The sequence below is a fragment of the Lentzea sokolovensis genome, assembly GCF_033949975.1.
Lineage (GTDB): Bacteria > Actinomycetota > Actinomycetes > Mycobacteriales > Pseudonocardiaceae > Lentzea > Lentzea sokolovensis.
Window position 1 is genome coordinate 113,323 of sequence record NZ_JAXAVU010000007.1, and the last position, 57,671, is coordinate 170,993.

Annotated in this window: 45 protein-coding genes and 1 pseudogene (2 of these 46 only partly in view); 25 read left to right on the plus strand and 21 right to left on the minus strand. The window is 68.3% G+C overall.

What is annotated here, in order from left to right; all coding sequences use genetic code 11:
• Nucleotides 1-419: the 5' portion of a TioE family transcriptional regulator gene (locus SK854_RS12850; RefSeq protein WP_319975295.1), read on the minus strand. It extends 268 nt beyond the left edge of the window; 419 of the gene's 687 nt are visible here — the first part of the coding sequence; the start codon lies at nt 417-419; the stop codon falls past the left edge of the window.
• Between the two features lie 79 nt (nt 420-498).
• Between SK854_RS12850 and SK854_RS12855 the strand changes: the two genes are divergently transcribed.
• Nucleotides 499-1,614: an erythromycin esterase family protein gene (locus tag SK854_RS12855; RefSeq protein WP_319975296.1), complete on the plus strand. Its 1,116-nt coding sequence runs from the start codon at nt 499-501 to the stop codon at nt 1,612-1,614.
• On the opposite strand, the gene SK854_RS12860 is transcribed toward SK854_RS12855, so the two are convergent.
• Nucleotides 1,586-2,092 carry a hypothetical protein gene (locus SK854_RS12860; protein WP_319975297.1) on the minus strand — a complete coding sequence of 169 codons (507 nt, stop codon included), beginning with the start codon at nt 2,090-2,092 and terminating at the stop codon, nt 1,586-1,588. The genes SK854_RS12855 and SK854_RS12860 overlap by 29 nt on opposite strands.
• A gap of 120 nt (nt 2,093-2,212) precedes the next feature.
• Here SK854_RS12860 and SK854_RS12865 point away from each other — a divergent pair, with 120 nt between their 5' ends.
• From SK854_RS12865 to SK854_RS12880, 4 genes are all read left to right on the plus strand, one after another.
• Complete coding sequence (locus SK854_RS12865; RefSeq protein ID WP_319975298.1) at nt 2,213-3,331, plus strand: sensor histidine kinase; 1,119 nt, start codon at nt 2,213-2,215, stop codon at nt 3,329-3,331.
• Nucleotides 3,328-3,981 carry a response regulator transcription factor gene (locus tag SK854_RS12870; protein WP_319975299.1) on the plus strand — a complete coding sequence of 218 codons (654 nt, stop codon included), beginning with the start codon at nt 3,328-3,330 and terminating at the stop codon, nt 3,979-3,981. Before SK854_RS12865 ends, SK854_RS12870 begins: the two co-directional genes overlap by 4 nt.
• Before the next feature lie 62 nt (nt 3,982-4,043).
• A complete protein-coding gene (locus SK854_RS12875; RefSeq protein ID WP_319975300.1) occupies nt 4,044-4,748 on the plus strand; it encodes an alpha/beta hydrolase in 705 nt (234 codons plus the stop codon).
• Entirely contained in the window at nt 4,745-5,767 is a 1,023-nt protein-coding gene (locus tag SK854_RS12880) for an acyltransferase family protein (RefSeq protein ID WP_319975301.1), read from the plus strand. The genes SK854_RS12875 and SK854_RS12880 overlap by 4 nt, the downstream gene beginning before the upstream one ends.
• Nucleotides 5,768-7,130: 1,363 nt before the next feature.
• Here the strand turns inward: SK854_RS12880 and SK854_RS12885 are convergent.
• A pseudogene (locus SK854_RS12885) lies at nt 7,131-7,592 on the minus strand (hypothetical protein); the annotation flags it as partial.
• Nucleotides 7,593-7,641: 49 nt separating this feature from the next.
• Nucleotides 7,642-8,214: an SACE_7040 family transcriptional regulator gene (locus SK854_RS12890; RefSeq protein ID WP_319975302.1), complete on the minus strand. Its 573-nt coding sequence runs from the start codon at nt 8,212-8,214 to the stop codon at nt 7,642-7,644.
• Between the two features lie 152 nt (nt 8,215-8,366).
• Between SK854_RS12890 and SK854_RS12895 the strand changes: the two genes are divergently transcribed.
• The 6 genes from SK854_RS12895 (at nt 8,367) to SK854_RS12920 (ending at nt 17,642) form a co-directional block, all read left to right on the plus strand.
• On the plus strand, nt 8,367-8,852 hold the full coding sequence (locus SK854_RS12895; protein WP_319975303.1) for a hypothetical protein: 486 nt from the start codon (nt 8,367-8,369) through the stop codon (nt 8,850-8,852).
• Nucleotides 8,853-9,053: 201 nt separating this feature from the next.
• Complete coding sequence (locus SK854_RS12900) at nt 9,054-9,827, plus strand: SGNH/GDSL hydrolase family protein (protein WP_319975304.1); 774 nt, start codon at nt 9,054-9,056, stop codon at nt 9,825-9,827.
• Nucleotides 9,828-9,965: 138 nt separating this feature from the next.
• Nucleotides 9,966-11,555 carry a carboxyl transferase domain-containing protein gene (locus SK854_RS12905; protein WP_319975305.1) on the plus strand — a complete coding sequence of 530 codons (1,590 nt, stop codon included), beginning with the start codon at nt 9,966-9,968 and terminating at the stop codon, nt 11,553-11,555.
• 2 nt (nt 11,556-11,557) lie between these two features.
• Nucleotides 11,558-13,471 (plus strand): acetyl/propionyl/methylcrotonyl-CoA carboxylase subunit alpha, encoded by a 1,914-nt coding sequence (locus tag SK854_RS12910; protein ID WP_319975306.1) that lies wholly within the window; start codon nt 11,558-11,560, stop codon nt 13,469-13,471.
• A gap of 5 nt (nt 13,472-13,476) precedes the next feature.
• Nucleotides 13,477-14,628, plus strand: a complete 1,152-nt coding sequence (locus SK854_RS12915; protein WP_319975307.1) for an acyl-CoA dehydrogenase family protein — start codon at nt 13,477-13,479, stop codon at nt 14,626-14,628.
• A gap of 287 nt (nt 14,629-14,915) precedes the next feature.
• Nucleotides 14,916-17,642 carry a hypothetical protein gene (locus SK854_RS12920; protein ID WP_319975308.1) on the plus strand — a complete coding sequence of 909 codons (2,727 nt, stop codon included), beginning with the start codon at nt 14,916-14,918 and terminating at the stop codon, nt 17,640-17,642.
• Here SK854_RS12920 and SK854_RS12925 read toward each other — a convergent pair.
• The gene (locus tag SK854_RS12925) at nt 17,639-19,174 is read right to left on the minus strand and encodes an acyl-CoA dehydrogenase family protein (RefSeq protein ID WP_319975309.1); all 1,536 of its coding nucleotides are present in this window, start codon (nt 19,172-19,174) and stop codon (nt 17,639-17,641) included. The genes SK854_RS12920 and SK854_RS12925 overlap by 4 nt on opposite strands.
• Before the next feature lie 71 nt (nt 19,175-19,245).
• On the opposite strand from SK854_RS12925, the gene SK854_RS12930 reads away from it, so the two are divergent.
• On the plus strand, nt 19,246-20,595 hold the full coding sequence (locus SK854_RS12930; protein WP_406601769.1) for an FAD-binding oxidoreductase: 1,350 nt from the start codon (nt 19,246-19,248) through the stop codon (nt 20,593-20,595).
• The gene (locus SK854_RS12935) at nt 20,596-21,828 is read left to right on the plus strand and encodes a cyclopropane-fatty-acyl-phospholipid synthase family protein (protein WP_319975310.1); all 1,233 of its coding nucleotides are present in this window, start codon (nt 20,596-20,598) and stop codon (nt 21,826-21,828) included.
• Nucleotides 21,829-21,878: 50 nt separating this feature from the next.
• On the opposite strand, the gene SK854_RS12940 is transcribed toward SK854_RS12935, so the two are convergent.
• The 4 genes from SK854_RS12940 to SK854_RS12955 all read right to left on the minus strand — a co-directional run bounded on the left by SK854_RS12940 (nt 21,879) and on the right by SK854_RS12955 (nt 26,549).
• Nucleotides 21,879-22,709 carry a S1C family serine protease gene (locus tag SK854_RS12940; protein WP_319975311.1) on the minus strand — a complete coding sequence of 277 codons (831 nt, stop codon included), beginning with the start codon at nt 22,707-22,709 and terminating at the stop codon, nt 21,879-21,881.
• 66 nt (nt 22,710-22,775) lie between these two features.
• Nucleotides 22,776-24,809 carry an EAL domain-containing protein gene (locus SK854_RS12945; protein WP_319975312.1) on the minus strand — a complete coding sequence of 678 codons (2,034 nt, stop codon included), beginning with the start codon at nt 24,807-24,809 and terminating at the stop codon, nt 22,776-22,778.
• Between the two features lie 175 nt (nt 24,810-24,984).
• Nucleotides 24,985-25,452, minus strand: a complete 468-nt coding sequence (locus SK854_RS12950) for a GNAT family N-acetyltransferase (protein WP_319975313.1) — start codon at nt 25,450-25,452, stop codon at nt 24,985-24,987.
• Nucleotides 25,449-26,549 carry an LLM class flavin-dependent oxidoreductase gene (locus SK854_RS12955; protein ID WP_319975314.1) on the minus strand — a complete coding sequence of 367 codons (1,101 nt, stop codon included), beginning with the start codon at nt 26,547-26,549 and terminating at the stop codon, nt 25,449-25,451. The genes SK854_RS12950 and SK854_RS12955 overlap by 4 nt, the downstream gene beginning before the upstream one ends.
• 191 nt (nt 26,550-26,740) lie before the next feature.
• Here SK854_RS12955 and SK854_RS12960 point away from each other — a divergent pair, with 191 nt between their 5' ends.
• On the plus strand, nt 26,741-28,435 hold the full coding sequence (locus tag SK854_RS12960; RefSeq protein ID WP_319975315.1) for an FAD/NAD(P)-binding protein: 1,695 nt from the start codon (nt 26,741-26,743) through the stop codon (nt 28,433-28,435).
• Here SK854_RS12960 and SK854_RS12965 read toward each other — a convergent pair.
• From SK854_RS12965 to SK854_RS12975, 3 genes are read right to left on the minus strand one after another with little or no spacing between them, the layout of a single operon-like run.
• Complete coding sequence (locus tag SK854_RS12965; RefSeq protein ID WP_319975316.1) at nt 28,424-28,891, minus strand: flavin reductase family protein; 468 nt, start codon at nt 28,889-28,891, stop codon at nt 28,424-28,426. The genes SK854_RS12960 and SK854_RS12965 overlap by 12 nt on opposite strands.
• On the minus strand, nt 28,888-29,367 hold the full coding sequence (locus tag SK854_RS12970) for an NADPH-dependent FMN reductase (RefSeq protein WP_319975317.1): 480 nt from the start codon (nt 29,365-29,367) through the stop codon (nt 28,888-28,890). Before SK854_RS12970 ends, SK854_RS12965 begins: the two co-directional genes overlap by 4 nt.
• Nucleotides 29,368-29,423: 56 nt before the next feature.
• The gene (locus SK854_RS12975; protein ID WP_319975318.1) at nt 29,424-31,079 is read right to left on the minus strand and encodes an FAD-binding dehydrogenase; all 1,656 of its coding nucleotides are present in this window, start codon (nt 31,077-31,079) and stop codon (nt 29,424-29,426) included.
• Between the two features lie 72 nt (nt 31,080-31,151).
• Here SK854_RS12975 and SK854_RS12980 point away from each other — a divergent pair, with 72 nt between their 5' ends.
• Complete coding sequence (locus SK854_RS12980) at nt 31,152-31,571, plus strand: cupin domain-containing protein (RefSeq protein WP_319975319.1); 420 nt, start codon at nt 31,152-31,154, stop codon at nt 31,569-31,571.
• 278 nt (nt 31,572-31,849) lie between these two features.
• Here SK854_RS12980 and SK854_RS12985 read toward each other — a convergent pair whose 3' ends face one another.
• The gene (locus tag SK854_RS12985) at nt 31,850-32,536 is read right to left on the minus strand and encodes a hypothetical protein (RefSeq protein WP_319975320.1); all 687 of its coding nucleotides are present in this window, start codon (nt 32,534-32,536) and stop codon (nt 31,850-31,852) included.
• Nucleotides 32,537-32,851: 315 nt separating this feature from the next.
• Here SK854_RS12985 and SK854_RS12990 point away from each other — a divergent pair, with 315 nt between their 5' ends.
• Both SK854_RS12990 and SK854_RS12995 read left to right on the plus strand, forming a co-directional pair.
• Nucleotides 32,852-33,394: a hypothetical protein gene (locus SK854_RS12990; RefSeq protein WP_319975321.1), complete on the plus strand. Its 543-nt coding sequence runs from the start codon at nt 32,852-32,854 to the stop codon at nt 33,392-33,394.
• 251 nt (nt 33,395-33,645) lie between these two features.
• A complete protein-coding gene (locus SK854_RS12995) occupies nt 33,646-36,876 on the plus strand; it encodes a S8 family serine peptidase (protein WP_319975322.1) in 3,231 nt (1,076 codons plus the stop codon).
• A gap of 53 nt (nt 36,877-36,929) precedes the next feature.
• On the opposite strand, the gene SK854_RS13000 is transcribed toward SK854_RS12995, so the two are convergent.
• Complete coding sequence (locus SK854_RS13000) at nt 36,930-37,205, minus strand: hypothetical protein (protein ID WP_319975323.1); 276 nt, start codon at nt 37,203-37,205, stop codon at nt 36,930-36,932.
• A 148-nt stretch (nt 37,206-37,353) separates the two neighbouring features.
• Nucleotides 37,354-38,436 (minus strand): mechanosensitive ion channel family protein, encoded by a 1,083-nt coding sequence (locus SK854_RS13005; RefSeq protein ID WP_319975324.1) that lies wholly within the window; start codon nt 38,434-38,436, stop codon nt 37,354-37,356.
• A 122-nt stretch (nt 38,437-38,558) separates the two neighbouring features.
• Here SK854_RS13005 and SK854_RS13010 point away from each other — a divergent pair, with 122 nt between their 5' ends.
• The 4 genes from SK854_RS13010 to SK854_RS13025 are packed head-to-tail and all read left to right on the plus strand — an operon-like array spanning nt 38,559 to nt 42,358.
• Entirely contained in the window at nt 38,559-39,563 is a 1,005-nt protein-coding gene (locus SK854_RS13010) for a protein kinase family protein (protein ID WP_319975325.1), read from the plus strand.
• A 2-nt stretch (nt 39,564-39,565) separates the two neighbouring features.
• Nucleotides 39,566-40,546 (plus strand): hypothetical protein, encoded by a 981-nt coding sequence (locus SK854_RS13015; RefSeq protein ID WP_319975326.1) that lies wholly within the window; start codon nt 39,566-39,568, stop codon nt 40,544-40,546.
• The gene (locus SK854_RS13020; RefSeq protein ID WP_319975327.1) at nt 40,546-41,763 is read left to right on the plus strand and encodes an adenylosuccinate synthetase; all 1,218 of its coding nucleotides are present in this window, start codon (nt 40,546-40,548) and stop codon (nt 41,761-41,763) included. Before SK854_RS13015 ends, SK854_RS13020 begins: the two co-directional genes overlap by 1 nt.
• Entirely contained in the window at nt 41,714-42,358 is a 645-nt protein-coding gene (locus SK854_RS13025; protein WP_319975328.1) for an NUDIX hydrolase, read from the plus strand. The genes SK854_RS13020 and SK854_RS13025 overlap by 50 nt, the downstream gene beginning before the upstream one ends.
• Here the strand turns inward: SK854_RS13025 and SK854_RS13030 are convergent.
• The 5 genes from SK854_RS13030 to SK854_RS13050 all read right to left on the minus strand — a co-directional run bounded on the left by SK854_RS13030 (nt 42,333) and on the right by SK854_RS13050 (nt 50,969).
• Nucleotides 42,333-43,532, minus strand: coding sequence for a M1 family metallopeptidase (locus SK854_RS13030; RefSeq protein ID WP_319975329.1), 1,200 nt, complete (start codon nt 43,530-43,532; stop codon nt 42,333-42,335). The genes SK854_RS13025 and SK854_RS13030 overlap by 26 nt on opposite strands.
• Entirely contained in the window at nt 43,529-47,266 is a 3,738-nt protein-coding gene (locus tag SK854_RS13035; protein ID WP_319975330.1) for a Pls/PosA family non-ribosomal peptide synthetase, read from the minus strand. Before SK854_RS13035 ends, SK854_RS13030 begins: the two co-directional genes overlap by 4 nt.
• Before the next feature lie 100 nt (nt 47,267-47,366).
• Nucleotides 47,367-48,863 (minus strand): DUF4153 domain-containing protein, encoded by a 1,497-nt coding sequence (locus SK854_RS13040; protein ID WP_319975331.1) that lies wholly within the window; start codon nt 48,861-48,863, stop codon nt 47,367-47,369.
• Nucleotides 48,864-49,284: 421 nt separating this feature from the next.
• On the minus strand, nt 49,285-50,283 hold the full coding sequence (locus tag SK854_RS13045; protein ID WP_319975332.1) for a HAMP domain-containing sensor histidine kinase: 999 nt from the start codon (nt 50,281-50,283) through the stop codon (nt 49,285-49,287).
• Nucleotides 50,280-50,969: a response regulator transcription factor gene (locus tag SK854_RS13050; protein WP_319975333.1), complete on the minus strand. Its 690-nt coding sequence runs from the start codon at nt 50,967-50,969 to the stop codon at nt 50,280-50,282. Before SK854_RS13050 ends, SK854_RS13045 begins: the two co-directional genes overlap by 4 nt.
• 84 nt (nt 50,970-51,053) lie before the next feature.
• On the opposite strand from SK854_RS13050, the gene recD2 reads away from it, so the two are divergent.
• The gene (recD2, locus tag SK854_RS13055) at nt 51,054-53,237 is read left to right on the plus strand and encodes an SF1B family DNA helicase RecD2 (protein ID WP_319975334.1); all 2,184 of its coding nucleotides are present in this window, start codon (nt 51,054-51,056) and stop codon (nt 53,235-53,237) included.
• Here the strand turns inward: recD2 and SK854_RS13060 are convergent.
• Complete coding sequence (locus SK854_RS13060) at nt 53,219-53,983, minus strand: alpha/beta fold hydrolase (protein ID WP_319975335.1); 765 nt, start codon at nt 53,981-53,983, stop codon at nt 53,219-53,221. The two genes, recD2 and SK854_RS13060, sit on opposite strands and share 19 nt — an antisense overlap.
• Nucleotides 53,984-54,353: 370 nt before the next feature.
• Between SK854_RS13060 and SK854_RS13065 the strand changes: the two genes are divergently transcribed.
• From SK854_RS13065 to SK854_RS13075, 3 genes are all read left to right on the plus strand, one after another.
• Nucleotides 54,354-55,631 carry a M14 family zinc carboxypeptidase gene (locus SK854_RS13065; protein ID WP_319975336.1) on the plus strand — a complete coding sequence of 426 codons (1,278 nt, stop codon included), beginning with the start codon at nt 54,354-54,356 and terminating at the stop codon, nt 55,629-55,631.
• Nucleotides 55,632-55,718: 87 nt separating this feature from the next.
• Nucleotides 55,719-56,810 (plus strand): serine hydrolase domain-containing protein, encoded by a 1,092-nt coding sequence (locus SK854_RS13070; RefSeq protein WP_319975337.1) that lies wholly within the window; start codon nt 55,719-55,721, stop codon nt 56,808-56,810.
• 2 nt (nt 56,811-56,812) lie between these two features.
• Nucleotides 56,813-57,671 carry the 5' portion of a serine hydrolase domain-containing protein gene (locus SK854_RS13075; protein ID WP_319975338.1) on the plus strand. It continues 206 nt past the right edge of the window, so only the first 859 of its 1,065 coding nucleotides appear in the window; its start codon is at nt 56,813-56,815; its stop codon lies off the right edge, out of view.

Consider the following 57,671-nt stretch of genomic DNA (forward strand, 5'->3'; position numbering starts at 1 on the left):
AGGATTCCGGCCTCCTCCCACGCGCGCAGCGTCGCCGGGGTCACGTCGAGGCGCCGGGCCAGCTCGCCGATCGTGCGGGGTTCCAGGACCGGTTCGAAGTCGGTCAGGTCCTGCACCGCCCTGCTGACCGAGTCGAGGGTCTGGCGGTCGCGCAGCAGTTGTTCGTGGCCGCGGTCGATCCACAGAAGCACGTCGTCCAGCGAGCCTGTGTGAAGCGCGTTCATGATTTGCCCTGCGCGAGCGTGCCCGAAGGCCGGGATCAGGGCGATGAACGTGCGCAGCGCGGCGGCGTGGACCTCGGTGTAGACGCGGTAGCCGGACGGCGTGCGCTCGGCGGGCGGGAGGAAGCCGGACTCCTCGTAGTTGCGCACCGCCTGGGTCGAGAGGCCGTGTTCGCGGGCGAGGTCAGCTGGACGCACGGTTGAGACTTTAGCGGCGAATGCCGAGAAGATTTGAGTGAAAGTCTCAACTGAGCTTTCAATGTTACGGTTGAGCCACATGAGCCAGGACATTCGCGAGTTCATCAGCCCCTTCACCGAGCTCCTGGGGTTCGGCGAGCCGACACACCTCGAACACGCCCACACCTGGATCCGCAACGAGCTGTTCGAGCAGCTCGCGGGCCTGGGCTTCCGCTCGATCGCCCTGGAGACCTGCCGGATCAGGGGCCTGAGCGTCAACGACTTCGTGCACGGCGGGCCCGGTGACCTCGACACGATCATGAAGGAAGGCTTCTCCCACACGTTCGGGGAGAACTGGCCGGCCAACCGCGAACTCGTGCAGTGGATGCGCGAGTACAACGCGGACAAGGAACCCGAGGAGCGGCTGTCGTTCCACGGCTTCGACTTCCAGACGGAGACGACCAGCGCGCCCAGCCCGCGTCCCTACCTCGAACACGCCCGTGACTACCTGGGCGAGGACGTCGACCTCACGATCGACGACGAGAAGTGGAGCCGCGACGAGGCCGTCCTGGACCTGACCCGGTCGCCAGGACAGTCCGAAGAAGCGATCAGGCTGCGCGAGATCGGCACCGGGATGCTCATGCGGCTGCACGAGCGGAGGTCCACCGACGAGGCCTGGGCGCGCGCGGAGACACATCTGACGGCCGGGCTGAACCTGCTCCAGTACCACCGGGAGTGCGCGGAGCCGAACCCGTTGGGCGTGCGCCTCAACCGTCTGTGCCAGATGCGCGACGGCGTGATGGCGCGGAACCTGCTGGAGATCCGGCGCGCCGAGGCCTCCCGAGGCCCGACGTTCGTGTTCGCGCACAACGCCCACCTGCAGCGCACCAACTCCTCGATGGAGATGGCCGGCGAACGCATCGAGTGGTTCTCCGCAGGAGCGCTCGTGGCACCGATCCTCGGTGACCAGTACACCGTCATCGGCGGCACCCTCGGCCGCAACGACTCGTTCGGACTGGGCGAACCGGACAAAGCCACTCTGGAAGGCCAGTTGCAGAGCCGGTTCACGACCTGGGGGATCACGAAGGACAAGCCGGAGGGACCGTCCCGCACCGACACGAGGCTGGAGATGGGCTACTTCCCGCTCGACCAGCACCTCATGGACGGCGTGGACGCTCTGTTGCACGTCAAGGCTGGTCGTCCAGTGACGCGGTGATCCACGGCGCGACGGGCAGTTCGCGCGTCTCGCACTCGATCGCCAGCTTCAGGGTCCACCGCAGGGCTTGTAAGACCACGGTCGCGAGCTCCTGCGGTTGACCGTTGGCCAGGGCGATCTCGATCTGCTCCGCGGCCGCGTCCTGGTCGCCGTGCACCTCCGCCAGCAGGGCGCGGATCGCGGTGCGCACGGGCGGGTCCGCGTCGTCGATCTGGACCTCGTTGCCCTCCTCGTCGAAGACCTGCATCTTCACCGGGGTGGCGCCGCCGGAACCGAGCGCGCTGACCATGCTGCTGGACTCGGCGAACAAAAGAAGAACGAGCTCACGGATCTCCTCGTTGCCTTCGGGTGACCCGCTGAGGTACCCGGTCACGAGGTCCACCGCCACAGCGTCTTCCCCGGCCCTGGCCGCGGCCAGGGCCTCACCGGCGACGGCCGTCAGCCGTGACCAGCGATCTGGATCCTGTGGTGGTCTCACAGGTACTGCCTACCGCGCGGTGTCACGGATTCGCAATGCCCCATCTTGATCAGAGTGCTACCGGGGTATGTCACTCCGCAGGTCAATGTGGGAATCAACGGATCCACCTAGCATCGGGTGGTGTTCCGCACGTTGTACCGAACCGTCTTAGGTCCCGATCGCACCCGCGTGCTCGCCAAGGTGCTCGGGCGGTTGCGCATCCCCGTGCACGCCGCACTGATCATCTACGCTCTCGTGTGGGCGATCGTTGCCAGCGCCGGGTACGTGCGCCAGGCGGACTCGGACGGCTGGTGGGTCGTCATCTTCCTGGTGACGGTCGTGCCGTACGTGCTGCTGATCTGGTCGCCGCTCCACGCCTGGCGGCTGGCGGTGCCGGGCTTCTACCTCGTCAGCCTCCTGTGGGACGGTGAGGGCGCCGCGGCGTTCCAGTACTGGACCGCGGTACCGCTGTTCGTCGTGGTCGCGGCGTTCTACTCGCGCGGGATCGTCATCGCGGCCACGGTGATCACCATGGCGCTGATCATCGCCTCCGAACCGCAGGCCGCGGACATGGCGCTCTTCGTGCCCATAGTCGGTACGGCGGTCTACCTGTTCGGTGCGCGCGGCCGGGCGGAACGCGAGCTCGAGGAAGAGCGCGACGCCAAGGCCGCGCTGGAAGAACGTGCCCGCATCGCACGCGAGATGCACGACGTCGTGGCGCACCACATGTCGATGGTGGTGGTCAGGTGCGAGACCGCGCCCTATCGCCTCAAAGGACTGAACGAGGACGCGGTGAAGGAGTTCGCCGAGGTCGGTGAGGCGGCGCGCGAGGCCATCGTCGACATGCAGCGCCTGCTGGGGGTGCTGCGGACGAACGGTCAGGCGCTGGAACGCGAACCGCAGCCGGGCATCAGCCGCATCCCCGAACTCGTGCGGCCGGGGGACGAGGCCGAGATCGACGTGGACGACGTGCCGGAGGCGGTCGGCCTGACCGCGTACCGGATCGTGCAGGAGGCGCTCACGAACGCGACCAGGCACTCGCCCGGTTCGAAGGCGTCCGTCCACGTGCGCAGGGACGGCGACCGGCTGGACGTGCTGGTGCGCAACACCGCCGGCGGGCCGTCCAGGGGCGGCGGCAGCGGGCAGGGTCTGGTGGGCATGCGGGAACGCGTCGCCGTGCACGGTGGCACGCTGACCGTGAAGTCGACCGAGGACGGCGGGTTCATGGTCCGGGCGAGGATTCCGTTGGGGGACAAGTGATCAGGGTGGTCGTGGTCGACGACCAGGAGATGGTGCGCGAGGGGTTCTCCGCACTTCTCAACGCACAGGACGACATCGAGGTGATCGGTGCGGCGGGCAACGGCGTGCAGGGCGTCGCGTTGGCGCGGACGGTCAAACCGGACGTCGTGCTGATGGACATCCGCATGCCCGAGATGGACGGCCTGACGGCGACGAGGTTGTTGCTGGACGGGTCCCAGGCGCTGAAAGTGCTGGTGCTGACGACGTTCGACCTCGACGACTACGTCTACGAGGCGTTGCAGGCCGGTGCGAGCGGGTTCCTGCTCAAGCACGCGCCGGCTCGTGAGCTGCTCAACGCCGTTCGCGTGGTGGCCGCGGGGGAGGCGCTGCTGGCGCCGTCGATCACCAAGCGGCTGATCGAGGACTTCGTGCGGGCACGGCGCTCCGACCGCGTGCGGCCCGCGCAGCTGGGCGTGCTGACCGAGCGCGAGACCGAGATCCTCGTGCTGATCGCGCAGGGCCTCTCGAACACCGAGATCGCCGCGCATCTGGTGCTGGCCGAGCAGACCGTCAAGACGCACGTGAGCCGCGTGCTCACCAAACTGGGCCTCCGCGACCGCGCCCAGGCCGTCATCGCGGCCTACGAGAGCGGGCTCGTGATACCGGGGTAGCAAGGGAAAAGCGGCACGCCGGCGTGACGATTCGGGGGCCGTTGTCTTCCTAGTTTCGGTTCATGCGCCGAGCCGTCCTGTTCCTCCTGCTGATCGCCCTGCCGTCGGTCGCGCCGTCGATCGCGCAGTGGCGTTCCGACGTCGCCCGCCGGGTCGCGATCGTCGGTGACCTGAGCACCGCACGCGACGTCGTGATCGTCGTGCCGGGGTCCGACGTGGACGTCGACAGGTTCGACCGCACCGTCGGGCGGATGGCGGTCAACCTCCACGAGCAGGCTCACCGCGGCGACCTCGCGGTGATCGCGTGGCTCGGATACCGGACGCCGCAAGGTCTTGGGGTGGACGCGGTGACCGGCTCGTTGGCCCGTCAGGGAGCTGATGCTCTGGTCGACTTCGTGCGGGCGTTGCAGACCAACGCGCGCATCCACGTCTACGGCCACAGCTACGGGTCGGTCGTGGTCGGACTCGCGGCACACGAACTGGACGTGACGGACATCGTGTTCACCGGAAGTCCTGGTGTGCGGGCGAAGTCCGTGGCGGAGCTGGGGACGCGGGCGAAGGTGTGGGCGGTGCGGGCGAGCGGCGACTGGATGCGGTTCGTGCCCAACGCCCGGCTGTTCGACCTCGGGCACGGAACGGATCCGGCCTCGGACGGCTTCGGCGCGACCGTGCTGCGGTTCGAGGGCGGCAAACACGACACCTACTACGAACCGGGCAGCGGGACGCTGGACGCGCTCGTCCGGATCGCTTCGGGGGAGAAGCTGTGAGGAATCCGTTCATCGACGCCGTGCGGGCGCTGGCCGTCGTCGCGGTCGTGCTCGGCCACTGGCTGGTGACTTCGCTGGTGGACACGCCCACCGGCATGTACATCGACAGCCCGTTGAAGCACTTGTCCGCGCTCACCCCGGTTTCCTGGGTGCTGCAGGCGCTCGGCCTGTTCTTCTTCGTGGGCGGCTACGCGGCCGCGCACTCGAAGACGCCGTTCCTAGTCAGGCTGAAACAGCTCGCTGTGCCGACGTCGCTGATGCTCGGCTGCTGGGCCGCTGTCCTCTTCGGACTGACCCTGCGTGGCGTCGACCAGGGCACCGCCTGGAACATCGGGTTCCTCGTCACGACTCCGCTGTGGTTCTTCGGCGTCTACCTCGTTCTGCTGGCGCTGAAACCGTTGGTGCGCAGGCTGGACGAGTACTCGTGGGGCGTGCTCGTCCCGGTCGTGCTGGTGCTGGTGGTGCCGTACGCGGTGTGGTGGGCGGCCTGGCAGCTCGGCTACTCGTTGGCACGCAGGAGGATTCCCGGCCCGCCGCTGCTGGTGCTGGGCGTGATCGGGTACGCGTTGCTGACGACGTTCGGCGGCTATCCGTTGTCGGCGGTGGGAATTCCCGGCGAGGCCGTCTCGAACCTGAACCCGCCGAACTACGCGACGCTCGCGCTGGCGTTCGCACAGATCGGTCTGGTGCTCACGATCGCGCCGCTGCTGACGAGGCTCGGCACGACGAAACCCGTGACGTGGCTGAACAAGCGCGCGTTGGGGATCTTCCTCGCGCACCAGAGTGCGCTGGTCACCGTGACGCTGGCGCTCAGCGCGTGGGGGCCGTTGCCGGGGCTCCAGCAGCCACCAGATCATCCGGGCTGGGTGTGGCAGCGACTGCTGTGGCTGCCGGTGTGCGCGGCCGTGACCTGGGGATGGCTCCGAGCACTGCGAGGCCGATCGCCACGGCGTGCAGCGCCACCACCGGCGGAGCCGGATCCAGTGCCAGCATCGGCGGAACGCACGCCAGCGCGGTGAGCAGCCACGGCAGGCGGGTGTCGCAGCTGCCGGTGCGGGCCGTGTGGATCAGGTACCAGCCGAGCAGCAGGTGGATGAGGTTCTGCAGCGGGTCCACCGGCAGCAGCACCAGCACGCCGTCGCCGAGGAACCCGCTCACCACGAACCCGAGCACGCCGAGCGTCCCGAACGACACGCCCATGGCCGTCGCGAGCCGGGTGCGGTGCGACTCGTGCGGCAGGTGGGTGAGCCGGACCAGGCGCCGTTCGAACCGGTGGAACAGCAGGATGAGCGGCACCAGCCCGAGCAGCAGCCAGCTCGGCGCCTGCGTCAGCCCGAGCAACCCGACCAGCGCGCCGACCCCGGCCAGGTACGCGAGGTACACCGTCATCGGCGCGCGGCGGGCGAAGTCCACGACGTGCCACCACCGGCCGCCGAGCCACGAGGTGACCCGTTCGCGCGCCAGCAGCGCCAGGCACACCTGCGCCACGCCGAGCACCATCATCGAGCGCGGGTAGTCGCTGAAGAACACCAACGCGGGCAACGTGACGGCGCCCAGCGCGGCCAGCGTCCGGCGCGACAGGTTCGTCAGCGTGCCGTCGGCGTAGAAGAAGCCGATCTGCTGCATCAGCAGCGCGCCGACGATCAGGTTCGCGTACCCGCCGGTCTTCCAGTCCGTCGACGTGCGCGCGACCTCGACTCCGAGCGTCACGAGCATCAGCACGAACGGCGCGGTCCGGCGGAAGTGCTGGTGCAGCCACGCGGCGGCCGGCGTCGCGGCCACGGCGAGCAGGTAGACCCCGACGAACCACAGCGGATGCGTGATCAACCGGCTGTACGCGTCGACCTTGACGTCCATCAGGTTCAGCGCCGCGAACAGCACCACCCACAGCAACACGAACGCGAGCACCGGCCGCAGCAGCCACGACGTCCGGCTCGACACCCAGCAGCCGAAGCCGCCCTGGTGCGCCTGCCAGCTGCGCAGGTTCGCGTGACCGCCCGCGAAGAAGAACAACGGCACCGCCTGCAACGCCCACAGCCACGACGTCCCGGAGCCTCTGAGGTGCGCGAGCGTCGCCACGGTTTCGCCGAGCACGAGCAGCGCCAGGCTGAAGAGCCGCAGGAACGTGGCGTACCGGTCCTGCTCGGCGTACTTCAGCACCAGGGGCAGCGAGTTCGCGGTGCCCGAGTCGTCACGGCGACGGCCGTGCAGCCGTGCCAGCAGGAGGAACACCACGACCGCGCTGCCGAACGCCCATCCCACCACGGGTTCGTGGCCGGGCGGCCCCCACCGCTGCCGCCACGAGTTGAACTTCAACCCCAGCGCGTAGGTCTCGGCCACCGCGTGACAGGTCTGCTCGGCGCCGCGCGGGTTCAGCCTGCACTGCGCGTGCAGGTCGATCGTGAGCCTGTCGTCCAGCGCCTTGCGCGCGCCCTGCCCGAGCGGATCGCCCTTGTGGTCGGCATAGCGCAACAGGTCGTAGCCCAGGTCGTGCGCACGGCACCCGGTGCTGAAGTCCCACTCCGTGTCCCCGGCCGGTCCCGAGCACCCGCCGCCCGCGTCGACGACCCTGAGCGTCCCGTCCGGAGCTGTCACGGTCTTGGGATCGCGGCCCATCTCGCGGGCGAAGTCCGATGGCAGGTTGACGTACGGATCGTGCGTCGCGGACGGAGCCACGAACGCGTCGACGGCGTTGGCCGCGGCGATCACGTCAGCGCTCGGCGGAACCCCGTTGTCGCCGGTCGCCGGACGTGAGGCGATCACCCCGCAGACGAACACCGCGAGCGTGATCACCGTGAACCGGAACCAGGCCGGAAGCCGGAGGAGGAGTTTGCGCGCACTCATCGTCGCGCCAGGTTACGGACAGGTCTCGGCTGATCGCCAGTCCGCCAGGTCAGGAACGTACGACGGCGGGCGTGAGCGAGGCGAGCGCCATCCGGGACAGCAGTGAGGCCATCTGGTCGCGGTCGAGGTGAGCACTGTGCGGCGTCGAGTTGATGAGACCGAACACGGCGTGCGCGGCGGCACGGGCGGTCGGCTCGTCGAAATCGGGAACGGTGCGCCGGATCGTCTCGACCCACACCTCGACGTAGCGGCGTTGTAAGGCACGCACGCGCCGGCGGTCCGGATCGGTGAGGTTCGCGAGATTGCGCATCTGCACGGTGATGAGCGCGGGATCGTCGAGCGCGAAGTCGACGTGCCAGCCGATGAGGTCCCACAACGCCTCGTCGGCGTTCGACGCGGCGTCCACTCGCGCCTGGCCGCCGTCCAGCAGCCGTTCGGAGATCGACGTGAGCATCTCGCCGAGCATCGCGTCCTTGCTGCGGAAGTGCCGGTACAGCGCCGGGCCGGAGATGCCCACGGCCGCACCGATGTCGTCGATGCCCACGCCGTGGAAGCCGTGGCGCGCGAAGAGTTCGGCTGCGGCGTTGAGGATCTGGTCCCGACGTGAGGGTTTCTCGACCACGGAAGGAGGTTAGCAGGCGTTTACCTGACGTCGTGTCCCACAATTCGGGTCCGCGCACCCCAGGTCGGTGCCTTTGGGACGGTGCGCGCAACCCGGCCGGCCGACGGGCGTCCTGTGTGGTTGAGACCATTGCTGAACTCTGGGGGAGTTCCATGATCAAAGCATTGCTGTGCGCTGCTGTCACCGGCGTGATCGCCTTGTCCGGCGCCTCCGTCGCGAATGCCGCCGCGGGAGAAGCGGCGCCGATCGACATCCGGATGACGCTGGACCAGACGGTCGACACCCGCCAGAGCGTCGACGCGAACGGAACGCACTGGCAGTCCAGGGGGCCGTTCGACTTCTCGGTGCGGCTCACGGACGTCGGCGAGGCGAACGAACAGGGCGTGACCGTGTTCCTCTCCGTGCCGGACGCGCTCGACGTCCAGTCGTGGGGCGACGGCTGGTCGTGCGAGGACACCGAGGGTGGCGTCGACTGCCACCACGCCGACCTCGTCGTACCGGGTGAAGCGTGGCCGGAGCTGTACTTCCGGGCGCAGCCGACCGAGTACGTCTTCGACACGATCGACGTCTATGCCACCACGGGCGACTACGAGGCGACGCACGAAGGCGTGTCCTACTACCTCAACGCCAGCACCTGATCGGTTCTCGTCGGCTCGATCGAAGCAGGGGTCCCTCCGGGGCCCCTGCTTTTTCGTGCGGCACCATCCTCCGATGGGGGAATTTCCGCAGGTACGAGGCCTGAATGTTGACTGTTGACGAATACTTCACACAGGCCTTACTCGTGAGTAACCATTGACGTGCAATGCATCACAACCCTGCGGCCCCTTCGGGAGTCTTCGATGCGTCCTGCTCACTTCATCGCCTCGGTGGTCACCGCCGCCGCGGCAGTCATCGCGCTCGCCAACCCCGCCAGCGCGGCCCCCGTCAACTACGTCGCGCTGGGCGATTCCTACGCCTCCGGGCTCGGGACCGGCAGTTATGACGGTGCCAGCGGCAGCTGCAAGCGCGGTCCGCTCGCGTATCCGGCACTCTGGGCGGCCGCGACGTTCAAGTCCGTGGCCTGTTCCGGTGCTCGAACAGGTGACGTCCTCACCCAGGCCAACGCCCTGACGACGGCCACAAACCTGGTCACCGTGCAGGTCGGCGGCAACGACGCCGGCTTCACCGACGTCATCACCACGTGCACCTTCGGCTCGGATCAGGACTGCACCAACCGGGTGAACCAGGCCAAGACCTACGCCGCGAACACGCTTCCCGGCCTGCTCACCAACGTCTACAGCACGATCAAGTCGAAGTCCCCGTCGGCACGCGTGGTCGTGCTCGGCTACCCGCGCATCTACAAGGTGCCCGGCACCTGCAACGTCGGCCTGAGCGACACCAAGCGGGCCGCGATCAACTCCGGTTCCGACGCGCTGCACGCCACCATCGGTGCGCGGGCGGCGGCGGCCGGGTTCAGCTACGTCGACGTGCGCGGGGCGTTCACCGGGCACGAGATCTGCTCGTCGAGCTGGTGGCTCAACAGCCTGAGTTGGCCGGTCGAGGAGTCGTACCACCCGAACAGGGCAGGGCATCAGAGCGGCTACCTGCCCGCTCTGCGGTCGGTCATCGGCTAGCGTTTTCCGGAACGTGAGAGTGCCTGAAAGGCGGCTTGACCTGCGTTCGGGTCACTCTCGAGGCGTTCCTGTGGACCGCTAGGTTAGCGGGCGCTAACATGGCTTTGTTAACGCCCGCTAACCTGAGGTCTGGGGAGCATGGACGCACCTGTCCTGCGCAGCGCAGCCGAGCCGTCGGACCGCTACGCCAAGGAGCACACCGCGCTCGTCGACGAGCTGCGCGGCAAGCTCGCCACCGCCGCGCTCGGCGGTCCCGAGAAGGCACGTCAGCGTCACGTCGACCGCGGCAAGCTGCTGCCGCGTGAGCGAGTGGACACGCTGGTCGACCCCGGTTCGCCGTTCCTGGAGCTGTCGCCGCTCGCCGCCAACGGCATGTACGGCGACGACGCTCCGGCCGCGGGCATCATCACCGGCGTCGGGCGGATCTCCGGCCGTGAGTGCGTGATCGTCGCGAACGACGCCACGGTCAAGGGCGGCACCTACTACCCGATCACGGTCAAGAAGCACCTGCGTGCGCAGGAAGTGGCGCTGCAGAACAACCTTCCGTGCGTCTACCTCGTCGACTCCGGCGGTGCGTTCCTGCCCAAGCAGGACGACGTGTTCCCCGACCGCGAGCACTTCGGCCGGATCTTCTACAACCAGGCCACGATGTCGGCGCGCGGGATTCCGCAGATCGCCGCCGTGCTCGGGTCGTGCACCGCCGGTGGCGCGTACGTGCCGGCGATGAGCGACGAAGCGATCATCGTCAGGAACCAGGGCACGATCTTCCTCGGCGGTCCGCCGCTGGTGAAGGCCGCGACCGGTGAAGTGGTCAGCGCCGAGGACCTCGGCGGCGGCGACCTGCACTCGCGGACGTCCGGCGTCACCGACCACCTGGCGGAGAACGACGCCCACGCGCTCAGGATGGTCCGCTCGATCATCTCGACTCTGGGCCCGCGCGCGCAGCGTCCGTGGGACGTCGCGCCGGTCGAGGCTCCCGCCGTCGACTCCGATCTTTACGGTGTGGTGCCAACGGATTCCCGGACGCCCTACGACGTGCGCGAGGTGATCGCGCGGATCGTCGACGGCTCGAAGTTCCAGGAGTTCAAGAAGGAGTACGGGCAGACGCTCGTCACCGGTTTCGCGCGCATCCACGGCCACCCGGTCGGGATCGTCGCCAACAACGGCATCCTGTTCGGCGAGTCGGCCGTGAAGGGCGCGCACTTCATCCAGTTGTGCGACAAGCGGTCCATCCCGCTGGTCTTCCTGCAGAACATCACCGGCTTCATGGTCGGCCGCGAGTACGAGGCGGGCGGCATCGCCAAGCACGGCGCCAAGATGGTGACGGCGGTGGCCTGCGCGCGCGTCCCGAAGTTCACCGTGATCATCGGTGGCAGCTTCGGCGCCGGCAACTACTCGATGTGCGGCCGGGCGTACTCGCCGCGCTTCCTGTGGATGTGGCCCAACGCCCGCATCTCCGTGATGGGCGGCGAGCAGGCGGCCTCCGTGCTGGCGACCGTGCGCCGCGACCAGCTCGGTGACGAGTGGTCCGCGGAGGACGAGGAGGCGTTCAAGGCGCCGATCCGACAGCAGTACGAGGACCAGGGCAACCCGTACTACTCGACCGCGCGGCTCTGGGACGACGGCGTGATCGACCCGCGTGACACCCGCACGGTGCTGGGACTTGCCTTGTCCAGTGCGGCGAACGCCCCCATCGACGATGTTTCCTACGGCGTCTTCCGGATGTGATCATGTTCGACAGCGTTCTGGTGGCGAACCGCGGGGAGATCGCGGTCAGGGTGATCCGCGCGTTGCGGTCGCTCGGGATTCGTTCCGTCGCCGTGTACTCCGACGCGGACGCCGAGGCGTTGCACGTCAGGCTGGCCGACGAGGCCGTGCGGATCGGGCCCGCCGCGGCCCGCGAGAGTTACCTGTCCATCGAGAAGATCGTGGCTGCCGCCGTTTCCACTGGCGCGCAGGCGATCCACCCCGGCTACGGGTTCCTCGCCGAGAACACGGCGTTCGCGGCGGCCTGTGACGAGGCCGGGATCGTGTTCGTCGGACCGCCCGCATCGGCGATCGACGCGATGGGCGACAAGATCCGCGCGAAGCTGACGGTGTCGGCGGCGGGCGTTCCCGTCGTGCCGGGCCGCACCCGCGCGGGCATGTCCGACGACGAGATCGTCGAAGCGGCCCTGGAGATCGGCTTTCCCGTGCTGCTCAAGCCTTCCGCGGGCGGTGGCGGCAAGGGCATGCGGCTGGTGCACGAGGAATCGGCGCTGCGCGAGGCGATCGAGTCCGCACGGCGGGAGGCGCGCGGGTCGTTCGGTGACGACACGCTGCTGATCGAGCGGTTCATCACGAACCCGCGCCACATCGAGATCCAGGTCCTCGGCGACGCCCACGGCAACGTCATCCACCTCGGCGAGCGCGAGTGCAGCCTCCAGCGGCGGCACCAGAAGATCATCGAAGAGGCGCCGTCGCCGTTCCTCACGCCCGAGATGCGCGAGGCCATGGGATCCGCCGCGGTCAACGCCGCGAAGTCCGTCGGCTACGTCGGTGCGGGCACCGTCGAGTTCATCGTGGACGGTGCGTCCGGCGACTACTTCTTCATGGAGATGAACACCCGGCTGCAGGTCGAGCACCCGGTGACCGAGATGGTCACGGGCGTCGACCTCGTCGAGTGGCAGCTCCGCGTCGCGTCCGGCGAGGTGCTGGACGTCTCCGTCGAACTGAACGGCCACTCGGTCGAGGCGCGCGTCTACGCCGAGGACCCGGCGCGCGGCTTCCTGCCGACCGGCGGCCGCGTGCTGGCGTTGAGCGAACCGGCCGACGTCCGCGTGGATTCCGGTCTGTACGAGGGACTTGTCGTCGGCTCGGACTACGACCCGATGCTCGCCAAGGTCATCGCGCACGGCCGCACCCGCGAGGAGGCGTTGCGGCGCCTGGACCACGCGCTCGGCCGGATGGTGCTGCTGGGCGTCACGACGAACATCCCGTTCCTGCGCGCGCTTCTGCGCGACGAGGACGTGCGGTCGGGCGCGCTGGACACCGGCCTGGTCGAACGGAAGCTGGACGCGCTGACCTCGGCCGAGATCCCGGACGAGGTGTACGTGGCGGCCGGCCTGGAGCGAACGCTGCAGCCGCACGGTGAGGACCCGTGGGACCAGTTGAGCGGCTGGCGCGTCGGTGAACACGCCTGGACGACCTGGCGGATCAACGACGTCGACGTGCGTGTGCGTGGCGAAGAAGTCGTTGTGGGCGCAGGAGAACCCGTCCGCGCTCGGGCCCGCCGCGAAGGCGCCGACCTGCTCGTCGGCTCGCGCCGCTACTCGATGGCCCGCGACGGCGACGTGCTGTGGCTGGGCCACGACGGCGCGTCCTGGGCGTTGGTCGAGGCCGAGTTCCTGGTCGGAGCCGCCGACGGAGCCGCGGCCTCCGGTGGTCCGGTGAAGTCGCCGATGCCCGGCACCGTGCTCGTCGTTCGAGCGCGGCAGGGCGAGGAAGTGACCGCCGGTCAAGCGTTGTTCGTGGTCGAGGCCATGAAGATGGAGCACACCGTGACCGCACCGGTCGACGGCGTGCTCGCCGAAGTGAACGTGCAAGCAGGCCAGCAGGTCGCACTCGACCAGGTACTGGCCCTCGTCGTCTCTCACGAGGAGTGACAGCAATGTTGGACTTCAGGCTCCCGAGCGAGTACGAGGACCTGCGCAAGACCGTCGAGGAGTTCGCCCGCGACGAGGTGGCGCCGGTCATCGGCGACTACTACGAGCGCTGCGAGTTCCCGTACCCGATCGTCGCGAAGATGGGTCAGATGGGCCTGCTGGGCCTGCCTTTCCCGGAGGAGCACGGCGGCATGGGCGGCGACTACTTCGCCCTGTGCATCACGCTGGAAGAACTCGCGCGCGTCGACTCGTCCGTCGCGATCACGGTGGAGGCGGCGACCTCGCTGGGCGCCATGCCCATCTACCGCTTCGGCACCGACGAGCAGAAAGCGCAGTGGCTGCCTTCCCTGACGTCCGGCGAGAAGCTCGGCGCGTTCGGCCTCACCGAACCGGGCTCCGGCTCCGACGCGGGCGCCCTGGTCACCACCGCACGCCTCGACGGCGACGAGTGGGTCATCAACGGCACCAAGGCATTCATCACGAACTCCGGCACGGACATCACCGGCCTGGTCACGGTCGCCGCGGTCACGGGCACCCAGCCCGACGGCCGCAAGGAGATCTCCTCGATCATCGTCCCGTCCGGCACCCCGGGCTTCACGGTGTCGAAGAAGTACTCGAAGGTCGGCTGGAGCGCCTCGGACACCCGCGAACTGTCCTTCCAGGACTGCCGCGTGCCCGCCGCGAACCTGCTCGGCACGCGCGGCCGCGGCTTCGCCCAGTTCCTGCGCACGCTGGACGAGGGCCGCGTCGCCATCGCCGCGCTGTCGGTCGGCCTGGCCCAGGGCTGTGTGGACGAGTCGGTCCGCTACGCTCACGAGCGCGAGACGTTCGGCGCGAAGATCGGCACGTACCAGGCGATCCAGTTCAAGATCGCCGAGATGGAGGCCCGCGTGCACACCGCGCGCCTGGCCTACTACGAGGCGGCGTCCCGGATGCTGCGCGGCGAGCCGTTCAAGAAGCAGGCGGCCATCGCGAAGCTGGTCTCGTCCGAGGCGGCGATGGACAACGCCCGCGACGCCACGCAGATCTTCGGCGGCTACGGCTTCATGAACGAGTACCCGGTCGGCCGCTTCTACCGCGACGCGAAGATCCTGGAGATCGGCGAGGGCACCTCCGAGGTGCAGAAGATGCTGATCGCCCGCGAGCTCGGCCTCTAGCGAGGTGACCCGGCCCGTTGCGGGCGTATTCACGCTCAGCAGGGCGCCTCGCGGCACCGCCCCCACGCCCCCATACATCCAGTATGAGGACGTGGGGGCGGCACCACGATGCACCCGTCTGACCGCGAATACGCCGGCAACGTTCCGTGTCACCTCGCTGGTCCGTTCCGGCTGAATAACTTCAAAGCACCAGTTCGAATCGGTCTGTCCGGCTACCGTCGTTTGCCTTCCGCACGAGTGTGAGGGTGCAGATGACAGGTAGCCGGACAGAACCCGTTTTCCCGGGTTTGCGAGATCTGCTCGGAGTCATTCGCGGTCTTTGCGACCGGCCGGGGTTCTTCTACCGGAGCAAGACCGAGGAAGTGGTCGGTGACCAGCCACTCCCGTTGCTCTACCTGGAGAGCGAAGCCAGCCCGACGCCATTCCTGCACGCACTGGAGCACAAGCTCGACGAGGGGCGTCCGGCAATTCCGCACGCCTATGTCGACGTGTCCGCGGTGAGTGCGGACGTGGACAAAAGATGGCCACCTGAAGCGCGCGAGACTCCGCCGCTGCTGCCCTTGCTGGACGTGCTGAGCCACCGGTTGTCGGAGGTCCACGTCGGCAGCGAGCGGCTGACGCGGTTCGACCACTACCGGCTCGTCGACTGGCTCACGAGCAAGCGGCTGCCGCGCAAGCCGGGCCGTGACGACCGGGCGAGCGTCATCGAGCTGCTGCGGCAGTGGACCGGCAGGACCTCGCAGGACGGCGAGGCGCTGAACCGGGCCGTCGACGCGTTCATCCCGAACCTCGTGACGAGGCTGGGGCTCGGGCTGGTCGCCTGGGTCGGCAGCAAGGCGGGGTTCCGCTGGCTCGGCAAGCGGGTGCCGGGGCTCGCGCGCGAGTCGAAGTGGTTCATGCGCGGGCAGAACTTCGCGCTGCCCAACCACTCCATCGAGTTCCTCGGGTTCGCCGAACGCCTCACGCTGGGAAGGCGCGAGTCGGAGAACACCGAGCAGATCAAGCTGCTGCTCGTGCACGCGTTCCTGGAGGACCTGCGGATCTCCTACCGGCGCCGCCGCCGGTTCCTGCCGCGCAGGGCCGGGTTCCGCCGCACCGCCTACATCCCCGTGCTGCTCGACGGCGTGACGAAGGAGAACGGCGGCTGGGAGCTGCTGGAGCTGATCAACGACGTCCGCAACGAGACGGGCGAGCTGGACCCGTTGCTGGTGATCGCGGCCAGTTCGGTGCAGCCGGCGCTGTCGCAGCGGCTCGGGACCACGCCGGTCGCGCCGGACGAGACCGCGGACGCGCTGGCGACGTGGCGGGAGGAGCTGCCGCGCAAACGGCAGATGCTCGCGCCGGACGCCCGCTACCTCATGATCAAGCTGCCGTTCCCGAGCGAGGACAAGAGGAAGTGGAAGGGCGCGCCCGCGTTCACCGCGGCACCGGCGCGCTGGCTCGCGAAGTCGCGGCGGCTGGAGGCGATCATCGCGGTGGTGGTCCTGGTACTTCTCGTGCCGGGATTCGTGGCGGTGCAGAACAACGTCAACGCCAACTGCTCGATCGTCGGTTCCGCCGTCTCGCCGGGGGTGTCGACCCGGTTGATGGACGTCGAGGGCAACGTCGAATGCGTCGGCTACAGCGACAACGACAGCCAGGTGTTCGGTTCGAACGAACGGCTGCGGTGGACGCAGCAGGCGGTCTTCGCGCAGAACGCCGAGGCCGAACGGTTGCACGAGTCGAACTCCGACCGCCCGCTCGTCTCGCTGCTCTACTTCTCGAGCCTCACCCACAGGGACAGCAATCCGGACGCGGACCACTCCAGGGCGGAGGAACTGGAGGGGATGCTGCTCAAGCAGCGGCAGCAGAACGACAGGTCGGGCTCGGGACCGTTGCTGCGCATCGTGGTCGCGAACGGCGGCGCGAAGATGAACCGCGCGCACGACGTGCTGACGGGGATGCTGACCCCGTTGCTGGAACGGGATCCGAGCATCATCGGGGTGATCGGGCTCGACCGCAGCGTCGAGCAGACCAGGAAGGTCATCACCTCGCTCGGTTCGCTCGGTGTGCCGACCATCGGCACCACGCTCACCGAGGCGTCGCTGCCGAAGCTCTCGACGATGTACTTCCAGCTGATCCCCGGCAACGTCAGGCAGGCCGACCTCGTCCGGCGGTACGCGCAGCACGTCCGCGCGACCAAGGTGACGATCCACCACCCGAAGCTGGGGCAGGAGGACGTCTACCTCGACAACCTGGTCGCCGTTCTGGGGCAGGAGCTGGCCAGGTCAGGTGTGCCGTTCGAGGCACGCGAGTGGGCCAACGGACCGCAGGAGGTGCCGTCTCAGTGCGTCGAGGACCACTCCAGCGAACTCGTGTTCTTCGCCGGCCGTGAAGAGCACTTCGGCGAGTTCCTGCAGGCGGTCGGCAGGAACTGCTACGACAAGAACCGCCTGCCGCGCATACTCGCGGACGACGCGATCATCCGTTTCATCGCGCAGGAGGCAAGCCGCAAGCGCGACTCCCTGGCCGGCATGCGCGTGTCCTACGTGAGCATGGCCGGACTCGTCGTGCTCGCGGGCAAGTCCTGCGTCGACGGCAAGCCGGACGCCAAGGTGCACGGCGGTCTGCCGTTGGACGCCTTCTGCGCCGGCTACAGCAAGCTGGCCAAGGAGGTCAGAGACTCCGCGCTGCCGCGGGAGGACAAGCAGGCCAAGCCGTGGCCCGGCGAGCACATGGCGGTCGCCTATGACGCGGCAGGGCTCTTCCTCGACGCGGTGCGCAACGCCCAGGCACGTCTGGCCGGGCACACCCCGCACCGCGGGGCGATCGGCGGGGAGCTGCGCGAGCTGGAGTTCTTCGGTGCCACCGGACGCACGAACTTCAAGGTGTCGAGGGTCGGTGAGACGAGGAACTTCACGATCCTCGAGCTCGCGGACATCTACGACTTCGAGCAGCAGCCGACGTGCGTCTACCTGACCGGTGACCTGTACGGACCGGACTCGCCGCGCCAGGACAGCGGCTGCCCTGCCTAGATCTTGGGGACAGCCCGGTCGATGATCGAGGCGAAGTCGGTGGACTTGGGGAGCGTGCCGAACGCGACTCCCCAGTCCCCGCCCAGCCGTGAGCCGAGGAACGCGTCCGCGACGGCGGGATGCCCGTGCTTGACCAGCAGTGCACCCTGCAGGATCAATGCCATCTTCTCCACGACCCTGCGCGCCTGCGACTCGTCCACATCGGACAGTGCGGTGCCGAGCTCGTTCAACGCCTTGTCGACGCGCTGGTCGACCCCGGTGACGGCGGCCAGGAACTCCTGCACCGACTCGGGTTCCTTCTTCATCGCGCGCAGGACGTCCAGCGCGGCGACGTTGCCGGAGCCCTCCCAGATCGACATCAGCGGCGACTCGCGGAACAGCCGAGGCATCCCGCTGTCCTCGATGTACCCGTTGCCGCCCAGGCACTCCAACGCCTCCGCGGCGTGCACCGGGCCGCGCTTGCACACCCAGTACTTGGTGACCGCGAGCGCGAGCCGCGGCCGCTGCTGGGCCAGCCACATCGCGGTCGTGGTCGCCGCCTCGGACTCGATCGCGAGGTCCGCCAGCACGTTGCGCATGGCGGGCTGGTCGATCAGGTAGTTCCCGAACGCCTTGCGGTGCGCGGCGTGGTGCGCGGCCTGCCGGAGCCCGAGCCGCATGCCCGCCGCCGTGCCGAGGACGCAGTCGAGCCTGGTCGTGTTGACCATCTCGATGATCGTCCGCACGCCCCGGCCCTCGTCGCCGACGCGCCAGGCGAACGCCTCGTCGTACTCGATCTCGGCGGACGCGTTGGACTTGTTGCCCAGCTTGTCCTTCAGGCGCTGCAGGAGGAACCGGTTGCGCGTGCCGTCGGGGAGCACCCTCGGCACCAGGAAGCACGTCAGCCCGCCGGGTGCCTGCGCGAGCGTCAGGAACAGGTCCGACATGGGCGCCGACGTGAACCACTTGTGCCCGGTCAGCACGTAGCCGTCGGTCACCGGCTTCGCGACGGTGGTGTTCGCACGGACGTCCGAGCCGCCCTGCTTCTCGGTCATGGACATGCCGGCGATCAGGCCCTGCTTGCCCAGTGGCGCCCTGAGGCCGAAGTCGTAGTTCCGCGCGGTGAGAAGGGGTTCGTAGATTTCGGCCAGTTCCGGCGCGACGCGCAAAGCGGGCACCGCCGCGTAAGTCATCGAAACCGGGCATCCGTGGCCGGCCTCGACCTGGGACCACGCGTAGAACTTGGCTGCCCTGTTGAGATGCTCACCGTCGACATAGGCGTGCAATCCGTGCGAAACGGCCACGTTCATCAGTTCGTGCCAGGCCGGGTGGAACTCGACCTCGTCGATCCGGTTCCCATACCGGTCGTGGGTGTGCAGGACCGGGGGGTTGGCGTTCGCGAGCCTGCCGTGCTCCTGCCATTCGTGGCTGCCCGCGAGCCTGCCCAGAGCGTGCAGGTCAGGGCTGTCGACCCAGCTCAGCAGGGCAGGGTCGTCCGCGACGTCGTGACCGCTCAGCGGCGGCACCTGGTTGGTCACCTCGTGCGTAGCCATGCCTCGCACGCTACTACTCGCTAGTAAGTTTGGGCAGGGTGTGCCGAAAGATCGCTGGCCCATTCGGGCTTTTGGGCGCGACAAGGACGGTGACGAGGAATAACGTCGTTCTGGTGAGTGACCATGGGCACAGCTCGGCCGTGGCTGCGCTGAGCGCGCAGTACGCCGCGATGCGCGAAGGTGCGCCAGTGCGGCTCGCGAAGAAGACGTCGAACCTCTTCCGGTTTCGGGCCGACCAGGCCGGCGGACTCGACGTCGGCAGGTTCGACCAGGTCCTGTCAGTGGACCCGGTCGGACGCACCGCACAGGTGCAGGGCATGACCACCTACGAGAATCTTGTCGCCGCGACACTTCCCCACGGCTTGATGCCGTTAGTGGTGCCGCAGCTCAAAACCATCACCATCGGCGGAGCGGCGGCGGGTCTCGGCATCGAGTCCACGTCCTTCCGCAACGGGCTGCCGCACGAGTCCGTGCGGGAGCTGGAGATCCTCACCGGCGACGGCGAGGTGGTCGTCTCCAAGCCGGACGACGACCTGTTCCGCGCGTTCCCCAACTCCTACGGGACGCTCGGTTACGCACTGCGGCTGGAGATCGAGCTGGAGCCCGTACGGCAGTACGTGCGGCTGCGGCACATGCCGTTCGGGTCGTTCGAGGAGTGCGCGGCCGTCATAGAGGAGGTCTGCGCGGACGGCTCGGCGGACTTCGTCGACGGCACGGTCTTCTCACGGGGTGAGATGTACCTGACGTTGGGGCACTACGCCGACATCGCGCCGTACACGTCCGACTACACCGGCAACCAGATCTACTACCGGTCCATCCAAAAACGCCGCACGGACCACCTCACGATCCACGACTACCTGTGGCGCTGGGACACCGACTGGTTCTGGTGCTCGCGGGCGTTCGGCGCGCAGAACCCGGTCGTCCGTCGCATGTGGCCGAAGCGCTACCTGCGTTCGGACGTGTACCGCAAGCTGGTCGCCAAGCACCGGCAGTTGCGGCCGCGCGTGGACGTGGAGCCGGTGATCCAGGACGTGGAGATCCCGGTTGCCGGCCTTGCCGAGTTCTTGGACTTCTTCGACCGCGAGATCGGCATCTCGCCGGTGTGGCTGTGCCCGGTTCGCCTGCGCGACACCACGGCCTGGCCGCTCTACCCGATGGACAAGGACACGTTGTACGTCAACGTCGGGTTCTGGTCGGAGGTCCCGGTCCGACCTGGAGAGAAGATGGGTGACCGCAACCGGCTGATCGAGCGCGAGGTGGCTCGGCTGGGCGGCCACAAGTCGCTGTACTCGGACTCGTACTACGACGAGGACGAGTTCTGGCGGCACTACAACGGTTCGCACTACCGGTCCGTGAAGAGCCGGTACGACCAGACGAACCGCTTGCCTGATCTGTACGCCAAGTGTGTCAGGGGACGATGAATGCGGTTGGCCTCCATTTTCCAGCGCATCACAGGTGGCAGCGACGTTCGCTTCCAGGCCTACGACGGCAGTACCGCCGGGCCTGCCGCGGCCTCGGTGTCCATCGACATCAAAACACCGGAAGCCTTGTCCTACCTGGCGTCCGCGCCAGGTGAGCTGGGCCTGGCCCGCGCCTACGTGACGGGTCATCTGGAGATACTCGGCGACGTGCACGCCGGTCTCGCGCAGCTCTCCGAGTTCTCCCTGCGGGAACTCCCGGTGCTGCAACGGCTGGAGCTGCTGCGGTTCCTGGGCCGGATCCGGTTCTCGCACAAGGTCTCACCGCCGCCGCAGGAGACCCGTCTGCACGGCCTGCGTCACTCGAAGGCCCGCGACTCGCAGGCCATCGCGCACCACTACGACGTCTCGAACCAGTTCTACGAGTGGATCCTCGGCCCGTCGATGGCCTACACCTGCGCGGTGTACCCGTCGCTGGAGTCCACTTTGGAGGAAGCCCAGTTCGCCAAGCACGACCTGGTGGCGCGCAAGCTGGGGCTGAAGCCCGGCATGAAACTGCTGGACGTCGGCTGCGGTTGGGGCGGCATGGTCATGCACGCCGCCCGCGAGTACGGGGTGCGGGCCATCGGTGTCACGCTCTCGCGCAACCAGGCGGAGTGGGCGCAGAAGGCGATCGTCGAGGCCGGTTTGTCCGATCTCGCCGAGGTGCGGCACCTCGACTACCGCGACGTGCGCGAGACCGGGTTCGACGCGGTGTCGTCCATCGGCCTGACCGAGCACATCGGCAAGGCCAAGCTGCCGGCGTACTTCTCGGCGCTCTACCGGAAGCTGAAGCCGGGCGGCCGCCTGCTGAACCACTGCATCACCCGGCCGAACAACAAGGAACGAGCCTTGTCGGGGCCGTTCATCGACCGGTACGTGTTCCCGGACGGCGAACTCGTCGGTCCTGGTCACCTCGTGTCGCTGATGCACGACACCGGGTTCGAGGTGCGGCACGAGGAGAACATCCGCGAGCACTACGCGCTGACCCTGGCCGCGTGGAGCCGCAACCTCGACGAGCACTGGGAGGAGGCCGTCGAGGACGTCGGCGAGGCCCGGGCTCGGGTGTGGCGGTTGTACCTGGCGGCGTCGCGGCTCGGGTTCGAGCGCAACAACATCCAGCTGCACCAGGTGCTCGGGGTGAGGCTGGACGGGACGACGTCGCACATGCCGTTGCGCCCGGACTGGCTGTCCTGACACGGACGAAGGGCCGCGGCTTCGTGCCGCGGCCCTGGTTCCTGGGGTGACTAGCTCAGCTGGTCCACGATCTGCTTGGCCGTGTTGGACGGGATCGCGAACCCGATCCCCACGCTCCCGGCCTCACCGCTGCTCGACGCCGGCGAGTAGATCGCCGAGTTGATCCCGACCAGCTCACCGGCCGCGTTCACCAGCGCACCACCGGAGTTGCCGGGGTTGATCGACGCGTCGGTCTGGATCGCCTGGTACGACACGGAAGACGCGCGCCGGCTCTCACCGGGCACGGTCACCTTGCGGTCCAGGGCGGACACGATGCCGGTAGTCACGGTGCCCTGCAGGCCGGACGGCGAGCCGATGGCCATCACCGCGTCACCGACCTTCACCGAACCCGAGTCCGCCCACTTGATCGGCGTCAGGCCGGAGGCTCCGGAGACCTGCAGCACGGCCAGGTCCGAGGCCGGGTCCGTGTTGACGACGGTGGCCGGCAGTTCGCGGCCGTCGTTGAACTTCACGGTGATCTGGCCGCCGGCCGCTGCCACGACGTGGTTGTTGGTGAGGATCTTGCCGTCCGCGGAGAGGATCACGCCGGAGCCGAGGCCGTTGCCGACGTTGACCTGCACGACGGAGGGCAGCACGTCCGAGGCGACGGCGCTCCAGTCCAGTGTGGACGTGTTGGAGATCGTCTGCGCGGAGACGGAGGTGGAGGTGGGGGTGGAGTCCGGCGAGGCGATCACCGCTCCGGTGACGCCGCCGAACAGGCCTGCGACGAGTGCCGCGGCCGTCAGCATCGGGGCCGTTCGGCGCCAGAACTTCGGGGCGACGACGACGGGCTGCGGTTCCACCAGTGACCCGCTCATCGCGGGGAAGCTCTGCTCGGTCATGACTCCACGATGGACCCCCATCATGTGAGCCACCTGTGCCGAAACCCTGGAAAACCCTGATAAGAACTAGCTGAGAAGAAGCGCGGAGACCTCCGCGGCCGACAGCGGCGGACTGAAGTGCGCGCCCTGCCCACCCGTCACGCCCAGCTCGGTCAGTCGCGCGGCTTCGGCCTCAGTGCGGACGTCCTCCGCGTACAGCGGCAACCGCAGGATCGACGCCCACGTCAGCAGCGTCACCGACGCGCTCTCCTCCACGCGGTTCGCGCCCTCGTCCAGGCCGTGCACGACGGAGCCGGTGAACTTCACGCCGGTCAACGGCAGCCGCCGCAACCGGTCGACGCCGACGTTGCCGCCGTTCACCTGGTCCAGCACCAGCCCGACGCCGCGTTCGGCGAGGATCGTGAGTTCTTCGAGCTGGTCGTCGTTCAGCAACGCCGGCAGGTGCTCGTGCAGTTCGAAGCGCAGCAACGACGCGGGCAGGCCGGTGCGGTCGAGCACGCGGGCGACCTCGGCGACGAGTTCGGGTTCCTGGCACAGCCGCGGCGGCAGGTCGATCGAGAGCGCGGGCATCCGCTCGCCCAGCGCCTGGTGCCAGTCGCTCGCGTGCCGGCACGCGTCGTCCAGCGCCCAGTGCACGAGGCGGACGATCATGCCGTTGTTCGAGGACTGGTCGAGGAACGTGTCCGGGCACAGCACACCGCGCTCGGGGTGGTCCCACACGATCTTGGCTTCCAGCGCGAGCACCGAGCCGTCGGTCAGGGAGTAGGCCGGCACGTAGTCGACGCGGAACTGGCCCTCCTCCAGCGCACCGGGGATGGAGGCCGCGAGCGCGTACCTCTCCTTGTCGTGCACGTCCCGTTCGCGGTCGTACAACGCCCACTGCGCCTTGCCGTCGCGCTTGGCCCAGCCGACCGTGACGTCCGCCGCGCGCAGCAGGTCCGCCGCGTCGCCGCCGCGCGCCGCCCGTGCCACGACGCCGACGCTGGTCGTCACGCCGACGCCGTGCCCGCCGAACCAGATCGGCTCCTCCAGGCGTGCCGTGAAGTCCTCGACCAGGGCGACGACGCTCCGCACGTCCTGCGGGTCCTTGATCAGGACGCCGAACTCGTCCTCGCCGATGCGCGCGATCTTGGCGATCTCCTCGGAGAACACGGCCCGCAGGTGCGTCGCGACGTGCATCAGCACCCGGTTGCCCGCCTCGTGCCCGAACGCGTCGTTCACGCCGCGGAACCCGTCGATGTCGACCTGCACGAGCGCGAGCGCGTCCGGGCCCTTCGAGCCGGTGGCGCCTTCGAGCCAGCCGAGGAACTGCGCGCGGTTCGGCAGGCCCGTCTGCATGTCGTTGAGGCTCTGCCGCACGAGCTGCGTCTGCAGCGCGCGCATCTCGTTCATGTTCTCGATCATCGTGACGAGGTACGGCGGCGCGTCGTCCCCCTCGCGCACCAGCGAGATCGCCATGTGCGTCTGGATCGTCTCGCCGTCGCTGCGGAGCATCCGCTTCTCGACCCTGATGTTGTCGAAGTCGGACGCGATCAGCTGCTTCGTCATCTCCCGCAGCGCCGGCCTGTCGTCCGGGTGCACGAGGTCGCGGCCGCTCATCTTGCGCACCTCGTCGTGCTGGTAGTCGAGCATCGCCAGCAACGCCTCGTTGACGTCGATGATCTCGCCCTTGAGGCCGCTCACGACGATCCCGAACGCCGAGCTCTCGAAGATCGCCCGGAACTTGGCCTCGCTCGCCCTGACCGCGCTCTCGGCCCGGCGCATCGTGTTGATCGCGGCCGTGCGGCTGAGCTCCTGCTGGTCGAGCGTGCGGTCGCGCAGGCCCTCCGCGTACCCGGCGGCGAGCGCGGCCAGCTGGGGCTGCGTGACGGGGATGTGCTCACCCAGGCACGCGAGCGTCTGCTCCAGCGTCGCCGAGGAGATGAAGTCGTGCTCGACCATGGACCGGCCGACCTGCCGTGCCTCGTCCACCCCGCCACTGAGCAACTGCTCGACGTAACCGCCGAGCAGTTGCTCGAGCTTCTCGCGCGTGAAGTTCGCGACGAGGGTGTTGGAGATCGCCGCCGCCCAGGCAACGGCGGGCTCTCGGCTGTCGACCATGTTCATTCAGCTCAGGTGGCCATTCGGAATCGGTCGAACGGGTGACGACCCCACGCGGTCGAACTACCGGGTGTGGGCCCAACCGACAAGCTTACTGATCACTCGGAACCTGTCCAACGGAACCCTGAATTCCGGTCGAGATACAGCGGTCAAGCCACGAATTCACTCGTTTGAACTAATGAATCACCTTGCTGAAGGCCAGTGGGCCAATTGTCAGAGGGTCTGTATCAACGTCGAACAACGGTGTGTAACCGGTCGCCAGGTACAACCCTTTCGCCTCGGGCTGGCGAGGCCCTGTGGTCAGGTAGATCCTGCTGTACCCAAACGTTCTCGCCTCGTTCTCCAGTTCCACGAGCACCCGCCGCGCCAATCCACGCCTGCGGTGCTGTGAATGCGTCCAGATCCGTTTCATCTCGGCGGTTTCGGCGTCGAACCGCTTGAACGCACCGCCCGCGACGGCCACTCCGGCTTCCATCAGCAGCAGGAACTGTCCGTTCGGTGGCTCGAACACGTCCGCCGGTCGTTGCATCTCCTCTGCGCCCATTGGTCCGTAGCGAGAGGTGTATTCGTAGGTGAGTTCAGCGACTAATGGCGCCGCGTCCGGATCCGATTGCCGGACGCGGCGGACTTCGAGCGTGGTCATGCGGCGCCCGCCCGGTCCCGTTTCGCGACCTCCTCGCGCACGATCGGGATCACGTACCGGCCGAAGTCGATCGCGTCGTCGAGCAGGTCGTAACCACGCGCGGACAGGATGTCGACGCCGAGGTCGTAGTAGTCCAGCAACGCCTGCGCGACGGTCTCCGGTGTGCCGACCAGCGCGTTGGAGTTGCCCGCGCCGCCGGTCGCCTTCGCCGTGGGCGTCCACAAAGCACGATCGAATCGCTCACCGCGTTCCGCCACGGCCAGAAGTCGTTGCGAGCCGGTGTTCTCCGGGCTGGTCAGCGAGTGCCGGCGGCTCAGCGGCCCGTTCGCCTTCCGCGCCTCGATCCGGTCGACCGTCCGGTGCGCCTTCTCCCACGCCAGTTCCTCAGTCGGCGCGATGATCGGCCGGAACGCGACCTGGATCCTCGGCACGTCCGTGCGGCCCGCGTCCTTCGCCGCCTGCTTGACGGACTCGATCTGCTGCGCGGTCTCGGCCAGCGGCTCGCCCCACAGACAGAAGATGTCGGCCTCCGCGCCGCCCGCCGCGTACGCCGCGGGGGAGGAGCCGCCGAACGACACGTTCGGGCGTGGTTGCTGCACGGGGAACACGTCGCTCACGAAGTCCGCGAAGTGGTAGTGCTCGCCGTCGTGGTCGAACGCGGACCTGCTGGTCCAGGCCTTCTTGACGATCTGGATGTACTCGCGGGTGCGGCTGTAGCGCTGGTCCTTGGTCAGGTAGTCGCCCTCGCGCTGCTGCTCGTGGTCGGTGCCGCCGGTGATGAAGTGCACCGTCAGCCGGCCGTCGCTGATCTGGTCGAGCGTCGCGAACGTCTTGGCGGCGAACGTCGGGTAGGACACGTTCGGCCGGTGTGCCAGCAGGATCTGCAGCCTGTCGAGCTTGCTGGCGAGGTAGGCGGCCGCCGCGGAGGGTTCCGGCGCGCCCGATCCGTACGCGAACAGCACGCGGTCCCACCCGTGCTCCTCGTGCGCCCGAGCGAGCCTGAGCGTGTAGTCCTTGTCGAACGCACCGTTCGACGACCGCGGCGTCGTCTCCGACCCGTCGTTCGTGGCGGCGATCCCGAGAAACTCAACTGGCATGACCGATTCCCCAGAACTGGTAGTGGGAGTGGGGCGCGTTGAGGGAGGCGCCCTTCGAGTGCACACCTGGATCTGGTTCGCCGCAACGACGTCCACAGAGCGGGATTTGCTTGCACGCGCGGGGTACTGTGGTGGTGTTCGCGTTGAGGGGCGCGGCTCGTTCTTCGTTGTCCTCCAACGGAAAGACGCGCATGCGCTCACTCGTCGTCATCGGTGGTGGCCCTCGTGCCGCCGGCCTGCTGGAACGCATCGCCGCCCAGTCGCCCACGCTGCCCCTGGCCGTGCACGTCGTCGACCCGCATCCACCGGGAGCGGGCCGGGTGTGGCGGCACGCCCAATCCCCGTTGCTGCGCATGAACTCCATGGCCGAGGACGTCACCGTCTTCACGGACGACTCCTTTGACGGCGTTGGTCCGGTTCGTCCCGGCCCGTCGCTGGCGGAGTGGACCGACATCGACCCCACGTCGTTCCCGTCACGCCAGGTGCAGAGCGGGTACCTGGCGTGGTTCTTCGACCACGTGACGAAATCTCTGCCTCCGAACATCTCTGTGACCGTGCATCAGGCCACGGCGCTGAAAGTCGTGGGCAACTGGGTTTGGCTCGACAACGGCGAGTCCCTGAACGCCGACGTGCTGGTGCTCGCGCTGGGACATCTCGACGCCGAACCGGAACCCGAGCACCGCAAGCTCGCCGAGCACGCTTCGGAGCACGGCCTGATCTACGTGCCGCCGCTGTACTCGGCCGACGCGGACCTGTCCGCCGTAACCGGGGACGTGGTGCTGCGCGGGTTCGGGCTCGCGTTCGTCGACCTCATGGTGCTGCTGACCGAAGGACGCGGCGGGCGTTACGTGCGCGGCTCGGACGGGCTCACGTACGTGCCTTCCGGTGTCGAACCGACGCTGTACGTGGGTTCGCGGCGTGGCGTGCCGTACCACTCGAAGACCGGCTACCGGTTGCAGGGAACCCGTCCGGCGCTGCCGCACTTCTTCGTCGCGGACGCCTTGCAGGGACAGGCTTTGGACTTCCGCGGCGACGTGTGGCCGTTGATGGCCAAGGAGATCGCCTGGGGCTACTACCACGAGCTGTTCACCGGACACCCCGGGCTGGTGCGGATGCCGTTCCTGGAGTTCGCCGCGTCGTTCACCGCTTTGCCCTGGTACAGCCAGGAGATGCGCGAGCTGGAAGTGCTCGCCGTGCCCGATCCGGCCGACCGCGTCGACTTCGAGCGCCTCGACCGCCCGCTGGCGGGGGTGACCTTCGCGTCGGCCGAGGAGTTCCAGGAGCACCTGCGCGGTTACATCGAGGCCGACGTCGCCCGGCGCTCCGATCCACGGCACAGTGCCGATCTGGGGGCGTTCCTGGCCCTGCTGTCGGTCTACGGCCAGCTGGCTGGCCTCATGCCGTTCGACGGCTGGTGGCACGGCTACTTCAGCTACCTGGCCTCCGGACCGCCGCCGGACCGGCTGGAGGAGCTGCTGGCGTTGTCGCGCGCGGGAATAGTGCGGTTCCTCGGCGCCGACATGTGGGTGGAGGCCGTGGAAGGCGCGTTCGTGGCCGGCAGTGCTACGACGCCGGAGGTGGTGCGCGCCAACGGTCTGATCGAGGCTCGGCTGCCCACACATTCGTTGTCGCGCACGGCGGATCCGGTGCTGCGGTCGTTGCGCGCGGTCTGTGACGTCTCCGAGGACGCCGCCGGGCTGGTCAGGGTGTCGCCGGTGGGACGCCTGATCAACGAGAACGGCGACGAGGACCCGGTCCGGTTCGCCGTTGGGCCTTACACGACCGGGAAGGCGTTCGCGGCGTTCGCGCGGCCGCACACGAACGCCCCGGCGTTCCGGCAGAACGACGTGCTGGCGCGGGAGATCCTGCGCCAGCTAGGCGACTGAGGTGTAGCGCCCCTGGTGCCGCACCAGGGGCGCGGCGATGTCGGTGTGCGTGATGTCGAGCGGTTCGCCGACGAGCGCGATGTGATCGCCGACCGCGATCCGCCGCGACGTCCGGCAGCGCAGCCGCACCGGGGCGTCCAGCAGCAACGGCACTCCGTCGTCGTCGGGCTGCCAGCGGGTGCCGGGACCGAACCGGTCGACGCCCTTCGTCGCGAACAGGTCCGCCAGCCCGGTCTGCGCGGCGTGCAGCAGGTGCACGGCGAACAGGGGCGCGGTCCGCAGCACCGGCCACACCGAGGCGCCCTCGCCGATCCAGACGACGACCAGCGGCGGTTCGAACGAGACGGAGGTGAACGAGGAGACCGTGGTGCCGACCGGACCTTCCTGGCCGGTGGCCGTGACGATCGTGACGGCCTGGGCGTGGTGCTTCAACGCGTTGCGCAGTTGTTCCTTCATCGCAGCACCTTCAGGGCGTCCAGGTCGAAGTCCGCGGCGTCGGCGGGCAGCGCCGCCTCGTTGAGGAACAAGGCCTGTGGCACCAACGCGCCCAGCTCGGCCAGCACCGGCCTCAGGTGCACCTCGACGGCCAGCGCGTGCTTGTCCGACGCGGCGATCTGGAGCGGTACGACGACCTTGCCCTTCAACCACCCCGGCGGCGCCTGGTCCAGCACGGCCTTGAGCAGGCCGGTGTACGCGGCCTTGTACGTCGGCGTGGCCACCACCAGCACGTCGGCCTGGCCGAGCGTCGCCAGTGCGGCCTTGACGGTGTCCGGTTCCGTGAAGACGGCGGGCGCCAGCGTCGCTGCCTCGATGACAGGCCCGTCGACGGGCACGCCCAGCGTCGAGGCCAGAGCCTCGCGCAGGGCCAGGGCCGCCTGCAGCGTGCGCGAGGCGGGCCGCGGGTTGCCGACCAGAACACCGATCTGCGTCATGCCTTCAGCACAGCCGCAAGCCGGAGGACCGTCAACCCGCGTCCACCACGCGAGAACTACTTGACGGCCTCCGCCGCCGAACGCCCGGCGATCCGTCCCGAGAACAGGCAGCCACCGAGGAACGTGCCCTCCAGCGCGCGGTACCCGTGCACGCCACCGCCACCGAAACCGGCGGCCTCGCCGGCGGCGTACAGGCCCGGCAGCACCTCGCCGGACGTGTCGAGCACCCGCGACGACAGGTCGGTGTGCAGGCCGCCCAGCGTCTTGCGGGTGAGCACCGACAGCCGCACGGCGATCAGCGGACCGGCCTTGGGGTCGAGCAGCCGGTGCGGCTCGACGACCCGGATCAGCTTGTCCGTCAGGAAGTTGCGGGTCTGGCGGATCGCGTTGATCTGCATGTCCTTGCTCAGACCCGCGGTGACCTGGCGGTCGCGCTCGACGATCGTCTTCTCCAGTGCGGCCGCGTCGATCCGCGAGTCGCCGGTCAGCGCGTTCATGCCGCGGGCCAGGTCCGCGACCGTGCCCGCCTGGATGAACTCCTTGGACTTCTGCGCGAACGCCTCGACCGGCGCGACGGCACCCGGCAGCGCGCGCTTGAGGACGGCCTTGGTGTCCTTGCCCGTCAGGTCCGGGTTCTGCTCGGAGCCCGACAGCGCGAACTCCTTGCCGATGATCCTCTTGTTCAGCACGAACCACGAGTGCTCGTGCCCGTTCGAGGTGATGTGCTGCAACGACCCCAGCGCGTCGAAACCGGGGAACAGCGGGATCGGCAACCGCTTGCCGTCGGCGTCGAGCCACAGCGGCGACGGGCCGGGCAGGATGCGGATGCCGTGCCGCGACCACACCGGCGCGTAGTTCGCGATGCCCTCGGGGTAGTGCCACATGCGGTCTTCGTTGATGATCGCGCCGCCGGCCTTCTGCGTGATCTCCATCATCGAGCCGTCCACGAAGTCCGGCACACCGGCCAGCATGAACTTCGGCGGCTTGCCCATCCGCTCCGGCCAGTTCTTGCGCACCAGGTCGTGGTTGCCGCCGATGCCACCGGACGTGACGATCACGGCCTGCGCGGACAGCGAGAAGTCGCCGACGACCGTCCGGGAACTGGGCTCGGCCCTGGCCACCGACGACGGCTCCAGCACGTCACCGGACACGCCGTCGCACACGCCGTTGGTGACGTTGACGCTCGTGACCTTGTGGCGGAACTTCAGCGTCACGAGTCCTTTCGCGACAGCCTCCCGCACCCGGCGCTCGAACGGTTCGACGATGCCCGGACCGGTGCCCCACGTGACGTGGAAGCGCGGCACCGAGTTGCCGTGCCCGTCCGCCAGGTAGCCGCCGCGCTCGGCCCACTGCACGAACGGGAACCAGCGCACCCCCATGTTGTGCAGCCAGGAGCGCTTCTCGCCGGAGGCGAAGTCCACATAGGCCTGTGCCCACAGCCGTGGCCAGTGGTCGCTCTCCCGGTCGAACGCCGCCGAGCCCATCCAGTCCTGCAGCGCCAGGTCGTGCGAGTCCTTGACCCGGAGCCTGCGCTGCTCGGGGGTGTCCACCAGGAACAGCCCGCCGAACGACCACCAGGCCTGGCCGCCGAGCGACGCTTCCGGCTCCTGGTCGAGGAGAATGACCTTGCGACCCGCGTCCGCGAGCTCTGCGGTCGCGACGAGACCTGCGAGGCCCGCGCCGACGACGATGACATCCGCGTCATGTGCCATCGGGCGAGTCTAGATCTACCCCTGGTCACGCACTAGACCTGAATCAATTTCACTTTTTGAGGGGACGACGTAGTGAGCTTCCGACCGGCCTCCGAGGTGGGCTTCACCACTCCGACCACGCGTTTTGTCGCGCCAGGGTCGGTCACGAACGGCGAGTTCGGCCTGTTCGAATGGCGGATGGAGGCCCGCCAGCCCGGTGCCCGCCCGCACTTCCACAAGACGTTCTCCGAGTCGTTCTACGTGCTCGAAGGCGAGATCACGCTGCTCGACGGCGAGGAGTGGACCACGGCCGGCGAGGGCGACTTCCTCTACGTGCCTGCTCACCGCCCGCACGCGTTCCGCAACGACAGCGACGCGCCCGTGCGGATGCTGATCCTGTTCTCGCCGGGAATCGCCCGCGAGAACTTCTTCCTGGAGGTCCGGAACGCGAAGGGCCTCTCGCCCGACGAGCTGGTCGCGTTCTACGAGAGCCACGACCAGTACAACCTCTGAGGGTGCCGTCGACCGCCACTACCGGTGAGGGGGGTTTACCGGAGTGCCGGTCGACGGCGGGTTGACCGCGGCGCGAGCACGCACGCCTGCGGAAGGGCTTTTCCGACCTGGGGGTGTCGGATCGCCCTGGCGCGCAGCTCGAGCGCCAGCGGCCAACCACATTGTTGAACGTACAACCGGACCGCTGTGTTCCGGTCGGCTTTCACTGTGACCAGGCTCAATTCCTTCAGCTCGCCTTCAGGTTCTGAACCGGTCAGACGCAGCTGGTGATCAAGTGCTCACGAAAGGTCGTTGAGCTTGCGTTCCGCGGCCTTGCGGGCCTTCTCGGAGGCCGACGTGACCCGCTTGGCGTCCTCCAGCCGTTCCGCCGCCCGGTCGAACGCCCGCTGCGCCGCCAGCTGGTCGGCCTGAGCCTCCCCGAGAGCCTGCTCGGCCTCGTCCAGCGCCTGCTGCGCCTCGGCCCGCTTGCGCTCCTGCCGCTCGCGTCGTTTGCGGGCCAGCGCGTCCTCGCCGTCCTGCGCCGGCTCGGGCGTGGGCAGCGCGAACCCGAACCCGGAGTACTCCAGCCCCTTCGTCAGGTGCCCGCCCCGGACCTGCTCGGCGGACTCGGGGTCCGCCATCGCGGCCGTCAGCGTGTTGCGCACCTGCGTGACGGCGTCGTCCGCGAGCGGTCCCGTCAGCTCCAGCGTGCGGTAGACCAGAGCCTCCATGAGCTCCTTGCGCTTGCGGCCGAGCTCCCGCATGGTCAGCTGCGCCGTGGAGAGGCCCAGGGCCTCCTCCAGGCCCTCTGGGGCGTCCCTGACGAGCTTGTTGACCGCCCAGGCGCCCACGGTCGGCCTGCGCAGCTCTTGGATGGCCCTGGCCAGGTCCTTGTCGTCGGCCTGCTTGGCCGCGGCGTTGCGGGCCGCGGTGAAGTCCTTCGGAGGCAGGCCGTAGAGCTCGTCGGCGACCGGCTTCAGGTCCATGGGCGCAAAATAGCGCCTGACCGGCACTCAGACCTGCTGAATGATCTGAAGCATCAATCGAGCCATGGCCGAGGTGCAGCCAGCTGGGTCTTGCCCACCCCGAGTTGCTCCGTGACAACGCACACGGGCTCACTCAACAAATCCAGGGCCGCAGGCGTCTGAAAGTCAGGTGGTTGGTGCGGGATCAGCCCTGTGACCACCTGGTCGGCAGGCACGGCGGGCAGACCGCGGTATTCCGCCCGCACCGGCATCCGGCCGTCCTGGTTTCGCACCGAACAATGCTGGCCCGAGGAATCGGGTAAACAGGATGGAGACATGCACACCAGGTGGAGATGGTTCCTGTTCGGTCTCGGCGCCGCCGTGGCCGCGATCGGTCCGCTCGCGGCACTGAACGGCCCCTGGTACGGCTACGTCTTCGGCGGCATGTGGTTCCTCATGGGCGGCACGGTGGCGTGGCGGACCTTCAAGCTGGGCACGAAGCTCACCGCCCAGGGCATCACGTCGAACGGCCTCGACCGCGAGACCACCGTCGAGTGGTGCGACGTTCAGGGGTTCGAACCGAAGCGCAGCCGGAACCTGATCTTCTTCCACACCATCACGCCCGCGGCACAACTCCGTCGCGGCACGCACGTGCTGACCGAGCTGAGCCTGCTCTCGATCAAAAAGGACTCGGTGCCCGAACGGACCGCGAAGCACGTGACGGAACTGCGGCAGGCGCTCGAAAGGCATCGGGGCAGGTGCCCGGAGTGCGGCGCGCAGCCAAAAGTGCTCGTGACCGGGCAGGGGATGGTGGCGCGCCTGCGGTCCCGATTGCGTTCGCTATTGGGCGGAAATAGCGATCAGTCCATCGCCCGATGACGGGATCCTGTTACACGCCAACACCGTTCACCGTTGACGCAGCCTTGACATTCCCCTCCATCAGCTCTTGACTGGAGAGTGGTTGCTCGTTCCACGGCAGAAAAGAAACGCGCAGCACTAAAAGTGTGCCCGTTCAAGCCGCTGAACAGTCCAATGTGGATCTGGGAATTACTCCGGTCCGACGATTGCCACTCGTGAGACGAAGAGATGTGCTTCGGAGCACTCTTTACCCCACGAAGGGCACATGCGCCGTGAAGAACTGGAGACGCCGCACCGGAACGGTCTTGCTGACCGCGGTGCTGGGCACTACCGGGTTCGGCTTCGCCGCCACCCCCGCCATCGCGCAGAACGCGTCACAGCAGCCTGCCGCTGACAAGCAGCTCGACAAGCAGGACCGCGCCCTCGTCGAGGAGGCCGCCCGCGAGGGCAAGCCGACCGTCGACCTGCTGGTCGCCGCGGAGGACGGCAAGACCGACGCCGCGGTCAACGACCTCAAGGCGCTCGGCGCCACGGTCCAGAAGACCGAGAAGGACGTCGACTACGTCAAGGTGACCATCCCGCGTGAGAACGCGGCGAAGGCCGCCAAGCTGGCCTCGGTCAGCACCGTGGACGTCGACGGGCTCGTCGCCGTCGACAACCCGCGCCCCGAGGGCATGGAGAGCCCGGCTCCGCAGAAGGCGCCGGACTCGAAGACTCCGCGCACCAACCCGTACATGCCGACGCAGGACACGCAGGCGGCGCAGTTCGCCACCGCGCACCCGAAGTGGGACGGCCGCGGCACCACGATCGCCGTGATCGACTCCGGCATCGACCTGGACACGCCCGCTCTGCAGACGACCAGCACCGGTGAGCGCAAGATCATCGACTGGTACAACGCGAACGCCACGAACTCCGGCGACGGCACCTGGGTCACCATGACCAAGACCGGCCGCGTCGGCAAGTTCGTCGAGGGCGGCAAGGAGTACACGGCGCCGGCCACCGGTGGCCCCTACTCGTTCGGCCTCTTCCGCGAGACCGCGGGCGACCTGAACCTCGCCAACAGCGAGACCGGCGGCGACATCAACCGCGACGGCGACCGCACGGACGCGTTCGGTGTCCTCCAGGACATCACGACGAAGGAAGTTTTCGTCGACACCGATGGTGACGGCGACTTCACCAACAACAAGCGCATGATCGACTACAAGGTCAAGCAGGACAGCGGTTTCTTCGGAACCGACAACCCCGCGACCCCTGTCGTCGAGCGCATCGCGTTCGTCGTGCAGACCGACCGCTCGATCTACGACAACGCGGGCACGCCGTTCGTCAACCTGGGCATTTCGGCCGCGCACGGCACGCACGTCGCCGGCATCACCTCGGCCAACAAGCTGTTCGACGGCAAGATGGCCGGTGCCGCCCCCGGCGCGAAGCTGATGGCCATCAAGGCCTGCCTCACCACGCCGTCCTGCACCAGCTCCGGTCTCATCGATGGTGTCCTCTACGCCGCGCGCAACGGCGCCGACGTCGTGAACATCTCCATCGGTGGCCTCCCGGCGCTCAACGACGGCAACAACGCCCGTGCGGAGCTCTACAACCGCACGATCAACGAGTACAACGTCCAGCTGTTCATCTCGGCTGGTAACTCGGGCGCGGGCGCCAACACCGTCGGTGACCCGTCGGTCGCCACGGACGCGGTGAGCGTCGGCTCGTACATCACCAAGGAGACCTGGCTCTCCAACTACGGCTCGAAGACCGCGCAGAAGCAGAACCTGCACGGCTTCTCGTCGCGCGGCCCGGCAGAGGACGGCGGCTTCAAGCCGAACATCGTCGCGCCCGGTTCGGCGATCTCCACCACGCCGCGCTGGCAGCCGGGTGGCCCGGTGGCGGGCACCTACGCCCTCCCGCCCGGCTACTCGCAGTTCAACGGCACCTCGATGGCCGCCCCGCAGGCGACCGGTGCCGCCGCGCTGCTCGTGAGCGCGTTCAAGGCCACGCACAACGGCCAGAAGCCGACCAGCGCCGAGCTGCGTTACGCGATCCAGCGCAGCGCGAACTACGTGAGCACCCTCGGTGCCTACGAGCAGGGTGCGGGCCTCTTCAACACCAACGCCGCGTGGACGCTGCTGGACAAGCACTCCGTGCCGGACAAGGTCACCACGTCCGTCGCGGTCAACACCGTCCTCAGTGGACTGCTGGCCACCCCGAACGTCGGTGTCGGCATCCACGACCGTGAAGGCGTGACCGCGGGCCAGGAGTACACCCGCACCTACACGCTGACCCGCACCACGGGCCACGACGACGAGACGTACAACGTTTCCTGGAAGGGCAACGACGGCACGTTCACGGCGCCGAAGAAGGTCGAACTGCCGCTGAACAAGCCGGTCCAGTTCGCCGTCAAGGTCAAGGCCAAGACCGCGGGCGCGCACAGCGCCGTCCTGCAGCTCGACAACCCGGAGACCCCCGGTGTTGACGTGCAGACCCTGAACACCGTGTTCGCGGCGGAGAACTTCAACGCCGCCAACAAGTTCTCGGTCACCAAGTCCGGCACGATCGCGCGCAACCAGTCGACCAGCCTCTTCGTGAACGTGCCCAAGGGCACGAGCGCGCTCAAGGTCGACCTGGCCGGCGGCGGTGCCGAGGCCGGCAAGGGCCAGGTCCGCTTCCTGCGCTACACCCCGCAGGGCATCGGCTTCGACTCCAACACGTCGACCAACTGCTACAACCCGGACGCGGGCGCCGGTTGTGCCGGTGGCACCCCCACCAGCCGCACGGTGGCCAACCCGATGGCCGGTGTGTGGGAGATCGTGGTCGAGGCGCGCCGCACCTCCGACGCAGACGAGGCGCCGTACTCGGTGACCGCGTCCGTGCTCGGCACGTCGGTCAGCCCGAACCCGGACACCATCGCGTCCGCGACGCTGGGCACGCCGATCGAGCGCACCTACACCGTCACGAACACGCAGGCCGAGTTCACCGGCCGGCTCGCGGCGCAGCCCGCGCTGGGCAGTGCGAAGCAGGCCCGTCCGACGATCGCGAACCTGGAGGTCCAGCAGTACCAGGTAGCGGTCGGCGCCGGCGCGACGAGGCTCACCGCCACGATCGGCAACACCGCCGACCAGGGCGCTGACCTCGACCTGTCCGTCTACAACTGCACGACGGGCACGTGCGTGCTCGCCGGTCAGTCGGCGGACGCGGACTCCGAGGAGTCGGTGACGATCGCCAACCCGGCGGCCGGCAACTGGCTCGTCGTGGTGGACGGCTACGCGGTGCCCGCGGGCACCACGGAGTTCGACTACTTCGACGTCTTCACGTCGGCCGGTCTCGGCACGCTGACCGTGTCGGACACCAACGCCCAGCGTGCGGCGGGTGCGACGTGGAACGCCACGGGCGTCATCACGCCGCAGGGCCAGCCTGCCGCCGGTCGCGTGCTGCGCGGTGAGCTCGAGGTCCGCACCGACGAGAACGTCGTCGTCGGCGGCGGTGCCGTGATCATCCAGTCCGTCAGCTAGCAGCTCTCAGAAAAACGCAGAAAGCCCCAGGGTCCACGAGATCCTGGGGCTTTCTACGGTTCAGGCAGCTTGTTGCCGAGCGGCTCGTCCAGATCCACCTTGGACACGCCGATGATCAGATACGCGTCTTCCACCTTGTCGACCGGCATCTCGGCGCGCAGGTAGCCGATTCTGGGATCGCGCGACTCGACGGTCGCGCCCAGCCTCGTCAGTGCCTGCTCGACCTCCTCGTCGCGTCCCGGCTGCACGGAGATCATCAGTGGCACTGTGAGGTGGCCGTCACGCTTCGCCTGCTCGATCCGGATCCTGTCCGGTTTCGCTGAAGACACGGTCGGCACCTCCGCCAAGGGCACGGCTGGAGACCCGTTCGTACCACAGCTTGCGAGAGCCAGCGCGCAAAACGCGACGGCGAGCGGTCTTCTCATGTGGTGAGGACGGAACGGGCTCCGCGGGCGGTTGCATCCTGTTTTCGCCCCGTCACTGCTTCGGTCCCGCAAACGCTTGCTCCCGCAACGCCCCGTCGACGCTCTCGCCGAACACCCGAGCGTCCGTGTGCTGGTCACCGGCGGGCTGAGCCTTCTTGACCGCGGTCACGGCCTTGGTCCTGACCTGTGGCAACGCCCCGCCGTGCTGCCGCTGCACCCAGTCCACCAGGTGCTCGCGCGTCAAACAGCGCAGATCCCACAGCTTCCCGGCATCAGCGGCACTGACCAGCGCACGCAACCGCACGAACCCCTGCGTGGCCTGGGTGACCTGGAGAACGGACACCCGCCCGTCCCACAGATCGCTGCCCTCCAGCATGGACCGCATCTCCTGCCGCATCGCCTCGACCGGCACCGTCCAGTCCAGATCGAGCTCCACGGTCCCGAGCAACGCCGACTGCGTGCGCGTCCAGTTCTCGAAGGGCGTCTTGAGGAAGTACGAGGTGGGAAGCACCAGCCGCCGGTCGTCCCACAGGTGCAGCACGACGTAGGTCAGCGTGACGTCCTCGACCCGCCCCCACTCACCTTCAACGACCACAACGTCATCAAGCCGAACCGCGTCACTGAACGCGATCTGCAACCCCGAAATCAGGTTGCCCAGCAACGACTGCGCGGAAAACGCCGCCACAGCACCAATAACCGCCGCTGAGGCCAGCACAGTGGACCCGACCGCCCGCGCCCCCGGAAACGTCATCAGGATCGCGCCGATCGCCAGCACCCCGATGACCACCAGAACCAGCCGCCGCACCAGCGTGATCTGCGTGTGCACCCGCCGCGCGTGCCGGTTGTCCGTGACATCAGTACGAATCCGCGACAGCGAAACGTCCACGAGGGTGCTGATCAACGCGGCCAGCAACCAAGCCCCGGCCAGGATCAACGCGATTCCCAGCGCGTGCAACGTGACCGGCGCGTTGACGGGGTACACGCTCAGGCTTGTCTGCGCGGCCAGCAACGCCCCGAACAGCTGGCCGGGCCGGTACATCTTGCCGCTGTGGGTGAAGCGGCGGACCAGGCGGTGGACCACCTCCACCACGAGCAACGCGAAGGCCACCGAGCAGCCCATGACGACGAAAAGCACTGTTCCTCCTCCCGTATCGGGGCCGGGTACCCGGTGCCTGGGGAGGGGAACACCATGAACCGTCTCACGGGACCTCGGTCACAACCGTTGCGTTCCTGGTTTGAGTCTGCAAGACTCAAACCATGTTCACGACACCGGAGGCGCTGGAACTGGTGGAGCGCGCCACGACAGCCGAGTCGCTGTTCGGGCCCCGCACCACCGACCCGGACCTGCGCAAACAGGCAAAACGCCGGTATCGCGCGCTGGCTTCGGTCCTGCACCCCGACGTGGTCGGACCGGGCAACACGCGGGCGCACCGGGCGTCGGCGAACCTGACCCGCCTGCACCACGAGTGGACGCACAGCACGAGCGTCGAACTGAGGACCAGGACCGGCGTCTACCGCATCGGCGAGCCGTTCGCGGTCGGCAGCGTCGCCAACCTGTACGAGGCGGACGGACCGCAGGTGGTCAAGGTGGTGCGCAACCCCGCTCTCAACCCGTTGCTGCACGGTGAATGGCACGCCCTGCGGGAGTTGGAGCGCTTCACCGACCGCAATCAGTGGCTGCGGCCCTACTACCCGCGGCTGCTCGACACGTCCGGCGATGTCGCCAAGGGCTCAAGGGCTTTCACCGTGCTGGACCCGCTCATCGACGGGTTCGTGACGCTGGCCGACGTCAAACGCGTCTTCCCGCGCGGGCTGGACGGGCGCGACTACGCGTGGATGCATCGCAGGTTGCTCAAGGCGTTGGCCGGCGCGCATCAGATCGGGCTGGTGCACGGGGCCGTGACCGCCGAGAACGTCATGGTGCACCCGGAACAGCACGGGATCGTGCTGGTCGGCTGGTCGTTCGCCGTCGAGTCCAACCAGAAACTGCTCGCGACCAGCAAAACCATCAGCTACCCGCCGGAAGTCACAGCAAAAGAACCGGTGACGGCCGCGACGGACGTCCACATGGCACACACGCTGATGCTCGGTCTCCTGAACCACAACGAACACAGGCAACAAGCGTTCGCAAAAGGCTGCTTGCAGGAACGTCCTGAACGCAGGCCTGACGCCGCCGACCTGCTGGGCGAGTACGACGAGCTGCTCGAAGAACTGTACGGACCAAGGGTTTTCCGCCCGTTCGCTCTGCCAAAAGGAGAATGACGATGGGACACGGCAAGTGGGATGACAACGCCTACGCGGCAGCCAAGACCTTCCGTGCGGCCAAGGGAATCGCCGACTTCGGCTACACCGCCTCGATCAAGGGAAACCCCGCGTCGAGCTGGAAGGCGGCGCCGAGCCTCGACCCGCTCAACGTCGAGTACCGCGAGTGCCGCGACTCGCCCGACCACGCCGACTCGACGCCGATCGCGGTGCTGTTCGACGTGACCGGGTCGATGGGCGCCGTGCCGCGGATCATGCAGGGCAAGCTCGGCAAGTTGCACGGACTGTTGCAGCGCAAGGGATATCTCGCCGACCCGCAGCTGATGTTCGGCGGGATCGGGGACGCCGACAGCGATCGCGTTCCGCTGCAGGTCGGCCAGTTCGAGTCGGACAACCGCATGGACGAGCAGTTGCGGGACATCTTCCTCGAAGGCAACGGCGGCGGGCAGAAGAGCGAGTCGTACGAGCTGGCCGCGTACTTCGTCGCGCGGCACGTGGTCACCGACGCGTGGCAGAAGCGGGGCAGGAAGGGATATCTGTTCATCATCGGCGACGAGCTGAACAAGCCGCGGCTGGAAGCCAAGCACATCCGCCGGATCATCGGCGACGACGTCAAGCAGGACATCGATCCCGTGTCGGTGTACCGCGAGCTCGCCCGCAAGTGGCACGTGTACTTCATCCTGCCCAACCAGTCGTCGTACTTCAACGACGACTCCATCGGTGAGCACTGGCGGACGATCCTCGGGCAGAACTTCCTCAAGCTCGACGATCCCGGCGCGGTGTGCGAGCTGATCGCCGCGACGATCGGCATGGAGGAACGGGTGGTCGATCTCGACCAGGCCCTGGTGGACCTCGCCGAGATCGGGTCGGTCGCCGAGAGCAAGGCCGTCGGCAAGGCGCTGGTCGCCGTCGGCAGCGCGGCACGCTCGATCACCGCCGCGCCGCTGGGCATCGACGGCCCCGATGACGTGGCGCTGAGCTGATGAACGATCACGTGATCGTCGTGGGGCTCGGGTTCGGCGACGAGGGCAAGGGGGCCACCGTCGACGCGCTGTGCGCCGACGGGTCGGTGTCCACCGTCGTGCGGTTCAACGGGGGAGCACAGGCCGCGCACAACGTGATCGCCGACGGACGGCACCACACCTTCAGCCAGTTCGGGTCCGGCACGCTCGCGGGCGTGCCGACCTTGCTCTCCCGCTACGTGCTCGTCGAACCGATCGCGCTGGCGACCGAGTCACGCGAACTGGAGGCGCTGGGCGTCGCCGACCCGCTCTCGCTGATGTCGATCGACGCCCAGGCGCTGCTCACCACCCCGTTCCACGTGGCCGCGAACCGGGCCCGCGAGAACGCACGGGGCAAGGACCGCCACGGCTCGTGCGGCAAGGGAATCGGCGAAACCGTCTGGTACGGGCTGCTGGAGGGGACGACCAGGGGAGTGGTCGTCGAGGGGCAGGAGGTCATCGGCGAGCCGGGTCCGGCCCCGGTCGTCGGTGACTGCCTCGATCCCACCGCGTTGCGGCGCAAGCTGGACGCGCTCGCCAGGTTCTACGAGCCGCTGGTCGGAGACGGCGTCAGCGTGGACGAGCTGGTCATGCTCTACCGCTCGTTCGCGGACGCCGTCCGGATCACGACCGACGACGTCGGGCGACTCGCGGACGCGGGACGGCTCGTCTTCGAGGGTGCGCAGGGCGTTCTGCTGGACGAGACCTACGGCTTCCACCCGCACACGACCTGGTCCACCACCACGCCACGCAACGCGAAAGCGCTGCTCGGCGGCCGAAAAGCCCGTGTGATCGGCGTGACCAGGACCTACCAGACACGGCACGGCGCGGGCCCGCTGCCGACCGAGGACCAGGCCGTCCTCGACCGGTTCCCGGAGGCGCACAACGGCACCGGGGAGTTCCAGGGTGCCTGGCGGGCCGGCCACCTGGACGCGAATCTGTTGCGCTACTCCGTCGATTGCTGTGGGGGTATCGACGGCTTGGCCGTGACGCACCTGGACGCTCGTGGCTTGAAGGTGGCCGCGGGTTCGAGCCTGGACGACCTTCCCGATCCCGTGGCCTTCCTGGAGGAACTGCTCGATGTCGACGTGCTCGTCGCCGGCGCGGGGCCGACCAGGGCGGACTACGTGGTGCGGGACAATCCACGACATGATCGAGTCGACGTTGGTGTCGGTGGACGTGATCGTGCTCCGGTTTGATCCGGACGCACGTGCGGTGCTCGTGGGGGTGGCGTCGCGCGCGCAGGAGCCGTTCGCGGGCGAGTTGGCACTGCCCGGCGTGCTGCTGGGCAGGGGTGAGCGGCTGCGCGACGCGACCACGAGGGCCGTCACGGGCAAACTGGGCCTCGCTGCGGAGTCCGTGACGGCGACCGGCCAGCTCGCCACGTTCGACGAGCCTTCCCGTGACCCGCGCGGCCCGACGTTGTCGATCGCGTTGTGGGCCACGGTGACCAGGCCGACCGGTGACGTGGCGGTCTGGAGCCGGTTCGACGACGTGCCCGCGCTGGCGTTCGACCACGACCGGATCGTCGCCGACTGCCGGCCGCTGCTGGCGGACAAGCTCTGGCGGGACGTGCCGTTCACCGCGGGCCTGCTCGGGCCCGAGTTCACCACGGCGCAAGCGCTCGACGTGACCGAGTCCCTGACCGGCGACCGGCCCTATCCCGCCAACCTGGGCCGCACCATGGACCGTGTGCCCGGCCTCGCACGCACCAGCCAGCACGCGTCGGCGCTGCCCAAGGGAGGCCGTCCGCCGCTGGTGTGGAGGTTCAGCGCAGGGGAAGCTCCGGCTTGAAGAGCCAGCGGGTGAGCAGGTCCCGATGTCCGGCCAGCGCGAGGAAGTCCTCGGTCGTCACCACGCCGTGCCGGTTGCGGGCACACCATTCCCGCAGCAACGCGAAGAACGAGTCGTCGCCCATCTCGCGCCGCAGGGCGTGCAACGTCAAGGCTCCGCGCTTGTAGACGCGGTCGTCGAACCAGTCGGCGCGTGGCGGCCGTCCGATCACGAGGTTCTGCGGCAACCGACGCAACAGATCCCGTGCGCTGGCAGCACAAGCGTCGGCGGAGCGGCCACCGGAAGCCTCGGACCACAACCACTCCGAATAGCAGGCGAAACCTTCGTTCAGCCAGATGTGCTCCCACGCGGCGATCCCGACCGAGTTGCCGAACCACTGGTGCGCCAGTTCGTGCGCCACCAGCCGTTCCGAACCCCGCCGCCCGTCGACGTGGTTGGCGCCGAACGTCGAAAGTCCTTGCGCTTCAACAGGAACGTCCAGCGCGTCATCGGTCACCACGACCGAGTAACGCGCGAACGGGTAGGGCCCGAACAACGACGAGAACAGTTCGATCATGGCGTTCTGCCGGCCGAAGTCGTGCGCGACGAGCCTGCGCAGCCGGGCCGGTGCCCACACGTTCGGCAGCGCCTCGACGTACTGTCCGATCTGGACGGTCGCCAGGTAGGTCGCCATCGGCGCGGCCATCGAGTACGTCCACTTGGTCGTGCTGCCGGAGACCTTGCCGTCGACCAGCACCCCGTTGCACACCACCGTGTACGGCGAGGGCGCGACCACTTCCAGGTGGTACGAGGCCTTGGAGGAGGGCTCGTCGAGGCACGGGAACCACGACGGCGCACCGATCGGCTGCGACGCCACGATCGACCCGTCCGTGAGCTCGTCCCAGCCGAGGTCGCCCCACTCCGGCGTCGAGACCGGCACGGGCGTGCCCGAGTACCGGACCTCGACCGAGAAGGCCCCGCGCACGGCCGCGCGGATGTTCAGCACACCACCCGCATGCCCGTAGCGCGCCGGCTTGCCGTTCACCAGCACCTTCGAGATCCGCAGTGGACCGAAGGACAGCGAGAACGACGACAGCGAGGTGCAGGAAGCCTGCAGCACCGCACGCCCGGACAGGCGCGCGGAATGCGGCTTGTAGTCAAGCTCTAGTGCGTAATGATGTACGGAGAAGCTCATGTCCACGCGGAGATCGGGTTGCCCAGCCAACGGGTTCCCGACGGTACATCCTCTCCGCGCATGACGAGCGACGCGGGTCCGATCGTCGTGTGAGCGCCGACGGACGCGCCGGGCAGCACGATGCCGTGCGGGCCCAAAGTAGCGCCCTCCGCGAGCGAAACCCGGTCCATGCGCAGGATCCGGTCGTGGAACAGGTGCGTCTGCACGACGCAACCGCGGTTCACCGACGCGCCGGCGCCCAGCGAGACCAGGTCCGCCTCGGGCAGCCAGTACGACTCGCACCACACGCCACGGCCGACCGACGCGCCCAGCGAGCGCAGCCACAGGTTCATCAGCGGCGTGCCACCGGAGAACCCGATCAGCCACGGCACCGCGAGCACTTCGACGAACGTGTCCGCGAGCTCGTTGCGCCACACGAACGCCGACCACAGCGGATACTCACGCACCTTGAAGCGGCCGACGAGCGTCCACTTGGCGGCGACGGCCACCAGGCACGCGGCCACACCGGCGCCCAGCAGCACGACGCCGGCCCACCAGAGCCCGAACTCCTTCAACGCGAACAGCACGAGCACGACGAGAGCCACGTTCAGCATCACCGGGACGAACCGGCACAGCTCCACCAGCGCCCGCGCCCACATCAGCCTCTTCGGCGGGTTGAACGTGCGCGACTGGTCCGACACCTCGGCGGAGCGCGGCAGCTTCATCGGCGGCATGCCCAGGTACGACGACCCGGCCTTGGCCCGCTTCGGCGCCGCCGACAGCACGCCGACGAGCCCGCCCTTCGGCACGTTGCGGCCGGGCGCGGTCATGCCTGAATTGCCCAGGAACGCCCGCTTGCCCACGCGGGCCGTGGCGATGCGCAGCCAGCCACCACCGAGTTCGTAGGTCGCGACCATCGTGTCGTCGGCCAGGAACGCTCCGTCGCCCACTCGGGTCATCTTCGGCAGCGCGACCACGGTGGACGCCTCGACGTTGCGGCCGACCTTCATGCCGAGCAGCCGCAGCCACACCGGCGTGAACAGCGACGCGTACAGCGGGAACAGGGCCGTGCGCGCGTTGTTCATCAACCGCTCTGTCGTCCACGCCGCCCACGCCACGCGGCTGTGCACGGCGTAGTAGCCCTCGCGCATGCCGATGCCCAGCAGCCGCACGGCCACCAGCACGATCAGCGCGTACGAGCCGAACCAGATCGCGGACGCGACCGGCACGTCCCACAGCGCCGAAGTCAGGGAAACAGGCCTGCGCAGCACGTAGAGCAGGGCCGGAGCGGCCGCCAGCAGCGGCAGCAGGGCCAGCAGGCCGGACGAGACGCCGTACATCAGGTTCCAGAAGCGCGACCGCGTGGGACGACGCGACGGGAACGAGCGCGACGCCTTGCCCTCACGGGTGGCGGGCACGCCTGACCAGCGCTGACCGGTCGGCACGGACCGGACGACACCCGAACCGGGCGCCACCTCGGCCTTCTTGCCGATCCGCGCGCCGGGGAACAGCGTGCTGCGCGCACCCACGGTCGCGCCCGCGCCGATCCGGATGCGGCCGATGCGCAGCCTGTCGCCGTCCAGCCACCAGCCGGACAGGTCGACCTCGGGCTCGACGGCGGCGCCGCGCCCGACCTTCAGCATGCCGGTGACCGGCGGCAACGAGTGCAGATCGACTCCGGGGCCGATCTTCGCGCCCAACGCCCGCGCGTAGTGCGTGACCCAGGAGCCGGAAAGTTCGGTGGCGCGCGACATCTGCGCCAGCATCTCGGCTGTCCACAGTCGCAAGTGGACGGATCCGCCGCGCGGGTACTCGCCGGGCTTCACACCGCGCAACAGCAGCCGCGCGCCACCGGCGGAGATCGCCAGCCGTCCGGCAGGGCTCAGGAACACCACGAACCCCGCGGCGACCCACCACCACGACACGGAGGTCCAGCCCAGCACGTTCGACAACGCCGTCAGCCCCACCACCCAGCGCGCGCCGGAGATCGTGAGCAGCGGGATCATCAGCAGCGTCTGCACCACGCCGGTCCAGCGCGGCGTCGGCGCGACCTCGTGCACTTCAGCGGTGGAGCCGTACGACTCCAGGCGGCGGGCCAGCTTGTACAGCGTCGGGTTCTGGTAGATGTCCTGCACCGACGTGCTCGGGTACCGCGTGCGGATCATCGAGACGAGCTGCGCGGCGCCCAGCGAGCTGCCGCCGGACGAGAAGAAGTTCGCGCCCTCGGAGGCCGGTCCGGAGCCGAGGACCGCGGCCCACTGCTCCGCGAGCCAGCCTTCGAGACCGGAGAACACCACGCCCGCGGTGTCCATCGACGCCAGCGGCCACGGCAGCGCGGCGCGGTCGACCTTGCCCGACGTGCGCGTCGGCAGCGTCTCGACGACGGCGATCAACGGGACGAGAGCGGCAGGCAGTTCGCCGCGCAACTGCTCGACGGCGGCTTCCTGGTCGAACTCGCCGTCGACCACCACGTAGCCGACGAGGATCTGGTTGCCGCCACGGGTCGTGCGCACGGCAGCGGCGGCACCGGCGATGCCGGGCAGCGCGGCCAGCGCGGAGTCCACCTCGCCGAGTTCGATCCGGCGGCCGCCGAGTTTGATCTGCTCGTCCGCGCGGCCGAGGAAGACGAGGCCTTCCGGCTCGGCGCGGACCATGTCACCGCTGCGGTACGCGCGGTCCCAGCCCATCGAGGGCAGCGGCGCGTACTTCTCCGCGTCCTTGGCTTCGTCCAGGTAGCGCGCCAGGCCGACGCCGCCGATCACCAGTTCGCCGGACTCGCCCATCGGCACGACCTCGCCCCGTGCGTCGACGACGACGAGTTCCCAGCCGTCCAGCGGCAGGCCGATGCGCACGGGACCGGTGCCGTCCATCCGCGCGGCACAGGCGACGACGGTCGCTTCCGTCGGCCCGTAGGTGTTCCAGACCTCGCGGCCGTCCACGGCGAGCCGCTCGGCCAGTTCGGGCGGGCAGGCCTCGCCGCCGAAGATCAGCAGCCGCACGTCGTCCAGTGCCTCCACCGGCCACAGCGCGGCCAGCGTCGGAACCGTGGACACGACGGTGATCTCCTGCTCGACCAGCCACGGACCCAGGTCCATGCCGGTGCGCACCAGCGAGCGCGGCGCGGGCACCAGGCAGGCGCCGTAGCGCCACGCGAGCCACATCTCCTCGCAGGAGGCGTCGAACGCGACCGAGAGCCCGGCGAGAACGCGGTCCTCCGGCCCGATCGGCTCGTCCCGCAGGAACAGGCGCGCCTCGGCGTCCACGAACGCGGCGGCGCTGCGGTGCGTGACGGCGACGCCCTTGGGCTTACCGGTCGAACCGGACGTGAAGATGATCCACGCGTCGTTGTCCAGGCCGGGTTCGCCGGGTACGCCGAGAGTGGTGCCGTGCGGCACAAGGGATCGGCCCTCGCCGAGCACGGCACTCACTTGTGCCTCACCGAAAACGAGTTCGGCGCGCTCGTCGGGGTCCTCGAAGTCGACGGGCACGTAGGCCGCGCCGGCCGCGAGGGTCGCCAGGATCGAGACGTAGAGGTCGACGGTCCCGGACGGCACGCGAATGCCGACCCGGTCGCCGACCCCGACACCTTCGGCGTTGAGCTTTTCGGACAGTTCCTGAACTTCGGTGATCAGTGCGCGGTACGTCAGCGCGGTGGTGCCGTCGTCGACGGCCAGCGCGTTCGGGTGCTTCTCGGCACTCGCGCGCAGGATGTCCAGGAGGGTGCGCGGTGTGGGCGCCTCGCCTGCGGTGAACATCGATCGAAGGACAACGGGTTCAGCCGCGATCGTCACTTGAGCGTCACTTCTCACCCTCTCGGCAACTGGTAGCTGAGCAACTTTACAGTGTTGTTACCAATTACCTCTCGCTGGAGTACGCGCCCTCACAGGTGACCTCAGTCACCGCAACACTTTCGAGTGACTTCCTTGCGTTGTGGCGCGCGAGGTTCCACTCCCGCCAGTCCTGCTCGACGGTGCGATTCTTCATCCACCGCAAGGAACACGAGCGTTCATACGCGGGCAACCGGACCAACGCCGGGACCGCGTCCTCGGACAGCTGCGACAGGTAGTAGGTGTCGATCTTCTTCGTCGCCTCGAACCGCGACACGTTGTAGTCGGCGACCACCCGTTCGGGGTTCATCGCCACCACCGCGAGGAAGAAGGCCGCACCGGTGGCAACGATCGCCTTCGGCAACCAGTTGGCGCGCAACGAGATCCCGCTAGCGATCACCATCAGGTACACCACGGCCAGCCACACCTCGCACGAAATGACGAGCAGCCGCAACACCGTCCAGCCATACGCCTGCTGGTAGAACCACATGCGGCTCAACGCACTCGCCACGATGACCAGCGTCAGAACAGCGAGTGAACCGAGCAACACCCGCAGCCACAACTGTTCTTGCTTGGTCTTCTTCACGGCGAACCGCGCGACACCGGCGATCACGCCGAGCGTGAGAATGGTGACCCACAGCAGCTGCCAGAAACCGGTCCGCGCGTACTCGGCGAACGTCACGCCCGCCGTCTTCATCACGTAGGCCTCGCCACCGAACAGAACCGCGAGCTGCGTCCCCACGAACCCGGTGAACAGCAACACGAGCACGCCGACGGGCAACCCGTAGTCCTTGAGCTGCAACGTCCCGGGCTTGCCCTCCACGTCCTCGTTCATCTGCGGAGGCGCCGCCACGAGGTAGCAGGCACCCAGAGCGCCAAGCGCCGCAACAACTCCGTAGAACGTCTTCTGCACGTAGACGCCGACTTCGAGATCCGGCACCAGACCTTCGAGGAAGTCGCTGAAACTCTTGTCCGCCCCGGCCAGCAACGACCCGAAGACCAGCAACAACACCAACGCCACACCAACGGAGACGAACGGCCGGATCCCGATCGGCCCCCGCCTGCGGAACCCCTTGGCAACCCACGGAATGGACCGCAGCCCGCCCAGCCCCACGCCCAAGGCGCCGAACACGAGCCCCTTGACCGTCTTGCCCCCGGCCATGGCGATCGACCCGCACAGCATCGACGCCATCAGCGACAGCGGGAACACCCACTCCGCCGCGCGCAGGAAGCCCATCGCGAGGAACGCCAGCGCGCCCGCCAGCCACAGCGCACGCTCGACGGTCGGCTTGCCCGCGTAGAACAGCACCCCGCCGATGCCTGCAAGCCCTGCGAGGAACCAGCCGATGCCGTTGTTCGGGACGGCGAGGAACGCTCCGGCCAGGCCTGCGATCAGGCCCGCGACCAGGGCTTTGCTGGGCGCGCCGGTCGTGGGTGGGCGCCACCAGGGCAGGAACGGGAGGCCCGGCGTCTGCATGGCCACGGCCGCAGCTGGGACATGGGGCAGGCGCTGGAACGGTGCCACCGGAGGCAGGGTGGCGGTGGCGGTGACGACCGGCGTCGGCTGATCTTGTCGGACCTCCTGAGTAGGTTGAGTTGTAGGGGTTTCCGGTTCGGGGGTACCCCTGCGCGAGCCTGCCTCGGCCTCCAGCGCAGCCTCCTCCTCAGCCTTCTCGGGCTTTTCCTTCGGAACCTCCTCGACCTTCGCAGGTTCCGGCGAGCCCCCAGCGCCCGCCGGCTCCCCATCCCCGGTGACGGGCCGATACCCGACCTTCCGGAAGTTCCGGTACTTCGGCCGCCCAGCGGCCTTCTCCCCAGGCGTCTCAGACGAGTCAGCCGATGGCGTCGAGTCAGTCATGTCTCTCTCCCAAGCCCGGAAACGGGCGTGCTTCACCGTCACACCGCCCAGCGGTGCGAACAAGGTCAGACGAAAGGTCAGTTGAAGGTCAGCGGGGCAAAGTCACCTGGATGCACGACCCGGGTTCCACCACGGCGATCGTCCCGCCGTGCAGGTCCACCACCCACCGGGCGATGGCGAGCCCGAGCCCGGTCCCGCCACCGCCCGCCCTCTCCCCTCGGGTGAACCTCTCGAAGATCCGCGACCGCTCGGCCGGCGCGATTCCCGGCCCTTCGTCCCGGACCTCCAGCACCACAGCACTCACGGACGCGTACCCGGACACGGACACCAACCCCCCGGTGGGTCCGTGCCGGGCGGCGTTGTCCACCAGGTTCACCAGCACCTGGTGCAACCGCTCCCCATCAGCGAAAACAGTCAGATCCCCGGCAACGTCGATCGAGAACGAGGCAGCGGGAGCCGCCACCGCGGCCTCCGCCACCACATCGGCCACCAGAGACGACACCGACAACGTCTCCCGCTTCAGCGACAGCACCCCGGCATCGATCTTCGACAGGTCCAGCAGCTCGGTGACCAGCCGCCCCAGCCGTTCGGTCTGGGCCAACGCGGTCCGCATGGTCGCGGCATCCGCGGACGCCACCCCGTCGACCACGTTCTCCAGCACGGCCTGCAAGGCGGAGATCGGTGTTCGCAGCTCGTGCGACACGTTCGCGATCAACTCCCGCCGCTGCTGGTCGGCCGCGGCGAGATCGGCCGCCATCACCGTGAACGCCTCCGCCAGCTGCCCGACCTCGTCAGAAGACGTGGCACGGACCGACCGCGAGTAGTCCCCGGAAGCCATCGACCGGGCAGCGGACGTCATCTCCCGCAACGGCGAAGTCATGCCGTGCGCGAGCAACTGCGAGGTCAACAGGCCCAGAACAAGTGCGATCAGAGTCGTCCGAGGTGGCAGCCACCCGGTCACGTAACGGAAGTAGGCGAACGACACGCAGCCGGACACCACGATCACGATCCCGAGCTTGAGCTTGATCGACCGCACCGAGTCCAGCGGACGCGGCAGCAGGTCCAGCAGATCCAGCAACCGCTTCACGAAGACACCTGCCGGCTAGGCACCTCCAGCGCGTACCCCACCCCGTGCACGGTCCGGATCAGGTCGGCGCCGAGCTTGCGCCGCAACGCCTTCACGTGCGAGTCGACCGTCCGCGACGAAGCTCCCTCGTGCCACCCGCAAGCCTCCGCCAGCAGCCGTTCCCTGGCTTGCACGGCGGAAGGCCGCTCAGCCAGGAACACCAGCAGGTCGTACTCGGTGGGCGTCAGATGAGCCTCGACGCCGGAACGGGACACCCGGCGCGAAGCCAGGTCGATCAGCAGATCCCCGAGCTCCAGCGACTGCGACGACACCGCACGGGACACGCGCCTCAGCAGCACGTGCACCCGCGCCGCCAGTTCGCGCATCGAGAACGGCTTCGTGAGGTAGTCGTCGGCCCCCACGGCGAGCCCGACCAGCAGATCGGTCTCGTCCCCCCGCGCGGTCAGCATCAGCACCGGCACCGAACGCGACGCCTGGATCCGGCGGCACACCTCGAGCCCGTCGAACCCCGGCAGCATCACGTCCAGAACCACCAGGTCAGGCACGAAGGACGCGGCGAGCGCCACCCCGGAAGGCCCGTCATGAGCCACCGCCACCACGAAGCCCTCCGCACGCAGCCGCACGGCCACGGACTCGGCGATCGTGATGTCGTCCTCCACGACGAGCACCCTGCGCTGACCTGTCATGCCGGCGACTTTATGGGTATGTCGTGGAGGACGCCGGGACAAGTTGTGAAGATCGTGTGCAGACCCGCGAGGTAGGTTCGCTCCATGAACGTCCTCGAAGCGGTCCTGGAGAGGATCACGTACGCCAACGAGGACAACGGCTACACCGTCGCCAAGGTCGACACGGGCCGAGGTGACCTGGTCACGGTGGTCGGCGCGCTGCTGGGCGCGCAGCCGGGCGAGTCGATCCGCATGCGCGGCACCTGGGGTTCGCACCCGCAGTACGGCAAGCAGTTCCTCGTCGACGACTACACGACGATCCTGCCCGCGACGATCCAGGGCATCCGCCGCTATCTCGGCTCCGGCCTGATCAAGGGCATCGGCCCGGTGCTCGCGGACAAGATCGTCACCCACTTCGGCGTCGACGCGCTGGACGTCATCGAGAACGCGCCCGAACGCCTGATCGAGGTCCCGAAGCTCGGCCCGAAGCGCACCAAGCTCATCGCGGACGCGTGGGAGGAGCAGAAGGCCATCAAGGAGGTCATGGTCTTCCTCCAGGGCGTCGGCGTCTCCACGAGCCTCGCCGTCCGCGTCTACAAGCAGTACGCGGACAAGGCCATCGACATCGTCAAGAACGAGCCGTATCGCCTGGCCAGTGACGTGTGGGGGATCGGCTTCAAGACCGCCGACGTGATCGCGAAGGCCGTCGGCATCCCGCACGACAGCCCGCAACGCGTCAAGGCCGGTCTGCAGTTCACGCTCTCCGAGGCCACCACGAACGGCAACTGCTACCTGCCGGAACAGGCCCTCATCGCCGAGGCCATCAAGATCCTCCAGGTCGACACCGGCCTGGTCATCGACTGCCTCGCCGAACTGGTCGAGGAAGAAGGCGTCGTCCGCGAGGAACTCCCGGACGACGAGATCGCCGTCTACCTGATCCCGTTCCACCGCGCGGAGATCTCGATGGCCGCGCAGCTCAAACGCCTGCTGCACGCGGACAACGACCGCATGCCGAGCTTCGCCACCGTGAACTGGGACAAGGCCCTCGCCTGGCTGGGCACCGACCTCGAAGAACACCAGTCGGCGGCGGTGAAACTAGCGCTCACCGAGAAGGTCGCGGTGCTGACCGGCGGCCCCGGCTGCGGCAAGAGCTTCACGGTCCGCTCGATCGTGCGGCTGGCCAAGGCGAAGGGGGCCAAGATCGTCCTGGCCGCCCCGACCGGACGCGCCGCGAAGCGCCTCACCGAACTGACCGGCCACGAGGCCCGCACCGTCCACCGCCTGCTCGAACTCAAGCCCGGCGGCGACGCGGCGTACGACCGCGACCACCCGCTCGACGCCGACCTCGTGGTCGTGGACGAGGCCTCGATGCTGGACCTGTTGCTGGCCAACAAACTCGTGAAGGCCGTCCCGCCCGGCGCGCACCTGCTGCTCGTGGGCGACGTCGACCAGCTGCCGTCCGTCGGCGCGGGCGAGGTGCTCAGAGACGTGCTGGCGCAGGGAAGTCCGATCCCGAACGTCCGGCTCACGCACATCTTCCGCCAGGCCCAGGAGTCCGGCGTCGTCACGAACGCCCACCGCATCAACAGCGGCGACTACCCGATCGTCCAGGGAATGCCGGACTTCTTCCTGTTCAGCACCGACGAGGCCGAGGAAGCGGCCACGCTGACCGTCGACGTCGTCGCGAACCGCATCCCGCGCAAGTTCCGCCTCGACCCGCGCAGGGACATCCAGGTCCTCGCCCCGATGCACCGCGGCCCGGCCGGCGCGGGAGCACTCAACACCGTGCTCCAGGAAGCCCTGACGCCGTCGAAGGACGGCCTGCCCGAGAAACGCTTCGGCGGCAGGGTGTTCAAGCTCGGCGACAAGGTCACCCAGATCCGCAACAACTACGACAAGGGCAAGAACGGCGTCTTCAACGGCACCCTCGGCGTCGTCATCGCGCTGGACCCGGTCGAGCAGAAGCTGACCATCCGCACCGACGAGGACGAGGAAGTCGACTACGAGTTCTCCGAACTGGACGAGCTCAGCCACGCCTACGCCATGACCATCCACCGCTCACAGGGCAGCGAGTACCCGTGCGTGGTCATCCCGATCACGACCAGCGCGTGGATGATGCTGCAACGCAACCTGCTCTACACCGCCGTCACGCGCGCGAAGAAGCTCGTGGTGCTCGTGGGCAGCAAACGAGCCATCGGCCAGGCCGTGCGCACGGTAGGGGCGGGCCGCCGCCACACGGCATTGGCCCACCGCCTCCGGACGAGCCAGAACTACACCGACGTCAGGTAGTCGGTGATCAGCCGCGACCACGGCATCGCGGACTCCAGTGCGATCGCGTGCCCGCAGGCGATGTCGGAGTACTTCGAGCCGGGGATCAGGTCCGAGACCTCCTTGCCCAGCTCCCGTGACAGCAGCTGGTCACCGGACGCGCCGATCACCAGCGTCGGCTGCGTGATCTGCGGCAGCAGCTCGGTCAGGTCGATCTTCAGGATCAGGTCGACGTGCGCGGGGGAGCCGGTCGGCACGCTCGCGCCGATCAGCTCGGCGAAGCCCTCTGCCTGGGCGGGCGTGAGCCGGGCCAGGTACTCCCTGCTGCACATCACCGAAAGGATGAACCTCGACAGCACCGAGCGGGACCCGTCGAGCAGCGACTTCCACTCGTCGATCTTCGCCTTGGTCGCGGCGTCGATCTTCGTGAACGGCGCGCTCAGGACCAGCCCGCGCACCCGGTCCGGGTGCCGGACGGCCGCCGTGGCGGCGACCGCGCAGCCCATCGAGTAGCCGGCGACGAAGAACGACTCGTGCCCGGCCTTGACCGCCACGTCCACCAGATCGTCGGCGAGCTTCTCCAGGTCGAGAGCACCCGACGCCTTCGGCGAGCCGCCCGAGCCGGGCAGATCCGGCGCGATGACGGTGAAGTACTGGGTCAGGGTTCCGAGGATCGGTCCGTAGTTGGCCTGGATGCTGCCGCCCGCGCCGTGCACGAGCAGGAGAGCAGGGCCGGTGCCCTTGACGACGGTGGACAGGCCGGTCATGCGGAACCCCCGAGATTTGTCAGTCCATGCTGCGGACGATGGTCGGCTCCAGCCCCTCGTCGTCGTCCGCGAGAGAACCGCGCCAGGGGAAGTCGAGCAGGGAGATCTCAGCGACACCGTCGTTGTACAGATGATCCATGGCTTGCGCTCCCGTTTCTTCCGGTGGCTGGGTGTCTGCGAACCTCGCTGTTCGTCGAGTCGGTTTCGGCCTTGAAAGCACAATAACCGCTGCGATGCTGGGTGAAATCCTATTGATTTTCGTCACAGCGCGCCAAGTGGGCGCTTTCTCCGTCCCAAGATCCGGACGGTAATCATCCGGTCGGTCGAACGGACTGGCGGTGATCAGCGGAACGGTCGATCATCGTTGATCATGAGGACCGCCGTCGCCCTGTTCGCCTGCCTTGCCCTGCTGCTGAGTCCCGCGCCGGCGCCCGCGGAAGGTCCACAAGCGACATACGTGCTGCGTGTGCCGGCGCCCAAGGGTGATTCTGCCCAACGGTTGTTGCGCCTCGGTTACGACGTGTTGGAACAGCGTGACGGCGACGACCTGTTCGTCGTCGGCGACCCGCAGACCTCGCAGAAGCTCCGCGCGGACGGCTTCCCGTCCACAGTTGAGACGGCGATGCCTCCGACTCAACGGGCGCCGCGCTCACTGGCGGACACGACTTATTACGGCGGCTATCGCACCATCACCGCGCAGTTCGCTCACCTGGACGAAGTCGCTCAAGCGCATCCCGATCTCGCCACGGTCGTCGACTACGGCGACTCCTGGCGCAAGACCCAGGGCAGCGGCGGATACGATCTGAAGGCCATTTGCATAACGCGGAAAAGCCCAGGTGACTGCGCATTGACGCCCACCGCGCCAAAGCCGCGCCTGTTCGTGATGGGCCAGCTCCACGCACGTGAAATCACCACCGGCGACATGGCGTGGCGGTTCATCGACGACCTGGTCGGCTCGGACCTCACCGCGATGCTCTCCGACCTGGAGGTCTGGGTCGTCCCGATCGCCAACCCGGACGGCGTCGAGATCGTCGAGTCCGGCGGCGACTCGCCCGTCCTGCAGCGCAAGAACGCCAACGGCACCTGCACGTCGGGCTCACGCGGCGTCGACCTCAACCGCAACGCCGGCTCGCACTGGGGCGAGGTCGGCTCGTCCACGAACAAGTGCAGCGAGACCTACCGCGGCACGCGCGCCGACTCCGAGGTGGAAGTCCAGGCGCTGGAGTCGTTGTGGCGCAAGCTCTACCGCGACACTCGCGCCCCCGGCGACACCGCGGCCGCCTCCGCCGACACGACCGGCGCCGTGATCTCCATGCACAGCTACGGCGACTACGTGCTGTTCCCGTGGGGCTGGAGCACGCAGAAGACCGGCAACGACGCGGCCCTGCGCAAGATCGCGAACGACATGGCCGAGCTGTCCGGGTTCACCGCCGGCCAGCCCGGCGAGGTGCTCTACAACGCGTCCGGCGCCACCGACGACTGGGTGTACGACGACCTGGGTGTGCCGAGTTTCGTCTGGGAGATCGGCGCGCGCTCTGGCAAGTGCGGTGGCTTCCTGCCGCCGTTCTCGTGCCAGAAGGACGTGCATTGGCCGAAAGTGCGTCCCATGCTCGTTTCGGCCATGAAAGCAGCGAAACGCCCGTACTGACGCTGAACGGAGCAGGGGACACCCCTAGGGCGCGCGTACGACTGAAGGTGGATGCGCGCTGACACCGTGGCTCGACAGGGTGTCAGCATGGGGATTCGATTGGTAGCCACAGTCACCGCGACGAGCCTGCTGGCTCTGACCACCGCGGGGGTCGCCTCGGCGGACACGTCGAGCGTCGACCGCAAGGTCGTCCAGCAGGCTTTGGACCAGATCACGCAGAGTGGGGCGGCTCTGGGCGTGCAGGCCAGGGTCACGGACGGACGGCAGCGCTTCACCGCCAGTTCCGGCACGGCCGAGCTGAACACCAGCAAGCCGGTGCCGGAGAACGGCCGGTTCCGCGTCGGCAGCATCACCAAGACGTTCGTGTCGACCGTGACGCTGCAACTCGCCGGTGAGGGGAAGGTCGACCTGGACGCCCCGGTCGTCCGCTACCTGCCCGGCCTGATCGACAGCCGCATCACCGTCCGCCAGGTCCTGCAGCACACGAGCGGACTCTTCAACTACACCAACGCGTTGCCGCTCAACCCGGACGAGTTCGAGCAGATCCGCTACAAGAGCTGGTCGCCGCAGGAGCTGCTCGCGCTCTCGACGTCCAAGCCGCTCGACTTCGAGCCCGGCACTCGGTGGAACTACTCCAACACCAACTACGTCGTCGCCGGCCTGCTGGTCGAGAAGATCACCGGCAAGCCGTACGAGAAGGCCGTCGAGCAGCGCATCCTGAAGCCGTTGCACCTCAACGACACCGAGTTGCCCGGCGACAAGGCCGGCATCAGCGGCCCGCACGCGCGCGCCTACTGGACCGTCAAGGGCCAGCCGAGCGAGATCACCCGCATGAACCCGTCGGTCGCTTGGGCGGCCGGCGAGATGATCTCCACGACCCGCGACCTGGACACGTTCGTCACGGCGTTGTCGAGCGGCAGGCTGCTCAAGCCCGCGCAGCAGCAGGAGATCAGCAAGACCACGGCCGTGAGCCCCGAGTACGGCCTCGGCCTGCAGGTGGAGACCCTGCCGTGCGGCACCAAGGTGTGGGGCCACGGCGGCGGCATCCCCGGCTACTCGTCGCAGCTGCTGACGACGCCGGATTCCAAGAAGCGCTTCGAGCTCAACGCCACCAGCGGCCCCACCGAGGGCAACCCCGGTGACGCCTTCAACAAGCTCCTCACCGAGGTCTTCTGCTGATCATGAGACTGGTAGCCGCACTCACCGCGGCCACCCTGCTCGCCACGGCCGGTGTCGCCTCCGCGGCACCGGCCCGGCAGGGGGCCGTGCAAGAAATCATCGACCAGCTCACGACGTCCGGTGGCGCACTGGGCATCCAGGCGCGCATCAACGGACGCGACACCGTCCGTTCCGGCGTCGCCGAGCTGGGCTCCCGCAAACCCGTGCCGCACAACGGAACCTTCCGCGTCGGCAGCGTCACGAAGCCGTTCGTGTCGACCGTGGTGCTGCAACTCGCGGGCGAGGGGAAGCTCGAGCTGGACGCGCCGGTGTCACACCATCTGCCCGGCCTGGTGGACGACCGCATCACCGTCCGGCAGTTGTTGCAGCACACCAGCGGCCTCTACAACTACACGGACGCGTTGCCACTCGATCCCGCAGGCTTCCCGTCGATCCGTTTCAAGACCTGGACGCCGCAGGAGCTTCTCGCGGTTTCCACGTCGAAGCCGCTCGACTTCGAGCCCGGCACGCGGTGGAACTACTCCAACACGAACTACGTCGTGGCGGGCCTGCTCGTCGAGAAGATCACCGGCAGGCCGTTCCAGCAGGCGGTCGAGCAGCGGATCCTGAAGCCGTTGCGGCTCACGGACACCGTGCTGCCCAGGAACTCGGTGGAGGTGCCCGGCCCGCACGCGCACGGCTACTACCCCGATGCCTCCGGCAAGCCCGTGGACGTCACGCGGCTCAGCCCGTCGTGGGGCTGGGCGGCGGGGGAGATGATCTCGACGACCCGCGACCTGGACACGTTCCTGACGGCCCTGCTGGCCGGAAAGCTGCTCAAACCCGTGCAGCAGAAGGAACTGACGAAGACGTCGGCGGTGA

Bases quoted from the DNA above. Each gene is read 5' to 3' on its own strand.
- SK854_RS13070 (WP_319975337.1), top strand. From the start codon at position 55,719: ATGGGGATTCGATTGGTAGCCACAGTCACCGCGACGAGCCTGCTGGCT.
- SK854_RS12955 (WP_319975314.1), bottom strand. From the start codon at position 26,549: ATGCCAGTTGAGTTTCTCGGGATCGCCGCCACGAACGACGGGTCGGAG.
- SK854_RS13060 (WP_319975335.1), bottom strand. From the start codon at position 53,983: ATGACCGGCCTGTCCACCGTCGTCAAGGGCACCGGCCCTGCTCTCCTG.
- SK854_RS12965 (WP_319975316.1), bottom strand. From the start codon at position 28,891: ATGAAGGAACAACTGCGCAACGCGTTGAAGCACCACGCCCAGGCCGTC.
- SK854_RS12985 (WP_319975320.1), bottom strand. From the start codon at position 32,536: ATGGACCTGAAGCCGGTCGCCGACGAGCTCTACGGCCTGCCTCCGAAG.
- SK854_RS12935 (WP_319975310.1), top strand. From the start codon at position 20,596: ATGCGGTTGGCCTCCATTTTCCAGCGCATCACAGGTGGCAGCGACGTT.
- SK854_RS12900 (WP_319975304.1), top strand. From the start codon at position 9,054: ATGCGTCCTGCTCACTTCATCGCCTCGGTGGTCACCGCCGCCGCGGCA.
- SK854_RS12925 (WP_319975309.1), bottom strand. From the start codon at position 19,174: ATGGCTACGCACGAGGTGACCAACCAGGTGCCGCCGCTGAGCGGTCAC.
- SK854_RS12970 (WP_319975317.1), bottom strand. From the start codon at position 29,367: ATGACGCAGATCGGTGTTCTGGTCGGCAACCCGCGGCCCGCCTCGCGC.
- SK854_RS12855 (WP_319975296.1), top strand. From the start codon at position 499: ATGAGCCAGGACATTCGCGAGTTCATCAGCCCCTTCACCGAGCTCCTG.
- SK854_RS13020 (WP_319975327.1), top strand. From the start codon at position 40,546: ATGAACGATCACGTGATCGTCGTGGGGCTCGGGTTCGGCGACGAGGGC.
- SK854_RS12990 (WP_319975321.1), top strand. From the start codon at position 32,852: ATGCACACCAGGTGGAGATGGTTCCTGTTCGGTCTCGGCGCCGCCGTG.
- SK854_RS12915 (WP_319975307.1), top strand. From the start codon at position 13,477: ATGTTGGACTTCAGGCTCCCGAGCGAGTACGAGGACCTGCGCAAGACC.
- SK854_RS13050 (WP_319975333.1), bottom strand. From the start codon at position 50,969: ATGACAGGTCAGCGCAGGGTGCTCGTCGTGGAGGACGACATCACGATC.
- SK854_RS12895 (WP_319975303.1), top strand. From the start codon at position 8,367: ATGATCAAAGCATTGCTGTGCGCTGCTGTCACCGGCGTGATCGCCTTG.
- SK854_RS13025 (WP_319975328.1), top strand. From the start codon at position 41,714: ATGATCGAGTCGACGTTGGTGTCGGTGGACGTGATCGTGCTCCGGTTT.
- SK854_RS12910 (WP_319975306.1), top strand. From the start codon at position 11,558: ATGTTCGACAGCGTTCTGGTGGCGAACCGCGGGGAGATCGCGGTCAGG.
- recD2 (WP_319975334.1), top strand. From the start codon at position 51,054: ATGAACGTCCTCGAAGCGGTCCTGGAGAGGATCACGTACGCCAACGAG.
- SK854_RS13015 (WP_319975326.1), top strand. From the start codon at position 39,566: ATGGGACACGGCAAGTGGGATGACAACGCCTACGCGGCAGCCAAGACC.
- SK854_RS13035 (WP_319975330.1), bottom strand. From the start codon at position 47,266: ATGTTCACCGCAGGCGAGGCGCCCACACCGCGCACCCTCCTGGACATC.
- SK854_RS13065 (WP_319975336.1), top strand. From the start codon at position 54,354: ATGAGGACCGCCGTCGCCCTGTTCGCCTGCCTTGCCCTGCTGCTGAGT.
- SK854_RS12975 (WP_319975318.1), bottom strand. From the start codon at position 31,079: ATGGCACATGACGCGGATGTCATCGTCGTCGGCGCGGGCCTCGCAGGT.
- SK854_RS12960 (WP_319975315.1), top strand. From the start codon at position 26,741: ATGCGCTCACTCGTCGTCATCGGTGGTGGCCCTCGTGCCGCCGGCCTG.
- SK854_RS12945 (WP_319975312.1), bottom strand. From the start codon at position 24,809: ATGGTCGACAGCCGAGAGCCCGCCGTTGCCTGGGCGGCGGCGATCTCC.
- SK854_RS13010 (WP_319975325.1), top strand. From the start codon at position 38,559: ATGTTCACGACACCGGAGGCGCTGGAACTGGTGGAGCGCGCCACGACA.
- SK854_RS13030 (WP_319975329.1), bottom strand. From the start codon at position 43,532: ATGAGCTTCTCCGTACATCATTACGCACTAGAGCTTGACTACAAGCCG.
- SK854_RS12905 (WP_319975305.1), top strand. From the start codon at position 9,966: ATGGACGCACCTGTCCTGCGCAGCGCAGCCGAGCCGTCGGACCGCTAC.
- SK854_RS12875 (WP_319975300.1), top strand. From the start codon at position 4,044: ATGCGCCGAGCCGTCCTGTTCCTCCTGCTGATCGCCCTGCCGTCGGTC.
- SK854_RS12950 (WP_319975313.1), bottom strand. From the start codon at position 25,452: ATGACCACGCTCGAAGTCCGCCGCGTCCGGCAATCGGATCCGGACGCG.
- SK854_RS12940 (WP_319975311.1), bottom strand. From the start codon at position 22,709: ATGACCGAGCAGAGCTTCCCCGCGATGAGCGGGTCACTGGTGGAACCG.